The following is a 57,671-nucleotide window of genomic DNA, read 5'->3' as shown; positions in this document are numbered from 1 at the left end:
TATTATAGAAGTTTCAAAGGAATAATTTGGAGGTAATAAATGATAAACTTAATAAATAATAAAAGGGGAGTAACTCTTATTGAAATACTATTAACTTTAACAATATTAGGTATTATTATAATCCCATTAACTAACTTATTTGTTAATACAGTCAAAAATAACAAACGTTCTGAAGATCTAATGATTGCAACATCAATTTCACAAAAATATATGGAAAGAATTTTATCTCATCAGGTGATAGCTGATGAAGGTGATGAATTTACTGAAGAAGACTACAAATCTTTTAAAGTAATAGTTAAGGAAAAAATTGAAAAATACAGAAATGAAGAAGATAAAGAAATACTATATGAAATAAAGTTAACTGTAAAGAAGAATGATAAGGTAATTTTAGATAATATAACAGGTTATGTTATAGAAGAAATGACAGATTAGGATGTGTTTTTCATGTTTAAAAAACATTTAAATAATAATGGTTCAACAATGTTATTACTAGTTATCATAACGGCTATCTTAACAATTCTTGGAACAACAATTCTAACTCTATCTATAACAAATTATAAAATGAAGGTAATAGACAGTAGAGAAAAGAAGAATTTTTATTTAGCAGACACAGGCTTAGAAATAGTTGAATTTATAGCAAAATATGTTATTAAAGATGCGGTTGAAAGTGGAAATTTGGCTGTTGAAGAATATATGGATAATTTAGATTTAGGGAAAGAGATTGAGGATGAAGAAGCTGGTTTAGATAGTCCATATATTAAGGATGATGGTACTATAGATGTTGACTATATAAAAGCTGAACAAGAATTAATTTTTGAAGATGCATATACAAAATACATTAAAGAAAATTTAGAAAACAGAATTAAAAACCTAAAACCTAAAGAGGATAGTAATTCGTTAGATGATATTAAACCCCATATTGAAGCTAGTTTTAATGATCAAAGCTTTCATTTAACTGTAGATTCTAGTTATGAAAAGGATAATATTACTAAGCAGATATCATGTGAATATGAAATAAAGATACCACAATATGGTATTGAAATTGTACCTGATGATATAGGTGAAATTATTGAAATAAAGAAGAATGTTATATGGGAAAAAGCTATTGCAGCAGATGGAGACTTAAAAATCCATGATGAAGGATTAGAAATAAATGGTGATATTTTTGTAAAAGGAGAAGATGATGGTGGAATTTTATTAACAGAAAACTTTAAAAAAGTAACTATAAATGGACAAGTTATAACTCTGAATGATTTAATAATAGATTCTGATAAACCCCGTAAAAAAAACGTAGAAATTAATGGAGATGTTTATGCAGATAATGTAATAATAACTGAAAATACTCAAAACTCTCAGTTAATTGTATCTAATTCGGTTTTCACTTCCGATGATTTAGAGTTAAATGGTACTAAATCTATAATTAAAATACAAAATGGATATTACGGTATATGTGACGGTTCTAATATTCGTAGTAACAAGCCAGATAATTCTAGTAGTATTATTATAAATTCGCCGGACTTAGCTAATGGTAAAAAAAAATCTAAACTTATAATTAATAATGAAGTTGTAATACTTGGTTCATCTTATATAAATGCCTATAAGGAGGTTAATGGTGAAAAAATACCATATCAAACAGGTGAATCTTTATCTATAATAGGGAATTATAGGGCCTATACAAAGCCTTTAACTGAAGAACCAAATGAACAACAAGATAAAGTTTATTATGAAAAATTAAAAGAAAATAATGTAGAATTTGAATATTATGCCCCTTTAGTTTTAGTAGATAAGTTTAAAAATGGAACCCCTCTTAATGTTATAGATAAAAGCCAATACTTTAGATTATATTTTAAACAATATGGAGATGATGAGATTAAAGACTTAGAAAAAGTAATAGAATTGCCAGATAGCGAGAATATAAGGACAATTGGAGCTGTAATTACGGATAATGATATATTAACAGGTAATTATGATTTAGATTTATTTGGCTATGTAAGTAACAAATTTAATGAAACTTTTAAAGATATGGTTGAATACAACTTAAGTATAAATGATGTAGAGTCAAATTCTGATGTTAACACTCAAATAAACTTAGACTATATCAAAAACGGTATAGATGAAAAAGATGAAGAAAATATTTTTTTAAGTAGAAATAATAACTATACAATTGATAACACAAATAATTATAAGGATATTGTAATAACTGGTGGAGATGTAACTATTAATGATACAGACTTTGAGGGAATAATAATAGCAGATGGGAATGTATATGTAAAGGGTAAAGTTAATGTAAATGGAGCAATTATATCCTCTGGAGATATTCGATTCTTAGAAAAGGGAAATAAAAGCATTTCTTATGATAAGGATGTACTCATTAAATTAATTGGTGAAAACATTGATTTGTTTGAGAAAATCTTTAAAAATAATTCTTCAGATTCAATATATATTTTAGAGCCAAATGACTATCAGAAAACAAATGATGGCAAAATTACTATTTCAGATTTATTAATATTAAAAAACTGGCATATGAAACAATAAAAGTATTATCTAATTAATAGAGGAAGGCTGTTTATAATGAAATCAAACAATTGTAGAGGACTGACATTAATAGAATTAATTATGGTATTAGGTATTATAGCCATAGTATTTTCTCTTTTGTTTACATTATTAATATCCAACATAAAAGTTTTTAATACTTCTAATGAAGACATTGAACTACAATATCAAGCTCAAATTGCTATGGACTCAATTATAGATAAAGCTATTAAATGTACATCAATAATAGAATATAATTCTAAAAGATTAGTTTTTAAAACAATAGATAATAGTTATGAAATATTTGAGATAAAGTCTAACAATAAAATTTTTTATACAAATAGTTCCTATAAAGATGCTTCAGCTACTTTAGAAATTGCAAATTATATTGAGTCATTTGATATAAAAGAAAAGAATAATGGAATAGAACTAACAATAAATCTTCAAAATAATAAATCAATAATTAGTGAATTTTACTTTAGAAATAAAGAATAAGTTTAAAAGCTGGTGATTATATGAAATATATATGAAAATAATAATGGGTTTACTTTAATAGAAATATTAATAGTACTTTCGATTATTGTAATACTTATTACTATTATTTTTCCAAAACTATATTTAGAATCATTTTCTTTAAAAGCCCAAACATATCAATTGTGTTATGATATTAGAAGAATAAGATTATTAAAAATGACAGAAGGTGGACAATATAGAATATTATTGTATAGAGATTATTATAGAGTATTAAATGGACCTATAGAATTAAAAAGGGTAAATATGGAAGATAAAACAGAAATATTTTATGGAGATTATGATGAAATATCCTTTAGTTATTCAGGTGCTCCAATATATGGTGGAACAACTGTAACAATTGGAAATGATAAGATAAAAAGATATTATAAAATAACAATAGTACCATCAAGTGGACGTATATTAGTGATTGATGATAAATAATATTTTATTTTTTTGAGGTGAAATCTATGAAATTTAACAGTCCCTTTAAAAAGAGCATAATGTATTTTTTTTTAGTTTTTACCTTTATATTAACTAGTTTAAATCATATTCATGGAGAAACAATTGATAATGTAAAAGCTCCAATAAATGTAATCAGATTTATAGATAAAAATCAATTTAAAGTTAACGAAGAATTTGATATAAACTACACTATACAACCTAAAGATTTATCGCTTGAAAATGTAGATTATGAAAATTACATAAAAGATAAAGAAATCGTTCTAGTAATTGATACATCAGATAGTATGGATGAAGAAATAAACTTTGATAAAGAGAAAGGTAAAGAAAATAAAGAGAAAAAATGGAGTAAAGGCAACAAAAAGAAAAAAGATAAAGATGATAGAGATGATGAAAATGACGAAAGTGAAAATAATGAGGAGAAAAAAATAGATGTTGTTAAGAAAGTTACAAAAGACTTTCTAGTAAAATTAAAGGATAATGAAAAGGTAAAAGTAACCCTTATTTCATATAGTGACTACGCTCAAGAATATATATATAATGAACAAGATTTTGCAAGATTAGCAGATAAAACAAAATATAAAATAAATAATGAGGAATTTACTCAATATGAAGATTTAATAAATGACATAGAAAATTTAGAGGTTGGAGGCACGACCAATATTGGAGATGGGTTAAGAAAAGCCTACTACAAATTATTAAATTCTAGAAATAAAGATGCAGATAAGTATATTATACTATTGACCGATGGCTATCCAACGTCATATAGTAAAAGAAAGGGAGATTACTATTTAGATTATGGTGATAGTTATAAGAGTCATAAAAATAATAAAAAAGGTTTTGAATATGCCAAAAAAGTTACTGAGGAATTAATTGCTAATGGAGAGTTAAATATAAAATCTTACGTTGTAGGATTTGGAGATGATGTAGGGAAGGAAAAATTAGAGGAGATTGTATCAATTGCTGAAGGCAATTACCTTGAAGCTAAAGATGGGAATGAATTAGAGGAAATATATAAGGAAATTGCAAATTTTATAGATAGTGATTTAGTAATACATAACATATATTTTAAAGAAAGATTTCCTGATGGTATAAAAGTTATTGATACACCAGCCAATCTAGAAACAGATGGACAAACTGTAACAGGGTATATAGGTGATATTACTTATAAATTTGATTATGGAACAAATAAGTTTACAGCAGATCCAATTGAGTTTTGGATTAAGGTTAAATCAATTAATGTTGGAATATATAATTTAGGTATTGATGAAAATGGAAACAGTTCTTCTACTTTAACATATATAGATTTTGACGGGACAGAATCTACATTACAAATCCCAGCATTAAGTTTTACAGTTAAGGTATCTCCTGATGGTAAAATAGAAAATACTATGATTAAGCATGGAATATATATAGAAGGAAAAACGATTGATAATAACTTTCTTGAGAGTGAAGGAGGTGTTGTAGAAGTAGTAAGTGAATTTAATGTTAATTTAGGTATATTAATGGAATTATATAATAAAGATTCTGATATTATTCTACATTTAAACAATGAAGGTAACCCAAAAATAGAAATTATTGATGCCCCAGATATAAAGGTGTATGCAGTAAATGATGAAAGTAAGCGGTTGATTGAAGATATCCAAGTATCAATAATAAAAGATATTGATAATGAGAAAGTGTATAATATTCTTATTTCTAATGAAAGTGAAGAAATGGATGATTATTATATTTTAGTTTATACATTTAAATCATATATTGATGAACAATATAGTAATGATCTTGTAACAATAAAAAATTCTATAACTTTAGATGAATATGTAAGTGATTTAAATGTAAAAATACATCCACTTCCAGCAATACGATAAAAATATATGTTTGGAGGTATATTTATGAAATTACATAATTATATGGAGATTGTAGTGCATAAAAAGGTAGAGGAAATAATTGAAAAACAAGAGGGAATATGTAAATGTGAAAAATGCAAATTAGATGTTACAGCAATTGCTTTAAATAATTTACCACCTAAATATGTAGTAACATATAAAGGAGAGGTATATGCTAAGATAAATGAATTAAAAAACCAGTTTGAAACCGATATAATACGTGAAATAGTTAAAGCAATAAAAATAGTAGCAGATAATCCTAGACATAATGACGAATGATTGGGTTGGTGATATAGTGGTAAAACCGAACATAGTATTGATAGGGTTTATGGGTACAGGAAAAACTTCAGTAGGTAAATATTTGGCTGAAATTACAAATAGGAAGTTTATTGATATCGATATTGAAATCGAAAAGAAAAATAATAAAAAGATAAGTGAAATATTTAAACTTTATGGTGAAAAATTTTTTAGAAATGAGGAAATAAAAATAGTAAAAGAGATATATAATAAAAAAAACTTAATTATATCAACAGGTGGGGGAATTATTCTTAATAATAAAAATATAAAGTATTTAAAGGAGAATGGGCTAATTTTTTTACTAAATGGTAGTATTGAAACTATATTAATGAATTTAGAAAAATCTTCAGTAAATAGACCTTTATTAGGGAATGAGAAATGGGAAAGGAAAGTAAAAAAATTACTAAAAGAAAGAAATGATCTGTATTATAATAGTGCTGATTACGTAATTAATATAGATAATAAGACAATTAATAAAGTAGCTGATGAAGTATTAAAAATATACAATTGTAAAAACTAGTTTTAATAAGTTTATAAATAATTTATTTTACATAAAAATAAAGTTAATTCTATTCAAATAATAGGAATTATGGTAATATATAATAGGAAAGTTAATCAGGAAGGGTTTAGGTATAATGGAAAATATATTAATAATACATGGACCTAATTTAAATATGCTAGGAAAACGTAATAAAAATATCTACGGTTCAAAAGATTTAGAACAAATTAATAATTTAATTATACAAAAAGGAAAAGAATTAAATTTTAATATAGACATTTATCAATCTAATAATGAAGGAGATATTATAACTAAGCTACAGGAAGCCTATGAAAGATATAATGGTGTAGTTATAAATCCTGGTGCTTATACCCATTATAGTATTGCCATAAGGGATGCTATTGAAATTCTTAAAATTCCAGTAATAGAAGTACATTTATCAAATATATATTCGAGGGAACATTTTAGAAACAAGTCAGTTATAGCATCTGTATGTACTGGGCAAATATCTGGTTTTGGATACAATAGTTATATTTTGGCTTTGGAAGCTTTAAGGGATTTATTATTGTGATAGGGGGAATTTGATGAATATTAGAATAAAAAAAATAAGAGATAAATTTGAAGAATTAAATATAGATTCTGTTATAGTATTCAAACCTGAAAATAGGAGGTATTTAAGTGGCTTTACAGGTACAACAGGTTTTGTAATAATAACAGAGAATAAAAACATCTTTGCGACAGACTTTAGATATACTGAGCAAGCCAATAAACAATGTGATGGTTATGAAATTAAGAAAATTAGTAAAGATTATAAATTATACGATATTTTAAGAGAATTAGGTGTAAAAAAATTAGGCGTTGAGGATGATTTTGCCACATATCAATTTATTAATAAACTAAAGGAAGAACTTACTGATATAGAATTAATTCCATTAAAAGGAACTATAACTAAAATTAGAATGATAAAAGACAATGAAGAAATTAAATTAATAGAAAAGGCTGCTGAGTTAACTGATAAAGCATATGAGTACATATTAAAAACTATAAAGACTGGAATGACTGAAAAAGAAGTTGCCCTTGAATTAGAATTTTTTATGAGGAAAAATGGAGCTGAAGGACCTTCCTTCGATTTTATTGTAGCGTCTGGCTATAGGTCTTCAATGCCACATGGTGTTGCAAGTGAAAAAGTTATAGAAGAAGGCGACTTTGTTACTATAGATATGGGGTGTAAATATAAGGGTTATTGTTCTGATATGACTAGAACCTTTGTTATGGGAAAGGCAAGCGAAAAACAAAAAGAAATATATGAAATAGTTTTAAAGGCTCAACAGGAAGCTTTAAAATCTATTAAACCAGGATTAACAGGCTTAGAAATAGATAAAATAGCTAGGGATATAATAACTAATAATGGATATGGTGAGAGATTTGGCCATGGGTTAGGTCATGGTGTAGGTCTTGAAGTTCATGAACTTCCAACCCTTAGCCAACATGAAATGGGTAAGATAAAGTTACAACCTGGTATGATTATAACCGATGAGCCAGGTATATATATACCTAATTTTGGTGGAGTTAGAATTGAAGATTTAGTTTTAGTAACTGAAGATGGATACAAAGTTTTATCTAAATCTACAAAACAATTATTAGAAATAAATAATTAGAGTAGGAGGTAATAATATGATTTCAGCAGGAGATTTTAGAAAAGGTTTAACATTTGAAATGGATGGAGAAATTTATCAAGTAATTGACTTTCAACATGTAAAACCAGGTAAAGGAGCTGCTTTTGTAAGGACAAAAATAAAGAATTTAAAGACAGGAGCTATAAAAGAAGTGGCATTTAATCCTACAGATAGATTCCCAAGGGCTCATATTGAAACTAAGGAAATGCAATATTTATATAATGATGGACAATTGTATTATTTTATGGATACAGAAACATATGAACAGCTACCATTAAATTATGAACAGGTTAAGGATGCTCTACAGTTTATTAGAGAGAATGATACTGCAATTATGAAGTTTTATGAAGGTAAGCCTTTCCAAGTTGATCCACCTAACTTCGTAGAACTTGAAGTTGTTGAAACTGACCCTGGAGTAAAAGGAGATACTGCCACAGGGGGAACTAAACCAGCAAAGGTTGAAACTGGAGCAGTTGTCCAAGTGCCACTTTTTGTTAATATAGGTGATACTATAAAAATTGATACAAGAACAGGTGAGTATTTATCTAGAGTTTAGGAAATAATATTTTTGTGAAAGACTCAGTAGAGGAGGAGAGAAATTGGATTATCTTTATGAACGAATTTCTTATTTAAAAGGTCTTGCAGATGGATTAGAACTAGACCAAAATACTAAAGAGGGCAAATTATTAATACATATTGTTGAAGCCCTTGAGGATTTTGCAGATGCAATATCAGACTTAGAACAGGAACAATTAGAATTAGAAAATTATGTAGACGTAATTGATGAAGATTTAGCAGATGTTGAAGAAGCTATTTTTGAAGATGAATATGATTTTTACGACGATGATGTAGATTATATTGAATTAGAATGTCCTTATTGTAATGAAATATTATATATAGAAGATGATATGATCGATGATGATACTGAATGCCCTAATTGCCACGAAAGAATAGTAACTGAATATAATGATGAAGATGACGAAAATTAGAAAAACTGATGTGTAGGCATCAGTTTTTCTTTTTAAATAAAATCTATAATTAAAAACCACAAAATAAAAATGTAAATAAATTATATACATCCACAATTAGTGGGTGTTTTTTTTATGTATAAAATTGGCATATTATACATCAAAAATAAATACTTATATATATAAGGAGGGACATGTTATGAAGGAACAAATGAATACAAATTTTCTTAAAAAAAGTTATGGGAATAGTAAGTTTCAGAGAAATCCTACTAAATATAAAGAAATACTAGAATTACTAGATAGTGATATAGCAAAAATCATGGATAAAATTCCCAAAAGAGTTAAAGACAAGGTTGAAGAAATCAGATTAAGGATTGGAAGACCTCTAATGATATGTTTGGAAGGGTCAGATTATTTTTTAGATAAAAGAGGTAAGTTAAATGAAAGAGATAGAGATAGTTACATAGTAACAGAAGAAAATATTAAAAAAACTTTTAGACTATTGTGTAATTACTCAGTTTATGCAGTAGAAGATGATATAAAAAGAGGTTTTATAACAATTAAAGGAGGACATCGAATTGGAATTACAGGAAAAACAGTTTATGGAGAAAAAGGGATAGAAATTATAAAAGAAATTGCTTCATTAAATATAAGAATAGCAAGAGAAAAGGTTGGGATATCTAATAAAGTAATTAAATATATCATAAAAAAACCCAATTCAATTTATAATACTTTAATTGTTTCTCCACCTCAATGTGGAAAAACAACATTACTAAGGGATTTAGTCCGGAATATCAGTACAGGTGTACCAAAATTAAATTTTAGAGGATTAAAGGTAGGGGTTGTAGATGAAAGATCTGAAATAGGGGGTGTTTTTAAGGGGGTACCTCAAAATGATTTAGGTCCAAGAACTGATATTTTAGATGGATGTAAAAAACATGATGGAATAATGATTTTAATAAGGGCTATGTCCCCTTATGTTATAGCAACAGATGAAATAGGTGACAAGAAAGATATAAAAGCGATACATGAATCTTTAAAGGCAGGTGTAAAAATTATAGCAACAGTCCACGGTGAAAACATAAATGATATAAAAACCAAACCAAATTTAAGGCAGATTATAAATGAAAAAATTTTTAAGAGAATTATAATATTAGATAATTCTAAAGGAGTGGGAACAATAAAAGATATATTAGATGGGAATAATTTCAAATCTATCTTGGACGGTGATTTTAAATATGCTGTTTATACTAAAAATAATTGGCAGTCTCATGATTGTAATATCATGTAGTTTTTTTGGATTTTACTTAGGCAGTAGGTACTCAAAGAGATTAAATAACCTAATATTTTTGCAAAACTGTATTCAATTGTTAGAGAGCGAGGTCATATATTCTGCTACACCATTACCTGAAGCACTTGATAATGTATATAGAAAAGGAAATAAGAAAGTTTCGTTTATATTCAAAGAAATAAAAGATCACTTAAAATCTAATAAAGTTTACGATATTTATGATAGCTTTGTTTATATAAAAGATATTTTAAAGAATAATCTCCATTTAATTGATGAAGATATTGAAATTATTTTATCGCTGGGAAGGGTTTTAGGAAGCTCAAATAGAGATGATCAACAAAAACATTTTAAACTAGTTTTAAAACAAATACAGACACAACAAAAAGAAGCAGAAGAAAAGAAAAAGAAAAATGAAAAACTATATAAAAACTTAGGTGTCTTAACCGGATTAGCTATTGTAATAATACTTTTATAGAAGGGAGATATAGTTTATGGATGTAAGTTTAATTTTTAAAATAGCAGCCATAGGAATTTTGGTTGCAGTTTTAAATCAAGTCCTAATTAGAGCTGGAAGAGAAGAGCAAGCTATGATGACTTCATTGGTAGGTATAATTGTAGTATTAATGATGGTAATTAATCTAATAAGTCAATTATTTGAAAATGTTAGAACTATATTTAACCTTTATTAGTGGGGAAGATGCTTATGGAAATAATTCAGATTGTAGGTTTAGGAATTATAGCTACAGTAATAGCAGTTATTTTGAGGCAACAAAAGCCAGAAATTGCGTTACAAATAAGTATTGTTACAGGATTAATAATTTTCCTTTTTGTAGTAAGTAAATTAAAGTACGTAATCGGAGTAATGAGTAATCTTGCAAATAGATTAGATATAGAATTTATGTATTTATCAACAATCCTTAAAGTAATAGGGATAGCTTATATAGCAGAATTTGGTGCTCAAGTTTCAAGAGATGCCGGAGAAGAAGCCATAGCTTCAAAAATTGAATTAGCTGGAAAGGTATTAATAATAGTCCTATCTGTACCAATTTTGATGGCATTATTAGAGTTAATATTAAAAATATTACCATAAGGTGAGATGAAGATGTTAAGAAAAACTATTCTTATTTTAACTTTAATTCTTATTTTACCTTCTATTGTTTTTTGTGATGATATAGACAATACTGAAAAAATTATTGATGAACAATTAAAAAACCTAAGATTGGATGAATTACAAAAATTGATTGTAGAAATTAATAATACTAGCAATCAATATCTACCAAAAATACAATTTAAACAATTTATAATTTCATTAATCAAGGGAGAACAAGTTATAAATGTTGAAGAAATTTTGACAGGAATATTAAAGATAATTTTTAATGAAGTTATAGCCAATTCATACTTATTAGGGAAACTATTGATTTTATCAATTATTTTTGCCATATTAACTAACTTGCAAAGTGCATTTGAAAAAAATACTATAAGCAAATTATCATTTTATGTATGTTATCTAGTATTATTATCTATAGCAATAAAAAGTTTTACTATAGGTATGGGTATAGGAAAGCAAGCAATAGAAGATATGGTTGTATTTATTCAAGCTTTACTTCCTGTCTTAATTACTCTGTTGGTAGCTGTTGGGGGAATTGCATCATCTGCACTATTTCAACCAATTATTTTAGGAGCAGTAAGTGTTATTAGTACCCTTATGAAAGATATTATATTACCATTAATATTTTTTTCAGCAATTATAGGTATAGTAAGCAAAATGTCTGAAAGAATACAAATTAGTAGACTGTCTAGTTTAATACGGCAAATATCTATTGCTATTATTGGATTTACTATGACAATATTTATTGGAGTTATGTCTATTCAGGGAGCTACAACTGCTAAAGTTGATGGTCTTACAATTAGAACCGCTAAATTTGCAGTTGACTCCTTCATACCAATTGTTGGTGGGTTTATATCTGATGCTATGGATACAGTAGTTGGATGTTCAATGGTTTTAAAAAATGCAGTAGGAGTTGTAGGATTGATAGCTCTTTTTATAGTGTGTATTATTCCAATAATAAAGTTATTGTCTTTGATATTAATATATAAAGTTGTATGTGTAGTAATTGAACCCATTTCAGATAGTAAAATTGTTGATTGTCTTAATGAGATTAGCAATTCGATTTTCCTAATCTTTGCTACAGTTACTTCAGTAGGTGTAATGTTCTTTATTTCAATATCCATAATTATAGGAGCCGGGAACTTAACCTTATTGATGAGGTAGGTGATATATTGATACATTTTCTAAAAAATTGGGTTATAAATATAGTTACTGTTGTTGTTTTTGTAACTTTTATAGAAATTTTACTGCCTAATAGTTCAATGAAAAGATATATAAATGTGATTATTGGTTTAACTATAATAGTAGTTTTAGTAAATCCATTCATAAAACTGTTAACTGAAGACATAGATATAGAAAAAGAAGTGTTTAAACAGATTAAAAGTAGTTATAGAAGTGGTCAAATAAAAAAGGAAGAATTTCAGAATCTAAGAGAAACTCAAGTTATAGGACTTTATAAAGACAAAGTAAAAAATGATTTAAAAAATTTACTCGATTCCTATACTAAATATACTGTAAAAGATATTTCAGTAGAGATTATAGATGACATGGAAAGTAAAAAATTTGGTAGTTTACAAAAGGTAAAAATTATATTTTTAAATAATGATAAAAAAGAAGATCAAACTAGAGACATTAAAGTAGATCCTATTGAGAATATAAAAGTAAGTCTAAAAACTACTAAAGAAAAACAATCACTAAAAACAATAAATAACTTATATGATATTAAGACAAAAATTTCAGATGCATTTAAAATTCCAAAAGAAAATATATTGCTCTATATGGCCAATTAAAATTAAAGGGGGATGGTTAGATGAACTTTTTTGATAAGTTTAAAAATATTTTTAATAAAGAAGAATCCAACAAGGTTTTTACAACAATAATAACTGTTTTCTCTATAGGTTTAATTATTTTAATTGGTGTAAGTACATTTATTGAACCTGATAATAATGCAGTTATGGAAAATTCCCTTAAAGGATTGGAAAATGAAAATATAAATAAGGATTATAGCCTTATTAATAATTACACATCTACATTAGAATCAAAGCTTGAAACAGTACTAAGTCAAATAAAGGGTGTCGGTCAGGTAGAAGTCATGATAACCCTTTATGATTCTGCTGAGAGAATTCCAGCAGTTAATACAACTAAAACTGAAGAAAAGACGAAAGAAAAGGATTCTCAAGGAGGTGTTAGAGAAGTAATAAAACAAGACTATACAGAACAGGTTGTTGTAAGTAATCAAAATAATGATTCACTTGTTGTAATAAAGGAAGTAAAGCCGAAAGTTAAAGGTGTTATAGTTGTAGCAGAAGGAGCAGAGGATTTAGCAGTAAAAGAAAAACTATATACTGCAGTAAAGACAGTCTTAGGTATATCAGGTAATAGAGTAGAAATATATCCTAAAGATTAAAAGGGGGTATAAGTATGGTAATTAGGAAAAAAACTATTCTTTTAGTTTCATTAATTATTTTACTAATTGTTGTAGGTTATATTAATCATCAGTTGACAAAGCAATCCCTTTTAGAATCATCTGCAGAATATCAACAACATGAACAAACAAAATTAAATGAAGTTCAAAAGTTAGACAATGTTAATTTAGAGGAGACTTCTGGAAAAAATGTAGATATAGAAGATTCAGATATTGAAATAGTTGAAAGTACAGAAAGTCAAGTTTCAGAATTAACAATGGAAACAAATAACCATATTGAAGAAGCAATAAGTAGAGAAGGTAGTAGGAAAAGTAGAAACTATTTTATAGAATATAGGCTTTCAAGGGATAAATTAAGAGCTGGATTAATTGATCGATTAAAGGAAATAATAAATAATGAAAAAACTGAACAAGAAATAAGAAGCCAAGCTCAAAAAGAGATTATAAGAATTGGTAAATTAGCTGAAAAGGAATTGTATATAGAAGGTTTGATTAAAGCAAAGGGCTTTGAAGATGCATTAGTATTTTTAAAAGAAAATAGTGCAAGGATAGTAGTAGATGCTGATGAGTTAAACGAGCAGGAAGTTATGCAAATCCTTGAAATAATAAAAAATGAAGCTAATATTGAGCCTTCAAATATAAAGATTATGAAAAAGTTTAATTAGTTTGTAAAAATATAAGGGATTTGATATAATAACTATGAATAAGTGAAAGCAACCAGGGGGTGTAATATATGTCAGATTTAGATAAAAATACTTCAGAATATGGTCAAATTAAAATAGCAGATGAAGTTGTTGGAATTATTGCAGGTATAGCAGCTACAGAAGTTGATGGTGTAGCTGGAATGAGTGGTGGAATAGCCGGCGGAATTGCAGAAATGTTAGGTAGAAAAAACCTTTCCAAAGGAGTTAAAGTTGAGGTAGGAGAAAGGGAAGCTGCCATTGATTTATACATAGTTGTAGAGTATGGTGCTAAAATTCCAGAGGTAGCTTGGGGAATTCAGGAAAATGTAAAGAATGCTGTTGAGACAATGACAGGTTTAAATGTAGTTGAGGTTAATATACATGTACAGGGAGTAAGCTTTGAAAAGGAAAAGAAAGATAATCCTGAAGAGGAAAATGAACAGCAAAAAGTTAAATAAATTTAGATAAGAACCCTCTGATTTTTCAGAGGGTTAATTAAATATTATATAATAATTAACTGACTTTTTTCTCTTTTTAGAACACTTAGGAAATTATAATCAAAAAATATAGTAAATAAAATATAATTTTAGTTATGTGTTTCAAAAAAATCAACCTTGAGAATTTTCTATTTTTAATAGAAGACTTTTTTACATATTATACAGAGTATAACAAAAACTAAATAAAAATAAGGAGGATACAAATGAGTAGAAAAATAGCAAGAGAAGCTGCAATGAAATTAATATATCAAATGGATTTAAAGGATGAATTTACTCATGAAGCAGTAGAATCCTTTGTTCAGAATAATAAGTTAAAAAAAGATGAGATAAGTTATATAGTAAATACAGCTAATATGATTATAGATAATTTAGAAAAAATAGATGATTATATTGGTAAATATGCTCATAAATGGAAATTAGAAAGATTAGCTAAAGTTGACTTAGCTGTTTTGCGAATTGCTATTTGTGAAATAATGTTTAGAGAAGATATACCTATAGAGGTATCAATAAATGAAGCCGTTGAAATAAGCAAAAAATACAGTACTGAAGAATCAAGTAAGTTTGTAAATGGTATATTAGGTGGTTATGTAAAAGAGATGGAGGATAGAAATGGATAATTATTATATTGGTTTTGATACTAGTGCTTATACTACTTCAATTGCAGTAATAAATGATAAAAGAGAAATTATTGCTGATTTAAGAAAAAATCTAAAGGTTAAAAAGGGGAATAGAGGTTTAAGACAACAAGAAGCTGTTTTTCAGCATACACTGAATATTCCAGAATTAATAGATGAACTTACACGTATAATTGATCTTAATAAAGTAAAAGCTGTAGCTGCTAGTGTTAAACCAAGAAATCTTGAAGGTTCATACATGCCAGTTTTTAGAGTTGGTCAAGGACAAGCTTATATATTATCCAAAGTTTTAAAAGTAGCATATAAAGAATTTAGTCATCAAGAAGGTCATATTGCTTCAGGAATTCTTAAAAGTAAAATTAATAGTATAGATAGATTTTTAGCTTTACATATTTCTGGAGGTACAACTGAATTATTATTAGTAGAGAATGAGGAAAGAAATTTAAAAATAGAGATTATAGGAGGTACTAAGGATATAAGCGCAGGTCAGTTAATTGATAGAATCGGTGTTGATTTAAATTATCCATTTCCTTCTGGAAAGTATTTAGATGAAATATCTAAAAATGGAAAATTGATTGATGCAAAATTACCTATTAGTGTTTATGATACATGGATAAATTTTTCTGGTCCAGAGACCTATTTTAAAAAATTAATAAAAAGTCAAAAATATTCATCAGAAAACTTAGCTAAAAGCTTATTTTATGTTGTTGGATATTCATTAAAAAAAATACTAAAAAATGCCTTAGTAAAGTATGATATAAAGAATGTATTAATTATTGGAGGGGTAGCATCGAACTCTTATATTAGGTATATGCTAAAAAATAAGGTTGAAAAAAATAAAATTGGACATATATATTTTCCTGATAGTAGATATTGTACGGATAATGCTGTTGGGATAGCGTATTTAAGTATGATAAAGTGAAATATAAACGGAGGCATTAAAAATGAATATTAAGCCTTTAAAAGTTAGTGAGATAAATAGATATATTAAGAAACTATTAAATAATGATCCTGTATTATACAATATAAGTGTAGAAGGAGAAATTTCAAACTTTAAGCATCATTATAGTGGACACATGTATTTTTCTTTAAAAGATAAAAATAGTAGAATTAAGTGTGTAATGTTTAGTAATGATTGTAGTGGATTAAAGTTTACTCCCGAAGATGGTATGAGTGTTATTGTAAAAGGGTATATTTCAGTATATGAAAGAAATGGACAGTATCAGTTATACGTTAAGGAAATGGTAACTAAAGGAGTAGGAGAACTCTATATAGAATTTGAACGCTTAAAGGAAAAACTAAAAAAAGAAGGATTATTTGATGAGTCAAGGAAAAAGCCAATACCATATATCCCCAAAAAAATAGGTGTTGTAACTTCATCAAAAGGAGCTGCTATAAAAGATATAATTACAGTTATAAAAAGAAGGCTACCTACAGCCGAAATTGTTGTGTATCCTGCTTTAGTGCAGGGGGAAAGGGCACATATAGAGATTTGTAAGGGATTAAAATATTTTAATTCAAGAAATGATATTGATCTAATAATTACAGGTAGAGGTGGAGGTTCTATTGAAGAATTGTGGGCATTTAATGAGGAGGATGTTGCAAGAACAATTTATGAATTAGAAATTCCAGTTATATCAGCTGTAGGACATGAAACTGACTTTACTATAGCAGATTTTGTAGCTGACTTAAGAGCACCTACTCCATCAGCCGCTGGAGAACTAGCAGTACCTAATGCTAATGACTTAAAAAAGAGACTTGATGAACTTTCCTCTAGGTTGATATTTTGCTATGATAGATATATAAACGAAAAAAGTGCATTAGTAGAGAAATTAAACGAAAATTTAATATATTTTTCTCCAGTTAAATTAGTAAATGAAAATAGGCAAAGACTTGATTATTTAGCTAAAGACTTAATAAATGCCTATAAAAAGTTTAAAGATAACTCTAGAAAAAAGGTAGATAAATTAGGTAGTAATTTAAATGTATTAAGTCCTTTATCTGTTTTATCAAGGGGTTACTCTTTAGCTGTTAAAAATAATGGAAAAATTGTTAAATCTGTAAAAGATTTAAATAATGGAGATAAGTTTGATCTTATTTTATCAGATGGTAGAATAAAAGCTAAAAAGATATGTTTAAAAGCAGATCTAAAGGGAGATGGGATATATGAATGATAAGAAGATAAATAAGACATTTGAAGAGGCTATAGAGGAATTAGAAAAAATTGTTGAAAAGTTAGAAGAAGGGAACTTAAACTTAAATGACTCTTTAACTACCTTTGAAAGGGGTATTAAGTTATACAAATATTGTAATAGTTTATTAAATGATACAGAAGGTAAAGTAAAGCTTATTCTTGAAAAAATGAATGGAGAAATTGATGAAAAAGAATTCGAAGGGGATGAATAGTACACTATGGAATTAAAAAGAGAAATTGAAAAGTATAAAAAAATAATTGAAGATAATATAGATAAAATTTTGCCTAAAAGTAATAATAAATACCAGAGTAAAGTTTTTGATTCTATGAGGTATAGCATTTTTGCTGGGGGAAAGAGATTAAGGCCTATTCTAACGCTTAAGACTTGTGAATTAATAAGTGGAGACTATAAACCAGCCATCCCTTTTGCATTAGCAATAGAAATGATACATACCTATTCTTTAATACATGATGATTTACCAGCAATGGATGATGATAATTATAGAAGAGGTAAATTAACAAACCATAGGGTTTATGGTGAAGCAATGGCAATTTTAGCAGGGGATGGTTTATTAAATTTTGCATATGAAGTAATGAATGAAGCTATATTAGAAAACAACAAAGATAATCATAGATTAATAAAAGCATTTAGTAAAATAGCAACTGCTGCAGGTGTCTATGGGATGATCGGTGGACAAGTCGTAGATATTTTATCTGAAAACACTAAAATAGATGCTGATACATTGGATTTTATTCACAAACATAAGACATCAGCATTAATTGAAGCTTCTATTGTTTCAGGTGCAATCATAGGAGGTGCTAGTGATAATGAAATAAATGCTTTAGAAAAATATGGAAAATCCATCGGTCTAGGATTCCAAATAAGGGACGACATATTAGATACAATAGGTGATATGAAAAAGTTAGGTAAAGATATAGGAAGTGATGAAGAAAAAAATAAATCAACATATATTTCCTTGTATGGATTAGAAAACTCTATAAACAAGACTAAAGAACTATGTGAAGAAGCGATTAATTCATTAAGTATTTTTAATCAAAAAGACATTTCTTTTTTTGTAGAATTGGCTAAATATCTTGTAAATAGAGACTACTAGAGCTTTATAAATATTATTAATTATATTCTCATTATGTTGAAAATAATAGATGTTTGAAATAAGAATATGACTATGTTATAATGAATTTTGCTCGGAATGATACAGTATTCTAGTCAGACCAGCTGATTCTGAAGGCGGGGCTAAAAATCCGCTAAAGGGCACATCGATGAAGCTCCTGGTTACGGCTGCTGACGCCCAGTTGGGGGTCGTTTCTGGGAGAAAGGAGGCTGGGGCGATCCACAAAGGCATGTGGGCGTTGACCCTACCTCCGTGAGACTCATAACACTGCGAAGTGTTATGAGAAAACCTGCACGACAGTTTGATGCTGTATGCAGCGTAGCCTGCCTTGAGTGAAATAGGTGGAAAATAGTTAACTCTAAATCCTATGGGCCCGTAGGATGAGGAGTAATGCTATTGAAACCTATTTTGCAAAAGAGGCTAGGAATCAGCATGGCTGTTAGGGAAAACCTCTAGACTGTTCTAGTGAACGGAGGTATATTAGGGATTACAGTGCGGACTAAGTGGTGATCCAGCTCTATCAATGGTGACATGATAGGAATGGAATTAAAGGGAAACCGCTGTTTTGGCGACAGGCAGTTTCCATTCGGGAAATCCTGCTGGACCTAAGCCGCAAGATTTACCTAATATACTATCATTCCGAGTACGGCTGATAGCCATATGCTATCAGCTTTATTTCTATATAAGAAAATGGAGGTTCTTATTTTGGCTAATAGAAAAAAAAAGAAACCTGAATATAAAAATAAAAAATTAAAAAAATATAATATTAAATGGGTATTACTAATATCAATATGGACTTTTCTATTAGCAATTGCTGTAAGTACATTATCTGAAAATTTAATGAGAAAGTTTGATATAATTACAGCATTTGTAACTTTAATTATTATTATTCATTTAGGAGTAATTTTTGATCTAATTGGAATTGCAGTTGCTGCAGCAAATGAAAAACCCTTTAATTCAATGGCGGCTAATAAAGTTTTAGAAGGTAAATACTCATTAAGACTAGTTAGAAATGCTGGGCCTGTTTCAAACTTCTGTAATGATGTTATTGGGGATATTTGTGGAATAATTAGTGGTGCTGCTGGAACAGTAATTGTGTTTAAATTAATTAATGTATATGGTTTTAAGAATGGAACAATTTTAAGTATTGCGATGAGTGGTTTTATTGCTTCATTAACTGTTGGTGGTAAAGCTTTAGGAAAAGAAATAGCGATTAAAAATGCTAATTTAATAATTTTTTACACCTCAAAAATTTTTATGTTATTAGATACAAAGTTAGGTATTGATATATTACCTAAACTAAAGAAAGATAAGAAAAGAAAGAGAGATGAATAGCATGGAAAAACTATTACCAAGTATAAAAAATGTAAAGGATATAAAAAAATTAAATATTAGGCAGCTTAAGAGTTTGTCAAATGAAATTAGAGACTTTATTTTAGAAACGGTTTCAAAAACTGGTGGACATTTAGCGTCAAACTTAGGAATTGTAGAATTGACTTTAGCACTTCATAAAGTGTTTAATAGTCCAAAGGACAAAATAATTTGGGATGTTGGACATCAGGCTTATGTACATAAAATAGCAACTGGTAGAAAAGATGAATTTCACACCCTTAGACAATTTAAAGGGATAAGTGGCTTTCCAAAGAGAAATGAAAGTGAACATGATATATTTGAAACAGGACATAGTTCAACGTCTATATCAGCAGGATTAGGTTATGCTCTTGCTAGAGACCTTGAAGGTGAAGATTATAAAGTAATATGTGTAATTGGCGATGGAGCAATGACAGGAGGCATGGCATTTGAAGCATTAAACCATGCTGGTGATGTAGGAAGTGATTTAATTATAATACTAAATGACAATGAAATGTCTATATCTGAAAATGTTGGAGGATTATCAAAACATCTAAATAGAATTAGGACAGCACCAACATACTCTAGAATGAAAGAGGATTTTGAAAGTATTATAAGTAGTATTCCCGCAATAGGGAAAAGGGTATATAAGACTGCTGAGCGAGCAAAAGATAGTCTTAAATATTTTCTAGTTCCAGGAATAATTTTTGAAGAATTAGGCTTTAAATACCTTGGTCCTGTAAATGGTCATAATTTATATGAGTTAGTTGATGTATTAAATAGGGCTAAAAAAATAAAAGGACCAGTACTCATACACACAGTTACTAAAAAGGGTAAAGGGTATAAACCTGCAGAAGAAAATCCTGATAAGTATCATAGTGTATCACCTTTTAATATCAAAACTGGAAAACCAAATAAGAACGATAAAAAAATAAAATTTTCTCAAATATTTGGAAATGCATTGAATGAATTAGCAAAAAACAATGAAAAAATTGTAGCTATAACTGCTGCAATGCCAAGTGGTACGGGATTGGATATTTTTAAGGAAAATTATCCAAAAAGATTTTTTGATGTTGGGATTGCTGAACAACATGGTGTTACTTTAGCTGCTGGCCTTGCTTCAAATGGGTATAAACCATTTTTTGCTGTTTACTCTACTTTCCTTCAAAGAGGATATGACCAAGTTTTACACGATGTATGTCTTCAAAACTTACCAGTTGTATTTTCCATAGATAGAGCAGGTTTGGTGGGTAAAGATGGTGAAACACACCATGGTGTATTTGATTTTTCGTATTTATCTCATATTCCTAATCTTACAATAATGGCACCTAAAGACGGGAAAGAACTTGTTGAAATGTTGAAGTTTGCAGTAGACTTTGATAAACCATTAGCAATAAGATATCCAAGGGGTTATGCTTGGGACTTATCAAAAGATTATCCTGATAGTTACAATATAGAATTAGGTAAAGGTGAAATATTAGAAAAAGGAAAAGATATAGCAATAATTGCTATAGGGAAAATGGTTAAAAATGGATATGAAGTTGTAAAGAAATTGAAAAATGAAGGAATTAATATAACTCTTGTTAATGGAAAGTTTGTTAAACCTTTAGATGAAAACATGATAATAGAGATTTCAAACCATCATAAGACAATAATTACTATTGAAGATAATGTGAAAGTTGGAGGCTTTGGTAGTAAAATAAATGACTTACTAATTAAGAATAATTATAAAGGAGAAGTTGTTAACTTAGGACTACCAGATAGATTTATTGAACATGGTAACGTTGATGAATTATATAAACTGTATGAATTAGATGTAGATAGTATAATAACTTTAATAAAAAATAAAATGAAAGGGTAGAAGTTATCATGAAAAAAGAACGAATAGATGTATTATTAGTAAAAAAAGGTTTTGCGGAAAGCAGAGAAAAGGCTAAAAAAATAGTTATGGCTGGCTTAGTTTTTATAGATCAGGATAGAATAGATAAACCTGGAACTAAAGTTACAGTAGAAAGTAATATAACTGTAAAAGGTAATCCAATACCTTATGTAAGTAGAGGAGGATTAAAGTTAGAAAAAGCCCTTAATAGTTTTGAAATATCTGTTAAAGATAAGATAGCTCTAGATATAGGAGCTTCAACTGGTGGCTTTACTGATTGTATGTTAAAAAATGGTGCTAAAAAAGTATATGCAATAGATGTAGGATATGGACAACTTGCATGGAAGTTAAGAGAAGATAATAGAGTAATACCAATGGAAAGAACAAATGTAAGGTATGTTAAAAAAGATGATATTGGTGAATTAGCAGATTTTGCAACAATAGATGTATCTTTTATTTCTTTAAAGTTGGTTTTGCCTGTTGTAAAAGATTTACTTAAAGAAAATGGACAAATAGTTGCTTTAATAAAACCTCAATTTGAAGCAGGTAGGGAAAAGGTAGGTAAAAAAGGCGTAGTTAGAGATAAAAATGTACATAAAGAGGTTATACATGATATATTTGAATTTTGTAAGGCGAATGACCTTATATTTAATAACTTAACCTATTCTCCAATAAAAGGCGCTGAAGGTAATATAGAATATTTAGCTCATATTATTAATGGTAAGTCTTTAAATATTATGGCAGAAAGTTTAATTGATACAGTTGTAGACAGTTCCCATAAAAATCTCTAAGATAAAATGTTAAAAAAAGTTAAATATTTTCATATGAAAAAAGTGAAAAAATACATTTTTTTATATTTATACATTTGATATAATAAATATTGGAAACTAAAGTTGCCTTTAAAGGAGTGAAAATTTTGAGGAAATATGCCAGACAAGCTAAAATTTTAGAATTAATTGAAAATTATGATATCGAGACTCAAGAAGAATTAGCTGAAAAATTAAAGCAAGCTGGAATAGATGTAACTCAAGCGACAATTTCAAGGGATATAAAAGAATTAAGAATTGTAAAGGTTTTAACTAAAAATGGTAAATATAAATATGCCGCAATTGGACAAAATCAAGAGGGAATAAGTGAAAGATTAATTAAAATATTTAAAAATTCTGTTACATCTATTGATGTAGCAGGGAATTTATTAGTAATAAAAACATTACCTGGTGCTGCCCAAATTGTAGGTTCAGCTATAGATACAATGGATCTAAAAGAAATAGTTGGAACTATAGCAGGAGATGATACAATTTTTGTAGCGATTTATAATCAAGAAAAAATTAAAGAAGTTTTAGAAATATTCTATAAATTATTAAATTAAATGGAGGTAATGTTCGTGCTCACTGAGCTTAGTATTAAAAATTTTGCAATTATAGATAATGTCCATATATCTTTTTCGAAAGGATTTAATGTGTTAACTGGCGAAACTGGAGCTGGTAAATCAATTCTAATTAATGCAATAGAAATGGTTCTAGGAGGTAGAGCAGCTAAGGAATACGTTAGGAGGGGCAAGGAAAAGGCTATTATTGAAGCAATTTTCCAAATAGAAAATCCAAATAAAATAAATAAAATTTTAGAAGAATATGGGATTAAAAGTGAGCCAGATAATACACTATTATTAACAAGGGAAATTTTTAGTACTGGAAGAAGTACATCAAGAATAAATGGAAGGACAGTAACCCTAACTATGCTTAATAATCTAACTAAATATCTTGTGGATATACATGGGCAGCATGAACATCAATCTCTATTAACTTGGGAAAACCATATTAACTTTATAGATCTTTTAGGTGGAAATAAAGTTTTTAAACTTAAAAAAAATATAAAATACTATTACAATGAACTTAAAAAATATAGAAATAAATTAAATTCACTTACTGAAAACGAAATGGAACGTGAAAGACAAATTGACTTATTAAAATTTCAGATTGAAGAAATAGATAATGCACAACTTGAGGAAAACGAAGAAGATGAACTGATGAATGAATATAACATTTTATCAAATGCTGAAGAAATAATGAAAACAATAGGTGATATTACAGAAAAATTGAACTCTACTGATTTCTATGAGAAATCACTTATTGATGAATTAAATAATATATTGACTAATCTACAAAAAATATCAGAACATGATTCAAAATTAGAAAATTACAGTAATATAGTAGAGTCCATAATCTTTCAATTACAGGATTTGTCTAGAGAATTACGTTTATATATTGATACAATTGAGTATGATCCTGAAAGACTAGAATTGGTTAATGAGAGAATAGACTTAATAAACAAGTTAAAAAGAAAATATGGAAATTCTATAAAAGATATTTTAAAATATAGGGATAAAATTTATAAAGAGTTGCAGATACTTGAAAATAGTAAAGAGGAAATACAAAAAATTAATAAAGAAATTAAGAAAAATGAGGACAAGCTTTCTAAATTATGTAATGAACTAACAAAAGAAAGAAGAATAATTGGAAACAATATTGAAAAGAATATAACTGAAGAGCTTAAAAAGCTAAACATGAAAGATATAAAGTTTAAAGTAAAATACGATAAATATGATTATTTTACAGAAAATGGCCTTGATAAAATTGAATTTTATATATCTCCCAACCCTGGTGAACCTTTAAAACCTTTATCTAAAATAGCTTCAGGTGGAGAAATGTCAAGAATAATGTTAGCTTTTAAATCAATATTAGCAGAAGTAGATGAAATTCCTTGTTTAATTTTTGATGAAATTGATACTGGTATAAGTGGAAAAACAGCACAAATTGTAGGTAGAAAAATATCAAAACTTTCAAAAACTCGTCAGATAATATGTATTACACATCTTCCACAGATTGCTTCTATATCAGAAAGCCATTTTTATATAGATAAAATTGTTAGCAATGGTAGAACAATGACTAAAATACAAAAGCTAGATTATGATGGAAGAATTAAAGAAATATCTAGATTATTAGGAGGTTACAATTTAACTACTAGTACTAAAAAATATGCTGAGGAAATGATTAAAAACTTAAAAAATATATAGAAATGTGAACGTCCTTTATGGGACGTTTTTTTTATTAATACTATTATTAGGAAAGTTAGATTTTGTTGACATCTTGATAAATATTTATATAGAATAAATCAGTCCAAAATAGGCTAAATTAAATATACAACAAAATTTTATATATTGTTGAGGGATAGTTATAGGGGAAATGGGAGTGTGATTTTTTTGGCCAAATCTTCAAAAGGCAAGAAGCTAACTATTTTATTAGCTATCTTGGCCATTTCTTTAGCCCTAGGAATCCAAACTTATACATTAATCCATTTTCCCTCTCAAATAGATATTTTTAAAGGTGAAACAAGAAAAATTAATGTTATTTTCCCATTTAGTATTGATGTTTTACAAAATAAAAATAATATATTAGTAGTGGATAGCCATGAGTTAGGATTAAATGTTAATAATTACTATGAATTTAAAACATTAAGTAAAGGAACAGCGACACTTGAGTTAAAATTATTAAATTTTATACCAATAAGGGATATAAAAGTAAATGTAATTGATAAAAGATATTTAGTTCCAGGAGGCCATTCGATAGGTGTTAAATTAAATACAAAAGGCGTATTAGTTGTTGCTCTTTCAGATATAACAGGATTAGATGGTCAAAAATATAATCCTGCTAAAAATGCTGGAATTAGAGTTGGAGATATAATATTAGAAATAAATGGTATTAAAGTAAGAAGTGCAGATCATGTTATTGAATTATTAAATAAATTTAAAGGTAAAAAACTTAAACTAAAAATTGAAAGAAATAAAAAAGAGTTTATATTAGAAACTAGGCCTGTTAAAAGTAAAAAAGACAATCTATATAAGCTAGGAGTTTGGGTAAGAGATAGGACAGCAGGAATTGGTACTTTGACTTTTTACGATAAAAAAACTAATAAATTTGGAGCATTAGGACATGGAATAACTGATATGGACACTGGATATCTTATGCCCACTAAAAATGGCGAAATCTTAAAGGCTACAGTTTCTTCGATACAACAGGGACAAAAAGGAAATCCTGGTGAGCTTAGAGGTATTTTTTTTGAATCCAAAAATAAGTTAGGAAAAATCGAAAAAAATACTAGATATGGCATATATGGCATATGTTATAAAGATATTAAAAATAAAAGAATAGGTAAACCTATACCTGTTGGTTTAAGAAGTGAAGTTCATCAAGGAAAGGCTTATATTCTTACTACTATTGATAAAAATACAATTGAAAAATTTCAAGTGGAAATTGTAAAAGTGCAACCTCAACTTGTACAACAACAAAAAAGTATGGTGATTAAGGTTGTCGATAAAAAACTATTAGAAAAAACTGGTGGAATTGTTCAGGGAATGAGTGGAAGTCCTATTATTCAAAACGGCAAGTTAATAGGAGCTGTAACACATGTTTTTGTGAATGATCCCACGAAAGGATATGGCCTATATATAGAGTGGATGTTAAAAGAAGCAGGAATTAATTTAAAAAGTAAAGATGAATTTGCTAAAGCAAATTAAAAAAATTTATCTTTTATGAAAGGACTTTGGTCCTTTCTTTTATTTTGAATAGAAATTTTAATAAAAAATACTTAATTTAGAAAAATAAGAAGGAATTAAAATTTCTTTGTCGAATAGTTTATTTGAATTATATATTTTAATATTGTAAATAGAATTAGTTTAGGGGGGTAATTTAGTGGGTAATCAAAAAATCAGAGTAGTTATAGCTGACGATAATAAAGATTTTTGTGAAATTTTAAAAGAATATTTATTAAGTCAAGAAGATGTTGAGGTTGTTGGAATTGCAAAAGATGGTATTGAGGCTTTAGATTTAATTACAGAAAAAAAGCCAGATGTATTAGTACTTGACATTATAATGCCACATTTAGATGGTTTAGGAGTATTAGAGAAATTAAATACTCTTAATATTGATAAAATACCTAAAACTATTGTTTTATCAGCTGTAGGTCAAGATAAGATAACTCAAAGGGCTATATCTTTAGGAGCAGATTACTACGTAGTTAAGCCATTTAACTTTGAAGTTTTTATGAAAAGAATAAGACAGTTAATGGGTACAGTACCTGCAATAACTAAATCTAAAAAGAGAATTGAGACAAGTAACCATATTATAAACTCTTTAAACTCTGCTAAAACTTTAGAAGCAAAAATTACTAACATAATACATGAAATAGGTGTACCTGCACATATAAAAGGGTATTTATATTTAAAAGAAGCAATAGCCATGGTTGTAGATGATGTTGGACTATTAAGTGCAGTAACAAAAGAATTACATCCTAACATAGCTAAAAAATTTAATACAACTCCAAGTAGAGTAGAAAGGGCTATAAGACACGCAATTGAAGTTGCTTGGAGTAGAGGAAAAATAGAAACAATAAATAATTTATTTGGTTATACTGTACATACAGACAAAGGTAAACCTACTAATAGCGAATTTATAGCTATGGTTGCAGATAAATTAAGATTAGAGCAACAGGTTGGTTAAAGAATTTTTATTACACCTCATATCAATTTAAGATATTGAGGTGTTTTATTTTTTTATAATATATCATAATAGATGTTATCATAATTGATAGATAATAAAACAAATATTTTTTCTTAATAATAGAAATAATAAAACTAGAAAAAAGTTGGAGGTTTTTTTATGGAAATAGTAGGGGTTGCCAAAAAAGATAAAAAAACAAAAAATTTAGTAAATAGATTGAATCCTAAAGATATTGCCATTATAAAACATAAGGATATAGATGAAATAGCTGCACACTCTTTAATTGAATCAAAAGTACAATGTGTCATTAATACTGAAAAGAGCATAAGTGGTAAATACCCTAATCGTGGCCCCTCATTATTGCTAAAATCTGGTATACCCCTTCTTGAAGCCCCAAAAGACTTTTTTGAAAAAGTAAAAGAAAATAAACCTATTACAATTAAACATAATAAAATTTATCAAGAAAGATTATTTTTAGGAAAATGTGAAATAATTAATGATAAAAAAGTAAAAGAATTATTGGAACTTGGGAATAAAAATTTAGAAAATGAACTTGATAAATTTATTGAAAATACTTTGGAATATGCAAAAAAAGAAAAAGGGTTAGTTTTAGGAAAAGTGAAGATTCCTAGAATTAAAACAAAACTAGCAAAAAAACATGTTCTAATTGTTGTTAGAGGGAAAGATTATAAAAGAGACCTAGAAGCTATTAAATCATATATTGATGAAGTAAATCCAGTTTTAATAGGTGTAGATGGTGGAGGGGATGCTCTCTTAGAACAGGGATACATTCCTGATATAGTGGTTGGTGATTTAGACAGTGTTAGTGATAAATGTTTACTATTAACAAAAGAAATTATTGTTCATGCTTATCCTGATGGGAGAGCCCCTGGTTTAAATAGAATAAAAAAGTTAGGTTTAAATGCAGTGACTTTTCCAGCACCTGGAACAAGTGAAGATATTTCATTATTATTGGCCTATAATTATGATGCTAGCTTAATAGTAGCAGTAGGAACGCATAGCAATATGATTGATTTTTTAGAAAAGGGAAGAAAAGGGATGGCTAGTACCTTTTTAGTAAGATTAAAGGTTGGTTCTAAATTAGTTGATGCAAAAGGAGTAAATCAATTATATAAAAGCAAATTAAAATTAAAGTATATTTTTGGTTTAGGTTTAGCCGCATTAATTCCAATCATTATTATTAGTTTAATGGCACCTCCAATGAGAGAACTAATTCAACTTTTCCAAATCAAGTTGAAACTCTTAATTGGTATGTAAGGGAGTGGTAAATTGTTTATTAATACTAAGTTTTATGTTATAACGGTAGCATCAATTTTTATAGCTTTAGGTATAGGGATTTATGTTGGATTTATGCTTGATGCACAAGAAATTCTTATACATCAAAAACAGGATATTGTAGCTAGCTTAGAAGAAAGATTCGATTATATTAGAGCTGAAAATCAAAAAATGAAATTAAAGATAGATAAATTAGAAAAACAAATAAGTAATTATGAAGAGTTTAGCAATACTGTTTTACCTGCAATAATAAGAAATAAGTTAAATGGTATTAAGGTAACAATAATTGAAACTAGTGATGATTATATTTATTCGGGATTAGTTCAAACTTTAGAAAAATCTGGAGCTAAAGTTGTATCTACTATTACGTTTAAAGATTCTTTTATAAATAAGTTAGAGAATTATACAAATAACACAGATAATAACCTATTAAATAATTTTAAAACAAAGTCTGAAAAGAAAGATGTTAAGAAGATAATAATAGAAGAATTAATGAAAGAATTAACAGAAGATCAAAGTAAACAATTAATAAATTCACTAGTAGAAAATGACTTTATAGATATTTTTGGCAACTACAAAACTGGTGCAGATTACGTAATAATTACAGGAGGCTATATTGAAGCAGATAATTATATAAATTTAAAAAATTATATTAAAGAAATAATTAATTATTGTAAGAAAAATGACATTCCTGTAATAGGAGTAGAAAAAGAGAATGTCAAAAGGTCATATATATCTGTTTATAAAGAAGAAAGAATACCCTCAATTGATAATGTAGATTCAGTAATTGGAAAGGCATCCCTTATTTTAACAATGACTGGTAAACCAGGAAATTATGGTATTAAAAATACAGCTGATACATTGATGCCAAGTTATATATACTAAAGGGAGAGAAAGATGTATAAGGATAAAAGAATTGCGGCTATTATTCCTGTTTTTAACGAGGAAAAGAAAATATTAAACACTATTAATGGTCTACAAAAATTAGATTTTATTGATTCAATACTTGTTGTGGATGATGGTTCTACTGATAATTCTGCTGATATAGCGCAAAAATGCGATGTAAAAGTAATTAAACTGGGAAGAAATTATGGTAAAGGTTTTGCTATAAAAGCTGGAATTAGCAATGTAGAAGCAGATTATATTGTTTTATTAGATGCTGACTTAGGAAAAACTAGTTATGAAATAAGTAAGTTAATTTATTCGATTTTTATTAATGAATCGGATTTTGTTATTGCTAAATTCCCTAATCCTAAAATTAAAGGTGGCTTTGGATTTGTAAAAAAACTTGCTAAATTAGGAGTTTATTTATATACAAGAGAAAAAATTGAATCTGTTCTATCTGGTCAAAGAATTTATAAAAAGGAAGTAATTAATGATATAACATATATTCCAAATGATTATGGAATTGAAATAGCAATGACTATTGAAGCGTTAAAAAAAGGTTACAAAGTGACTGAAGTTGATGTTGACATGCATCATAATGAAACAGGAAGGAATCTAAAAGGTTTTTTACATAGAGGAAAGCAGTTTTTTCATATATTAAGGACTTTATTAGTATTAAGTTTTAAAATAAGGTGAGAATTTAATGAGTGAAAATATTTTATGTTTAATGATAGGAATGGTTTTTACATATATAACTATTAAAAAATTCTATATTATGTTAAAAGATAATAATTGCGTTGCTAAAAACTTTGAAAACAAGAAAATTCCTATAGGAATGGGTTTAGTTTTTGTTTTTAATCAAACTATAATAACAATATTATTATCTATCATCCTCAAAAAAAATTTAATTATAACATTTTTGTATGTAATAACTATATTATTTATGGGGTTAATTGGGTTTATAGATGATATAATTGGAGAAAAATATATTAAAGGTTTTAAAGGACATATAACATATCTTTTAAAAGGAAAATTAACTACAGGCGGATTAAAAGCAATTACTGGTTTTATATGTGCTACTTTTGTTTCTATATTAATATCAAAATCCTTTTTTGATATAGGAATAAATATTTTAATTATTGGATTATTTACTAATATAATCAATTTATTTGACCTTAGACCAGGAAGAGCTTCTAAAGCGTATATTTTAATTATGTTAAGTTTATTAATTTTATCTAAATACCATTTCTGGGATTATATTTTATATATTACATTAGGAATTATTCTTGTTTATTTACCGTTAGATATAAAAGGAAAGACAATGATGGGAGATATAGGCTCAAACACTTTGGGAATAGGATTGGGAGTCTTTTCGGTTTTATCCCTCTCTTTTAAAACAAAAATTTTCTATTTAATTCTTTTGTTAACTTTACATATTATATCCGAAGTATATTCTTTCACTAATATAATAAAAAAGAATAAGCTTTTAAATTATTTAGATAATCTAGGGAGGTAATAAATCTGTTAAGTTTAAAAATAGGTATTGTTGATGAAATATATAAGCAATGGGAAGATATAACATGGATAAAAGTAAAAATAGGAAATAAGGAAGAACAAGCTGTAAATTATAACAAATTAACTGGTGGGATAAAAAAAGGAGACAAGGTAGTTATTAATACTACAGCAGTTGATCTATCCTTAGGTACAGGTGGAACACACTTTGTTATATATAATTTAAGTGTAAAAGATAAAAAGTTAAAAGGTGAAGGACATATAATAAAGTTAAGATATACTCCAATGCAATTTAAATGCTTTGCAGCTGAAGAGCAGGAAAGTCCTTACCATAATATAATTAAGAAATTTAAAAGTTTAAATGGTTTAATTGTAGCAGTAGGAACTTTACATAGTATGTTAGGACCTGTTGCGGCAATGATTAAATGGTTAAAACCAAATGTAAAAATCACTTATATTATGACCGATGGTGGTGCTCTTCCACTTCCTTTTAGTTTAACAGTTAAAGAACTAAAGGAAAAAGGAATTATTGATAAAACTATTACAATAGGCCATTCTTTTGGAGGAGACTATGAATGTATTAATATATATACAGGATTAATAGTAGCAAAAGAAGTAATAAAAAGTGATGTTGTTATTATTACTATGGGCCCGGGAATTGTTGGTACTGGAACTAAGTATGGATTTAGTGGCATAGAACAAGGATATATTTTAGATGCAGTAAATACGTTACAAGGTAAAAGTTTTGCTATTCCTAGGATTAGCTTTAAAGATAAAAGATTAAGACATAGTGGATTAAGCCATCATACTATTACAAACCTTAATGAAATTACATATTCTAGAGTTAATCTTATTTTACCTATATTAGATAATGAAAAAAACAAAATAATATTAAATCAAATAGAAAGTAGTAAAATACCCAAAAAGCATAATATTATGTTTGTTGATGGTAGTCAAATAGAAAAAGCCTTAAGGTATTTTAGATTAAATATTACAACTATGGGTAGAAAATATTTTGATGACAAAGAATATTTTTATGCACTAGGGGCTACAGGGAAAGCTATTGCCCATCAACTTCAACAGAATCGATGACTTCTTTTATTGTTGAGTATTTATTAGTCATTTCATTTAAATGGGCAAGTATTTCATCTATTTTCCCAAATAAATATAGTCTTTTTTTATATATTACTTTAAGCATTATATCCCTCCCAATAACTTTACAAAAGTATAAAAATTTTTAATAATATAATAAGAGCTATTTTTATAGTATGAATATTTAATTAAATTTATTCCCCTTAAAGAGAAAGGAGATATTTTTATGTCTTTTGAGGAAAAGACTATGAAAACTGAAAAGATTTATGATGGTAAGATATTAAAGCTTAGAATAGATACTGTAGAGCTTCCAGACAAAAAGTACTCAAAAAGAGAAATTGTTGAACATCCAGGTGCAGTAGGAATTGTACCTATTACTGAAAACAATGAAGTAGTTTTAGTAAAACAATATAGAAAGGCGGTTGAAAAAGTACTTTATGAAATACCTGCAGGAAAATTAGAAATTGGTGAGGAACCTTTAAATTGTGCAGTAAGAGAATTAAAAGAAGAAACAGGCATTATAGCAGATAAAATGGAGTTTATAAGTGAATTTTATACAACCCCAGGTTTTTGTGATGAGAAGATTTATCTTTTTATTGCACAGGGTTTAGAGGAAGGAAAGGCAAATCCTGATAATGATGAATATATAGATGTTGTTAAACTAAAAATAAATGAAGTTTTATCTATGATTAACGATGGAGTTATATTAGATAGTAAGACAATAATAGGTATTTTAATGGCTAAGAGAGTTTTAGAGGGTGAAAAATAATAATGGAGAAATTTTTTGGAGATCTACATATACATATTGGGTATAATGAAGAAAATCAACCAGTAAAAATCACAGCATCTAAAGATCTAAAATTTAAAAATATATTACATGAAAGTTTAATTAGAAAAGGATTAGGTATTGTAGGAATTGTTGATTGTGCTAGCCCTAGAGTTTTAACTGATATTAAAAAAGAGATTAAAACTGGTGAATTAAAAGAATCACCTAAGGGGGGGGTTGATTTACAAAGATAATCTTTTAGTTATATTAGGAAGTGAGTTAGAAGTAAATTGTAATAAAGGTAGTTATCACATTGTCGCTTATTTTCCTTCTGTTGATAATATTGAGAGGTTTTCAAATTATGTTTCTAAGTATATTAAAAATATTAATTTAAGCTCACAAAAAGTAAATGTCGACATTCTAAAAATACTTCAGATAGTTTCAAAATTAAATGGTATTTTAATACCAGCCCATATCTTTACTCCCTTTAAAGGAATTTACGGTAGATGTACAAAAAGTATTAAATCTTTAGTAGGAGAATATATATTTAAAGAAATACCAGCAGTTGAACTTGGGTTAAGCGGTGATACTTTTCTTGCTTCTTTAATTAAAGAACTTGACGAAAAAACTCTATTAAGCAATTCTGATGCTCACTCTTTGCCTAAAATAGGAAGAGAATATAATGTTTTTAAACTAGAAAACCTCAGTTATGAGAGTTTTGTTAACAGTTTATTTAAAAAAGGGAATAATAGAGTTTTAGCAAATTATGGTCTTAATCCTAAATTAGGAAAATACCATAGATCCTATTGCTTAGATTGTAAAAAAGCTTCAAAGAAGAACCTCCTGTTAAAAAATGTAATATTTCAGATACACATAATGTAATTATTGGAGTTTTAGATAGAATATATGAAATAAAAGATAGAAATAATTATTACACTAATAAACACCCAATATATTATCATCAAATTCCGTTAGAGTTTATACCGGGGGTTGGGCCAAAGACCTTAGAAAAACTTTTAAGGGAATTTAACACAGAAATGAATATCATTCATAATGTAAAATATGAAGATTTAAGAGCTATAGTAAATGATAATATAGCTAAGACAATAATAAAAAGCAGAGAAGGTAATATAGAAGTTAAGTCAGGTGGAGGAGGTAAGTATGGGAAAGTAAAGGACTAATTATTTGGTAATAATCCCCTTCTTTAATGCATACAATTTGATAAAGGGCTTGTATGAGAGGGGGATTTTTTTGATATATAGGCTTAAACAGCTATTATATAACCATTTTAAAAATAGAATTTTGCTTTACTTTATTGTTTTAATTTGCCTTATGGTCGGTATATCAGCTGGAGCAATTACTATAAAAGTTTTAGATGCCAATCAAAAAAAGGAGCTCATAAGTTTTTTAGATTCTTTTTTTAAAATACTAAATGAAGACAATAAAATAAATAGTTATTTACTACTTAAGCATTCACTAACTAATAATTTACAGACAATTTTATCTATATGGTTGTTGGGAATAACTATTATTGGTTTACCAGTACTATTTGCAATAGTTATACTTAGAGGTTTTATAATAGGCTTTACAGTAGGATTTCTAACCAGTGAAATAGGAATAAAAGGAATTTTGTTTGTAATCTGTGCTATTTTACCACAAAACATATTTATTATACCAGGTTTAGTGATTATTTCTGTTATTTCTGTAAATTTTTCAAAATTAGTTATATCAAAAAAAATAAAGAAGGCTAGAAGATATAATCTTGGAAAAGAGTTAATATATCATACATTAGCAATTATAGCATTTTCATTATTAATTATAATTGGCAGTTTAGTTGAGGCATATATAACCCCTGTTTTTATGAAGCTTATATTAGGTTATGTAATTTAATGAGGTGTTTTCGATTTGGTAAAATTTTTAGATTTTTGTCTTCGGGCGTCCAAATATTATTTGTTATATTGATTTTTTCAATATTTTTTATTAATATTATAGATATGTTATTTTATATATTTTATTTAAATAACATTACAGATATTCCAAAAGGTAATTCAACATTTGTTATATCATATAGTTTATTTAATAAGAGCTTAAGTTATGTAGTAAAAAAGATTTTTTTTCTTTTTTTGAGACAAATACAAAAAAATTGAAGGATTTTTAAATTATATGTTGAATTGTATAACCACAAAGGAAAATTAGAAGGGGAAATAAAATGGAAAGTATTGTACTAAAATTTATTGAATATCTTAAAAATGAAAAAGAACTATCAAAAAATACGATAGAATCCTATAATAGAGATTTAAGACAATTTAAAGAATACATATCAGATAATAAAATTAATGATATAACAGGAGTTAATAAAACTGCAATAATAAAATATTTAATGCATCTTCAAAAAATAGGGAAGTCAACCTCAACAGTTTCAAGAAATTTAGCTTCATTAAGGTCTTTTTATCAATACCTCTTAAATAAAGGTATTATTAATCAAGATCCAACTTTAAATCTACAATCACCTAAACCAGAAAAGAAGCTTCCAGATATATTAACACCAAAAGAGGTTGATATACTATTAAGGCAACCAGATATAACTACTTCAAAGGGAATAAGAGATAAAGCAATGTTAGAGCTTCTATATGCTTCTGGAATAAGAGTTTCTGAATTAATTGATCTTAATTTAGAAGATATTAATTTAGATTTAGGTTATTTAGTATGTTCTAAAAATAACTCAAATGAGAGAATAATCCCTATAGGTAAAATTGCTCTTAATATATTAAAGACATATATTAAGGATTACAGAAAAAAATTTATAAAAGATAAAAATGTAAAATCTTTATTTGTTAATTATCATGGTAATAAAATGACAAGACAAGGTTTTTGGAAAATAGTTAAATCATATGCTAAGAAGGCAAATATAAATAAAAAAATAACTCCTCATACATTAAGACATTCATTTGCAACTCATCTTTTACAGAATGGTGCAGATTTAAAGTCCGTGCAAGAAATGCTAGGACATTCTGATATATCAACAACACAAGTATATGCACAAATTACTAAAAATAATATTAAAGAAGTTTATAAGAAGGCTCATCCTAGGGCATAAACCCACCATTCTCTGGTGGGTTTTGATAGTTTTTTTTACTGTTAATAATTATTAAAGTTTATATTTAAAATAGTAATTTGTTTAAATTTATTGTTTTATATTGTGGGAATAATATATATAGAGATCCCATTATGAATTATAGAAAGGAGATAAAAATGATAAATAGAGTTATTTTAATTGTGTTAGATAGTGTTGGGGTAGGAGAACTTCCTGACGCCAAAAAGTATGGAGATGAAGGTAGTGACACATTAGATAATATTTCTAAATATGTAGGTGGACTGAGATTACCAAATTTAGAAAGAATGGGTTTAGGATTAATAGAAGGTGTTACTGAAATTAATAAAACTGAAAATCCAATTGGTAGCTATGGAAGAAGCAATGAAAAATCAGCAGGTAAGGATACTACAACAGGTCATTGGGAAATTAGTGGTCTAATATTAGATAAACCATTTCCAACATATCCCAATGGTTTTCCAGATGAGATTATTTTAAAGTTCGAAGAAGCCATTGGTACAAAGATACTTGGCAACAAACCTGCTTCAGGTACAAAAATTATTGAAGAATTGGGAGAAGAACATATTAAAACGGGTTATCCTATTGTTTACACTTCAGCTGATAGTGTATTTCAAATTGCAGCTCATGAAGATGTAATTCCTGTAAAAGAATTGTATAAAATGTGTAAAATAGCTAGAGGAATCTTGACAGGCAATCATAATGTTGGTAGAGTAATTGCTAGACCCTTTATAGGAGAACCAGGGAATTTTACAAGAACTGCCAGAAGAAAGGATTTTGCATTAAAACCTCCGGGAAAAACAATATTAGATATAATTAAAGATATTAGTTTAGATGTTCTTGCTGTTGGAAAAATAGAAGATATTTTTGCAGGGAAAGGTATTACAGAAAGTATACATACTAAAGATAACATGGATGGGGTAGATAGAACAATCCAATTTATGAAAGAGAAAAATAAAGGGTTGATTTTTACTAATTTAGTGGACTTTGATATGAAATATGGCCATAGAAATGATCCAGTTGCTTATGGAAATGCATTAAAAGAATTTGATGATAGATTACCAGAAATTTTGGAAAGTATGAATAAAGACGATGTTTTAATTATAACTGCCGATCATGGTTGTGACCCTACAACAGAAAGCACTGATCATTCAAGAGAGTATATTCCTATATTAGTTTATGGAGAAATGATTAAAAAAGGAGTAAATATTGGCACAAGAAAAACCTATGCAGATATAGGTGCTACAATATTAGATATGTTAAATATAGGCGATATTAATACAGGAACTAGTTTTGCAGATTTAATTTTAAAATAGTAAGGAGGGAAAATAATGAACTTGATATACAAGATTAATGAAACAGCTAATTTTATTGAAAATAAGTTGGAAAGCAAGCCAAAAATTGGTTTAATCTTAGGGTCAGGTTTAGGGATTTTAGCTGATGAAATTCAAAATTCAATTAGCTTAGCTTATAAAGATATACCGCATTTTCCTGTGTCTACTGTAAAAGGTCATCAAGGGAAATTGGTAATTGGTAAATTAGATAACAAAGATGTAATTGCAATGCAAGGGCGTTTTCACTACTATGAAGGTTATTCAATGGAAGAAGTTACTTTCCCAGTAAGAGTTATGAAAAAATTAGGTGTAGAAAAAATTATAATTACAAATGCTGCCGGGGGAGTAAACACAGAATTTGAGCCAGGAGATTTAATGATTATAAAAGATCACATTAATTTTGCATTTGACAATCCTCTAATAGGAAAAAATCATGAAGAACTAGGGCCAAGATTTCCCGATATGTCAAATGCATATAGTAAGAAATTAATTAAGTTAGCAAAGGAAAGTGGAAATAAATTAGACATTAATTTAAAAGAAGGTACATATATGTTCTTAACAGGTCCAACCTATGAAACACCAGCTGAAATTAAGATGGTCTCTTACTTAGGAGCAGATGCAGTAGGTATGTCAACTGTGCCTGAAGTAATTGTTGCAGTTCACAGTAATATAGAAGTATTAGGAATTTCTTGTATAACAAACATGGCTGCTGGTATTTTAGATCAACCATTAGACCATAGTGAAGTTATAGAAACTACTCAAAAGGTTAGAAATAAATTTATCAAGCTAGTTAAAGAAATTTTAAAAAATATGTAGACTTTAGGAGGGATACAATGATTAATTTATTAGATAAAATAAAAGAAACTAGTAAATTTCTTAAAAGTAAATTAGATATTAAACCAGAAGTAGGGTTAATATTAGGGTCCGGGTTAGGTACATTAGCAGATGAAATTGAAGAGGCTACAATCTTTAATTATGAGGATATTCCTAATTTTCCAGTCTCCACAGTAGAAGGACATGAAGGTAAGCTAGTAGTTGGTATTTTAAAAGGAAAAAAAGTTGTAGCTATGAAGGGAAGATTTCATTATTATGAAGGTTACAGCATGAAAGATATAACATTTCCAGTAAGAGTAATGAAAGAGCTTGGCGTGAAAATGCTTTTAGTAACTAATGCATGTGGAGGTTTAAATGAAAAATTATATCCTGGAGCATTAATGATTATCAATGATCATATTAATTTAACAGGTGATAATCCACTAATTGGACCTAATGATGAAGAATTAGGGCCAAGATTTCCTGATATGTCAAATGCATATGATAAAGAACTAATAAAATTGGCAGTAAAAGTAGCTGAAAAACAGAATATTGAAATTGAAAAAGGAGTATATACAGCTATAAGTGGCCCAAATTATTTATCTAAAGCAGAATTAAGAATGTTAATGAAAATAGGTTCTGATGCATTAGGGATGTCTACAGTACCTGAAGTAATTGTTGCTAGACATTCTGGATTAAGAGTTTTAGGAATTGCATGTGTAACAGATATGGCAATACCAGATACTCTTGAATCTATAAGTCATGAAGAAGTTATAGAAGTTGCTAATAAAACAAGACCTAAATTCATCAAATTGGTTAAAGAGATAATCAATGAGGTGGATTTATAATGAGAATGTATGACATTATAAAGAAAAAAAGGGATGGTGGAGAACTTACTAAAGAAGAAATTAATTTTTTTATAGAAGGTTATACAAAAGGAAAAATTCCTGATTATCAAGCATCAGCTTTGCTAATGGCTATTTATTTTAATAAAATGACAAAAGAAGAAACGATTAATTTAACTGAAGCAATGATTAAATCAGGTGATACAATAGACTTATCTTTGATTAATGGTGTTAAAGTTGATAAACACAGTACAGGTGGTGTAGGAGACAAAACTTCTTTAGTATTAGGACCAATGGTTGCCGCATGTGGATTACCTGTAGCTAAAATGTCTGGTAGGGGACTAGGACATACAGGTGGGACTTTAGATAAATTAGAGTCAATAAAGGGTTTTAATGTTAATCTTGATATAAATGAATTTACTCAAATAGTAAATAAAAATAAATTAGCTATTTGTGGGCAAACGGCTGATGTTGCACCAGCGGATAAGAAATTATATGCATTAAGGGATGTGACAGCGACTGTCGATAATATATCTTTAATAGCAAGTAGTATAATGAGTAAAAAATTAGCTATGGATTCAGATGCTATTGTATTAGATGTAAAAGTAGGAAAAGGAGCTTTTATGAAAGAAATAGAAGATGCTTTTCTATTAAGTAAAGAAATGGTTGATATAGGCACGAATATGGGAAGAGATGTTGTAGCCCTATTAACTGATATGAATGAACCATTAGGGTATGCAGTTGGAAATGCTCTAGAAGTAAAGGAAGCTATTGAAACCCTAAAAAATGAGGGACCTAAGGATTTAGTGGAACTATGTTTAAACTTAGGCTCTTGGCTGTTGTTTTTAGGTAAGAAAGTTAAAAGTATTGAAGAAGGTAAAGATAAGTTACTGAAAGTACTAGAGACTGGTAAAGCATATGATAAGTTTATAGAATTTATAGAAGCTCAAAATGGGGATTCTGAATATGTGAAGGATAAAACCAAATTACCTCAAGCAAAACATATTCTTGAATTAAGAAGTGAAAAATCCGGCTACATAAATTCAATAGATGCTGAAGAGATTGGAAAATGTGCTTTAATTTTAGGAGCAGGCCGTGAAACTAAAGAGAGTTCAATAGATTTATCTGCTGGTATTGTATTAAATAAGAAAGTTAATGATAAAGTTGAAAATGGCGATACCATTGCTTATATTCATACTAATGATTTAAATAAAGGAAAAGAAGTAGTCAATAAACTAAAAAATATTATAAAAATAAATAATAATAGAAGAGAGAAAAAATTAATATATGGTATAGTTGATAAAAATGGAATAAAAAAATATTAATTATGTTTTAGAGGCTATGTTTTAGCCTCTTTTTTATTTTTTGAGTTAACCTTTTGTATAACTTAAATAAGTAGTGGTTAACCTAATTGTAAGAATTGAATAAAGGAGGTACTTAAGATAAATATGAAAAGGAAATTAGTTAGTGTCTGTATCTCTTTGTTACTTTTATTAAATAGTATGGGATTTATTTATGCAGAAACTAGTTTTGATGTAAAAGCTAAGTCAGCAATTTTAATTGACGCATCAACTGGCAAAGTTATTTATGAAAAAAATCCTCATAAAAAGCTAGCACCTGCCAGTATTACTAAAATAATGGTACTATTATTAGCAATGGAAGCATTAGAAAATAATAAAATTAGCCTTGAAGATGAAGTGGTTGTAAGCAGAAATGCTTCAGGAATGGGTGGAAGTCAGATATATTTAGAGGAAGGTGAAGTACAAAAGGTTGAACATTTAATTAGGGCTATAGCTTTAAGATCGGCTAACGACGCTGCTGTAGCTTTGGGTGAACACATAGCAGGTAGTGAAGAGTTATTTGTGAAAATGATGAACGAAAAAGCAAAAGAACTTGGAATGTTAAATACCCATTTTATGAATCCAACTGGTCTCGATGACGAAAGTCATTACACATCGGCTTACGATGTAAGTCTAATGTCTAGAGAATTACTTAAATATCCTAAAATTCATAATTGGTTAACCTTATGGATGAGTAAAGTTAAAGTTGGGAAAGAAAAAGATATAGAACAAGTATTAGTAAATACTAATAGATTGATTCATGACTATAAGGGAGCCAATGGAATTAAAACCGGAAGTACTAGTAAAGCTGGCTTTTGTCTATCAGCATCAGCTACTAGGGGAAATCTTACATTAATAAGTGTTGTTATGGGATGTGATAGTTCTAGTATTAGATTTATGGAGTCTAAAAAATTATTAGACTACGGATTTGCTAATTACACATCAATTCCTATACTTAAAAAAGGACAATTAGTTAAAAGATTGCCAGTTAACAAAGGGAAAGCTAATAACGTTAATATTATTTCAAAGGAAGATTTCAGTTTATTAGTTAAAAAGGGTAAAGGAAAAAAAGTTGAGAAGAAAATAGTCCTTCCAGAATATATAAATGCTCCTATTAATAAAGGTCAAAAAGTTGGAGAAATGATTTTAATGTTAGATGGTAAAGAAGTGAATAGAGTAGACCTAATATCTAAAGAAAAAGTAGAAAAAGCTTCACTTGTAGATATGTTACTTAAGATTGTTAATAAAATATTAGGAGATTAAAATATTTATAACATAATTAATGCTAGGTATATTTGTAATTTCTTTTATAAAATTATAAAATATATCTAGCATTAATTTTATGAAACTTTTGTAAAATTAAGGAGAAATATCTTATGATTTCAAATAAAAAAATTTACAAACATAATTTTATGTTACCTAATAAACTAAAATCAATTTTAAGTGATATTAATGAAGTTATAAAACATAAAAATATAATAGTTTATTTAGTAGGTGGATGTGTGAGGGATTTACTATTAGGGCTTGAAAATTTAGACTTAGATTTTGTAACCTTAGATGATGGTTTGAATTTCGCTAAAATGGTACATAAAAGAATGGGGGGCAAATTAACTGTTCATAATAATTTCCGAACTGGATCTATTAATTTAGGAAATAGGATTAATATAGATATTGTTACTGCTAGAAAAGAATATTATGAAGAACCAGGAAAGCTACCTAAAGTGGAGTTTGGATCATTATTAGATGATTTAATAAGAAGAGATTTTACGATGAACACTTTGCTTTTAGATTTTAAAAATTTGGACAACCCTATTATTTACGATTATTTTGATGGAGTTTCAGATTTATATAATAAAAAAATTAGAGTGCTACATGATAATAGTTTTATTGACGACCCTACAAGGATATATAGAGCTGTCAGATTCACATGTAGATATAATTTTGAAATTGAAGACAACACATTAAAATTAATTAACAAAGCACTAAAAAACAATGTATTAACTTCAGTTAGTGAAGATAGATTATTTACTGAAATAATTAAAGGAATAAAAGAGAGAAATAGTTATAAGGTTTTAAAAAAATATGATGAATTTAACTTATTTTCATTTATCAGTAATACTATGTTTATAAATAATGTAATAATTGATAAGTTTAATAATTTAGAACAAATTAATAAAATAAAGAAAGGCTATAAATTTCCTCAAATATCAGATACTGAAGTTAAAATAATGATACTTTTTCATAACTTAAAGGAAAAAGAACTTCAAAATTTGTTGGAGAAATTAAGCCTTAAAAAAGATACTAAGAAGAAACTATTAGAATTAAAGGAAAATTATGGTAAAACACTAAATATACTGAGTAAACCAAATTTATCTTCTTATGAGTTATATAAAACACTTAATAAAAAGACATATGAAGAAATACTCTATTATCTTATTATGAACTATAATGATAATATTATAAGAAGCAGAATATATCAATATACGACTAACTTTAAAAATAAAAAACTTTTAATTGATGGTAAAGATATTAAAGACTTAGGTGTGAAAGAAGGTCCTATTTATAAAAAAATACTAGATATAATGTTAAAAGAAACATTAAATAATAATTTAAATACAAAAGAAAAACAGTTAAAAGTTTTAAAAGAGGTTATAAAAAATAATGAAAGAAGTGATTATAATGATTAGTACTCTATTAAGTACCTTTATTAACAAATTAATTATTTTACCTGGACTTTTAATTGCTATAACTTTACATGAACTTGCCCATGGATTTACTGCATATTTAATGGGAGATGCTACTGCTAAAAATAACGGAAGACTATCATTAAATCCTATAGTTCATATTGACCCAATAGGTTTTCTATTATTGTTTGTGGCTGGCTTTGGATGGGCTAAACCAGTTCCTGTTAATCCCATGTATTTTAATAACAGAAAAATGGGAACTATTTTGGTATCATTAGCAGGACCATTAGCTAATTTTATATTATCTATTATTTCTGCAATTATTTTAGTTACTGGTATAATTACAAATTCATTAATAATAAAAATTTTCGAATTAACTCTTCTTTATAATATTGTCTTGGGAGTATTTAATTTATTACCTTTTCCACCTTTAGATGGATCTAAAATTTTAGCAAGTATCTTACCAACTAAGTATGAAATGTTATTTTATAGATATGAGAAATACACGTATTTACTATTAATCTTTTTAATAATGACAAATGTTATTGATAGACTATTAAACCCTCTAATCATTTTATGGTATAATTTATTAGTCAATATTACAAATATTCTTTTATAACACATAGGAAATTATAAACAAACAAAAACTATGGATAAAATATAATTTACGTCATGTTTTTAAAAAAGTCAACCTTGAGAATCTTTTTTATTTAAATAGAAGACTTTTTTATAAAAGTAATTATAATTAATGGTTTTAATATTTAAAACTAACAAGTAGGGGTTATGATTATGAAATATAATGTTATTTTAGAAACTTTTGAAGGTCCATTTGATTTGTTATATCATCTTATAGAAAAGGAAGAGGTAGATATATACGATATACCAATTGCTAAAATTGCTGACCAGTATATTGAATATATTGAACAAATGAAGGATTTAGATTTAGACATAACTAGTGAGTTTCTAGTTATGGCTTCACATTTACTAGAAATTAAGTCAAAAATGCTCTTACCAAAAAAAGAACCTGAGGGAGAGCAGCTTGAATTAGAAGAAGTAGACCCAAGACAGGACTTAATTAACAAGCTTATAGAATATAAAAAATATAAAGAAGCAGCTTCAAAATTAAAAAGTAAAGAAAAAGTTCATAGTAAAGTGTTTTTTAAGCCACAAGAAGAATTAGATAACTTTTTAGAAAAAGATGAGCCAGTGCTAGAAGGTGTAAAGTTATGGGACCTAATTGATGCATTTAACAAGGTAATATCTAAGAATAAAAAAAATGGCAAAAAAGTTAATATTAAGGAAATTAAGCGAGATGAAATTACTATAGAAGAAAGTATAGAAAATTTAAAAAGTATAATGAAAAGAAAAAGAAAGGTAAAATTTAGTGAGCTATTTAATAATAATATGAGTATATCAACTATTGTAGTTACCTTTTTGTCTATCTTAGAGCTTATAAAAAATAAATTTATTATTGTTATACAAAAGAAAAACTTTGATGAAATAATTATTAAAATAAATAAAACTTAAGATAAAATAGGAGGTCTTGTATGGATAAAAGAGAAATAAAATCAATTATAGAGGCACTTCTATTTACTTGGGGAGATCCTTTATCATTAGAAGATATTGCTTCAATAATTGAAATAGATAAAAATAAAGTAAAGGAAATCATAGATAGTATGATTGATGAATTTAATTATCAAAGAAGAGGAATACAAATAATTCAGATGAATAATAAATATCAATTGAGTACAAGGCCTGAGCACTATGACTGGATAAAAAAGTTGTGTTCTCCTAAAAAAAATAAAAGTTTATCCAATGCAGCTTTAGAAACTTTATCAATAATAGCTTATAAACAACCTATCACAAAAGCTGAAATTGAATCCATTAGAGGTGTTAAGTGTGACAAAGCTTTAAGTACTATAATTGAAAAAAATTTAGTAAAGGAAGTTGGTAGGTTAGAAAAGACAGGTAGACCTATATTATATGGTACCACTGATGAATTTTTAAAATATTTTGGGTTGAAATCATTAAACGATTTACCACAAATAGATAAATTATCAGATCATGAAAATAACACAGCTTAAGCTGTGTTATTTTTTGTTTTATTGGGAAAAATAGTTAATAAAGTTATAGCCTATTGAGGTGAAATAATTTGACTTTATTAATTTTAGTTCTTTTACTTAGTATATTTTCTTTTTTTATACCACTTAATATTAATGTAAAATTTACTAAAAAAAATAATAACGAAAATTTAGAGATAAAATTTATTACTCTAAGAGGTTTAATAAAAATAGGAATAGAGATACCTTTTGCTAAAACATTAAAAAAACATAATGATTATTTCTTTCATATAGAGCCTAAACTTGAAGGTGGAAAAAATGAAAAAAATATATTATCTTTAAATCAAATGGTGACTTTAAAGAAAATATATTTAAAAACAATTAAGAATAGGGAGATTTTTCTAGAAGTAAAAAATTATTTATTAAAAAAAATCAGTATAAAAAAATTATATTGGAACAGCAAAATAGGCTTAGAGGATGCAGCGATAACTGGTATAGCTATTGGATTATTATGGAATTTTAAGAATATCCTTATTATTTTTATAAATAATAATATTCAATCTGAAAATATAAGTTATAATATTATTCCAGAATTTAATAAAAAAGTATTTGAAACTAAATTTGACTGTATAATTAGAGTTAAATTGGTTTATATTATTATTGCAGGTTTTATAGGACTAAAAAGTAAAGTAAAGAGGGTGGTGAAATAATTGGCTGAGCATCCTATTGAAGGCTTAATGAAAACTACTATGGAAAGTTTAAAAGAAATGGTAGATGTAAATACAATTGTAGGGGAAGCTGTAGAATCACCGGATGGATCAGTAATAATACCTATATCTAGAATATCACTTGGTTTTGCAGCAGGAGGTGGAGAATATAATAGTACAAGTAAAAATAAACAGGACAAACCTGAAGAGCAAAGCAACAAGCTTCCCTTTGGTGGAGGCTCAGGTGCTGGAGTTTCAGTGCAACCAGTTGCCTTTATAGTTGTAGGCAATGGTAATGTAAAATTACTTCCGGTTGATCATGGAACAAACATATTAAATAGTTTATCTGATATTTTGCCTAAATTAAGTAAAAATTTTCAGGATTACACTAGAAAGAAAAGAGAAAGAAATAGAGATAAAGAAGATAAAGAAAAAAAAGAAGAGTAGAGCAAATCTACTCTTTTTTACTTTTTATAGCAAAATTTAGAAACTATTCAATTGAATTAAATATACACGTCTAGAAATAATAATACTATAACTTAATGGATAATGGAGTGAGAGTAATGAAAAAGCAGAAAAAGTATTTATTAATTTTGGTTACTTTTTTAATACTATTTTCTTATAATACAACATATGCTGATAATTTAATGATAAATGGGAAAAGTGGTATATTAATTGAAAGAAATTCTGGAAGAATACTTTATTCTTATAATCCACATTTAAAACTTCCAATGGCTAGTACTACTAAAATAATGACGGCATTATTAGCTTTAGATTATGGCAATTTAGATGATATTGTAAAGGTGAAAAGAAGTGCAGTTGGTATTGAAGGATCAAGTATATATTTAAAGACAGGAGAAGAAATTACATTAAGGGACCTAGTTTATGGATTGATGTTAAGGTCAGGTAATGACGCAGCAGTTGCTATAGCAGAACATATTAGTGGATCAGTTAATAAATTTGCCCAACTTATGAATAAAAGAGCAAAAGAAATTGGAGCTAAAAATACGAACTTCACCAATCCCCATGGACTTCATAACGATAATCATTATACTACAGCTTATGACTTAGCAATTATTACAAGGGAAGCATTAAAAAACGAAGAATTTAGAAAAATAGTAAAAACAAATTTATGGGTAGCAAATCGACCTATAAATAAATACTTTTATAATAAAAACAAAACAATAAGACAATATGAAGGCGGGGATGGAGTTAAAATCGGATATACAACTCGTGCTGGCAGGTGTTTAGTGGCTAGTGCAACAAGAAATAATATGCAATTAATTGCAGTTGTATTAGACGATTATTCTTGGTTTAATGATTGTTATAAGTTATTTGATTATGGATTTAGTAATTACAAGCCTATGGTTATTTATGAAAAAAACCAATTTATCAAAAACATAAAGGTATTAAATGGTAAAAGCAATAATTTACAAGTTGTAGCCGATAAAACAGTATTATTACCCTTAAAAGAAGAGGAAAAGAAAGATATTAAAACAATAATAAAACTACCAAAGGAAATTAAAGCACCTATCAAAAAAGGTCAAGTTATAGGCAAAATAAAAGTTTTCTTAGAGGGAAAATTAATTTCTTCAAACAATTTAATAGCTTTTAATAGCATAAAGGAAAAAGGTATTTTAGATAAAATTACAGATTTTATTGGTGCAATAGTAGATTAGACTTCTGATTAAGTCAGAAGTCTTTTTTTGTAACAAAATAAATTGATAAAAAATAACTTAATAGTATAACCAAGATTAATTTGGGAGGGAGGGGGTACATTGGGTGATTTAAAACTTAAATGTGTTGATGCTGGGAGTGAGTTTTGTCCTTGCTATCTAGCTGAAACCAATGATTGTATAACTTGTTCACATCTACAAGGTAAAGATTTTTGTGACTGTAATTGGACAGGGGTATGTATATATCAAGAATATGTCTGGAACGGATATAAAAGTAAAAACAGTAGAGAAATTATAGGTAGTAAAATAATAAATAAAAAAAATATTAATAAAAAGTGTGTACTTTTAAAACTTAAGGTAACAAAAACACTAGCAAGGCAATTAAGGGAGCCTGGTTCTTATGTTTTTTTGAGAAATCCAAATGTTTCTGAATATTTTGATGTACCAATGTCAGTAATGGATGCTGATGAATTAAATGGCTATATTTATATAGCATATAAAATTCATGGAACAAAAACTAAAAAATTAGATGAATCAAATAAAAATGTACTTTTAAGGGGTCCATATTGGAATGGTGTTTTAGGATTTAAAAATTTAAAAACTACTAGTAATAGTAATTGTTTAGTAATAGCAAGGGGAATAGCTCAAGCACCTACTGTTCTAGTAGTTAAAAAATTAATAAGAAATAACAATAACGTAACTGTAATCCTCGATAAAGGAAATATTAATGAAATATTTATTGAAGAGTTCATTAAAGGTTTAAATGTAAATATTATTCAGGAAAATTTAAAAAGTAGTAAAGGAAAATTTTTAGTTGAAAAAGCTTTAAAAGAAGAAAAAGTACAATTAGTATTTATTGGAGGTTCAAGTTCATTTCAATATGAATTGATGAAAAAAATTGATGGTCTTAATTTAAATCCTAAAATCGTTATTACTAATAATAAAGAAATGTGCTGTGGTGAAGGTATATGCGGTAGTTGTAGTATACAATTAGAAGATGGAAGTATTATTAAGCTTTGTAAAACTCAAATCGATGTTGAAAAATTATTGAAAGGAGGGTTAAGATGACAAGAGTAATTGTAATTGGAGGTGGATGGTCTGGTTGCGCTGCTGCTATAGCTGCAACAAAAGCTGGTGCAGAAGTTATTCTATTAGAAAAAACAGATATGTTATTGGGGCTAGGCAATGTTGGCGGAATAATGAGAAATAATGGAAGATATACTGCTGCAGAAGAGAATATTTATTTAGGTGGAGGGGAATTATTTCAAATTACTGACGCTGTAAGCAGACATACAAATGTAAATTTTCCAGGACATAAACATGCATCTTTATATGATGTTACTAAAGTGGAACCAAGAGTTAGACGATTATTAAATGAATTAGAAATTGATGTAAGGTTAATGGTAAGAGCAGTTGATGTGGAAAAAGAAGAAAATAGTATAAAAGGGATAATATTATCGGATAATAAGAAGATTGAAGGAGATGTTTTTATAGAAACTACTGGTTCAACTGGTCCAATGGGGAATTGCTTAAAGTATGGAAATGGTTGCTCAATGTGTATTTTAAGGTGTCCATCTTTTGGGCCTAGAATTAGTATTAGCAAAAGAGCTGGAATTGAAGATATTTTAGGACAAAGAGGTGATGAGTCTTACGGTGCTTTCAGTGGATCTTGCAAATTAAATAAAGATTCTTTAAGTAAAGAAATTCAAAATAAATTAAATGAAAAGGGAGTTGTAGTATTACCAGTTCCAAAAGAAGATGTAAAATTAGATAAATTAGATTTGAAAGTTTGTCAGCAATATGCACTGAAAGAATTTGCAGAAAATGTTGTTATTTTAGATACAGGCCATGCTAAACTTATGACTCCTTTTTACCCATTAGAAAAATTAAGAAAAATTAAAGGATTAGAAAATGCAAGATACGAAGATCCCTATTCAGGAGGAAAGGGAAATTCAGTAAGATATTTATCAATTGCTCCTAGGAATAACAATATGAAAGTTTTAGGAATAGATAATTTATTATGTGCAGGGGAAAAATCTGGACTTTTTGTTGGTCATACAGAGGCAATAGTAACCGGTACATTAGCTGGCCATAATAGTGTTAGATTAAGTTTAGGAATGCCTCTTTTAGAACTTCCTAGAAATATTGCTATTGGTGATTTGATTGCATATGCCAATGAGCGTATTAAAACTAAGGAAGGTCTTAAAAAACGATATACATTTGCTGGATCTGAATATTTCGAAAGAATGAAAAAGCAAGGTCTATATACAATAGATAAAGAAAAGATACAAAAAAGAATAGATAGGATGAACTTGCTTAATATATATAATGAAAAGTTATTATAGTTTTATTCTATTGATAAAAGCATAAGATAATGATAAGCTTAAATTATAGAATAATTTGGAAAACAAAAGAAAAAGGACGGGGATTAAATGAGACTTCAAAAATTTATGGCAAAATGTGGTGTAGCTTCAAGACGTAAATCAGAAAAAATAATTTTAGATGGAAGAGTTAAGGTAAATGGTAAAGTAATAACTGAATTAGGTTATAAGGTTAATCCTGATAAAGATATTGTGAAGGTTGATAATAGATTAATAAAACTAGAAGACGAGAAAGTTTATATAGCTCTCAATAAACCAGTGGGATATGTGACAACAGTTTCAGATCAATTCAATAGGCCTACAGTTATTGACTTAATAAAAGGGGTAAAACAAAGAATATATCCTATTGGAAGGTTAGATTACGATACTTCAGGATTGTTGATACTTACAAATGATGGTGACTTGACTTATAAATTAACACATCCAAAGCACGAAGTAGTTAAAACATACATTGCACAAATTAAAGGTATCCCTAATGAAGTAGAACTAAAAAAATTTAGAGAAGGAATTGAAATTGATGGAAGAATTACTGCAAAGGCAAAGATAAAAGTCTTAAAAAAGTATAATAGTACATCCATAGTAGAAATACAAATACATGAAGGTAGAAATAGACAAATTAGAAAAATGTGTGAAAAAATTAATCATCCTGTTGTAAAATTAAAGAGGATTAAAATAGGAAATTTAATATTAGGAAATCTTAAAGAAGGGAATTGGCGTTATTTAAATAAGAGTGAAATCAAATATTTGAAAAATTTATAAACATTATATAATTAATAATTATTATTCTATAATGTGACTTATGAAAAACAAATGGAGGAATAATATGATTACAATTAGAAGATTAAATTCATCAACAGATAGAAAAAAGTTAAAAAAAATATTATCAAAAAACAATTTTGATGATAAAAAAGAAGAAAATGAGGTAATTTATTTAATAGAGGAGAATAATGAAGTTTTAGGAGTTAGCAAATTAACTATATGGGATAATATAGGAATATTAAAATATTTAATTATAGATAAAAATATACGGGGTAATAATTTAGGAGATGGTTTATTAAGAGCAACTTTAAATTACTGTTACTTAAATGGAATTAACAAGGTATACTATCTAGAAAGTGATAATTATTTGTTAAAAAAAGGATTTGAAAAAATAGATATTATTGATGCTGAAGATAATATAAAAAGACTAATAAATAAAAAAACTGCTTTAGTATGTGATGTGCCAGTTTTTTTCGAAAATACATGTAATAATGGAAGGGGTTAATTATGCAGTGTAAGTACTTTACAAAAGCTACTGATTTGGCTAAATGGATTATTGAAAAAAAAATAAAAGTAGGAAGTGTAGTAGTGGATGCAACAGTAGGAAATGGACATGATACATTTTATTTAGCAGAAAAAGTTGGAAAAGAAGGTAAAGTATATGGATTTGACATACAAGATTCAGCATTATTAAATACAAAAAAAAGATTAGTAAATAATAATGTATTTGACAGAGTTGAACTAATAAAGGATAGCCATGAAAAACTAGATGCTTATGTAAAAGAAAAAGTTGATTTAGTTATTTTTAACTTAGGATATTTACCAGGTGGAGACCATAGCATAGTTACTAAACCTGAATCTACAATAAAGGCAATTGAAAAAAGTTTATTAGCATTAAAAAAATATGGAATTTTATTAGTGGTAGCTTATTATGGACATAAAGGTGGTAAAGAAGAAAAGGAAAAAGTAGAAAATTATCTCAGAAATTTAGACCAGAAACAATTTAATGTTTTAAAATTTGATTTTATAAACCAAATTAATAATCCACCTATACTTTTTGGAGTTGAGAAAAAAGGTTGAGAAAAAAGTGAGTAAATAGGAGGGGCATATATGCCAAAGATAAAGATAACAGAAACAATTTTTAGGGATGCTCATCAATCTTTGATTGCAACTAGGATGAAAACTGAAGAAATGCTACCGATTGCTGAAAAATTAGATAAAGTTGGTTTTCATTCCTTAGAAGTATGGGGAGGAGCAACATTTGATGCTTGTTTAAGATTTTTAAATGAAGATCCTTGGGAAAGATTAAGGAAATTAAGAAAAGTAATAAGAAAAACCAAACTTCAAATGTTATTAAGGGGACAAAATTTGTTAGGTTATAAAAACTATTCAGATGATGTGGTAAGAGAATTTATTAAAAAGGCTATCGAAAATGGTATAGATATAATAAGAATATTTGATGCATTAAACGATGTGAGAAATCTTAAAGCTGCTGTAGAAGAAACTAAAAAGGCTGGTGGACACGCACAAACAGCTATATCATACACAGTAAGTCCTGTTCATAGTATTGATTATTATATTAGATTAGCAAAGCAGATGCAAGAAATAGGGGCAGATTCAATTTGTATTAAGGATATGTCAGGCATATTATTACCTTACGAAGCTTATGAATTGGTAAAAAGAATGAAACAACGCGTCAATGTACCGATACAACTACACTCACATTTCACCAGTGGAATAGCTAATCAAACTTATATGAAAGCCATAGAAGCAGGGGTTGATGTAGTAGATACAGCTTTATCACCTTTTGGCATGGGTACAAGTCAACCTGCTACAGAGTCTTTTGTTGCATCATTAATGAAATCACCCTATGAAACTGGTTTAGATTTAAATTTATTAAATGAGATTGCAGAATATTTAAGACCTGTTAGGGACAAATATATAGAAAAAGGAATTTTAAAACCTAAAGTTTTAGGGGTTAATGCTAAAACTTTAATATATCAAGTTCCAGGTGGAATGCTTTCTAATTTGGTTTCTCAACTTGAACAACAAAATGCATTACATAGGTTTGATGAGGTATTAGAGGAAGTTCCCAAAGTAAGGAAGGATTTAGGTTATCCTCCACTTGTAACTCCACTTAGTCAAATGGTTGGAACTCAAGCAGTATTAAATGTAATTTTGGGAGAAAGATATAAAGTTGTTCCTAAAGAAATAAAAAATTATGTTAAAGGTTTGTATGGCAAACCAACAATTCCTATTTCTGGAGAAATAAAGAAAAAAATAATAGGTGAAGAAAATATTTATACAGGTAGACCAGCAGACCTTTTAAAACCACAACTAGATAAATTAAAAGAACAGATAAAAGAATATATTGAACAGGATGAAGATATTTTAACATATGCTTTATTCCCACAAGTTGCATTAAATTACTTTAGAATAAGGCAAGTGGAAAAATACAAAATTGATGACACGTTATTAGATATTGAGGAAAAAACTTATCCAGTATAATTTAGCAAATAGAATGTAAATATATTGTATTTGGTCTATTACTTGTGTATTTAATTTTTTTAACCCATGAATTATTTTCTATTGGTCTACCACATTTTAAGCAAATATAATTTGATTTTTTGATATAATCTATGGAAACCTCCTTTGGGAGGTTTCCATATTTATCCCAGCTTTTCCAACCTGTTTTACATAGCTTGCTTCTATTTTCATAGTCCGCATATACCCACTTTAATATTCTGTGAAAATGAAAAGGATATTTAGTGTATCGTATAAAAGGAGATGGAATACCTAGGGATATTCCATATTCTTCAAAGGTTTTCTCTATTTTAGTTTGTAATGGTTCACCAATTTTAACACTTTTGTAATTAAAATTTTCTTGTTCGAACCATTTTCTTAATTTATCGAACATATAACCTCTACATACTTCAATTTGTTCATTTTTTTTTACATTTAATTTTGAAAATAGTCTTTTTATAATAACTACTACATAATCTAAATATAACTTTTTTTTAAAATTTTCTTTTGAATAAAATTTTATTGGTATAAATTCATAATAGTACTCATTAGTTTCTACTCTAATAGCTCCAATGCAAGTTCCACCTATTAAACTTCCGCTACCAGCATCATCAATTTGAATCAAAGCTACCACTCCTATATTTAGATGTAATATTATTATTAACTATACAAAAAAATTTATTTAAAGGAGAGATAAATAATGCAAATATTGGTTACTAACGATGACGGTATTAATGCTATAGGAATTAGAAAATTAGCTGAAAGCTTAAAAAAAATAGGTAAAGTAACTGTTGTTGCTCCAGATAGGCAGAGAAGCGCTATAGGGCATGCTATTACATTACATAAACCTTTAAGAGTTGATAGATTTGAATTTAATGATATAGAAATAGATGCATGGTCAATTAACGGAACTCCTAGTGATTGTGTAAAGATTGCTGTGGAATCAATATTAGAAAAAAAACCAGATGTTGTTGTTTCAGGTATAAACGATGGACCTAATTTAGGAACAGACGTTTTATATTCTGGTACTGTATCAGCTGCTATTGAAGGTGCAATACATAATATACCATCTATTGCTATATCAGCAGTTGGTTCTAAAGAAAAAATTAATTATGAAGGAGCAAAGATATATTCTTGCAAATTAGTAAAGTCAATTATAGAAAAAGATATACCAAACAATATAATTTTTAATATAAACATTCCAGCTTTATATATAGAAAAAATAAAAGGTATAAAAGTGACAGAGTTAGGGATTAGGAAATATAAAAATAATTATATTAAAAGGAAAGATCCAATGGGAAAAAGTTATTATTGGTTAGCAGGCAAACTAATAGAAATAGAAAACAACAAAGAAAGCGATGTTATGGCAACTGAAAGTGGCTATATTTCAATTACACCATTACATTTTAATTTAACTAATTATGATTTTCTCGATGAAATGAAAAATTGGGAATTATAAAGAAAAATGCATAAATTGAAATAAAACTTGCAAATTTTAATTAAATTATTAAAATTATGAAATTTTGCTTGCAATACAAAAAACATTCTGTTATTCTAGTGGTAGAAAATGTTTTATCGAATAAAGGGGGATTAATTTAATGGCCACGTCATTAAAAATTAAAAATGAGAAAAAGCTCATAGTAAAATCTGAATGGTGTAAAGGATGTGGCATATGTGCTGCTTTCTGCCCAAAAAACGTTTTATCAATTGAAAATGAAATAGTTAAAATAGTCGATATTGATGCTTGTATAAAATGTGGTCAATGTGAAATGCGTTGCCCTGATTATGCAATTTACTTAGGGGGTAAGGATGATGAGTAACCATATAAAACTTATGCAAGGAAATGAGGCTTGTGTTGAAGGAGCAATAGCAGCAGGAATGCGTTTTTTTGCAGGCTATCCTATTACACCATCTACAGAAATTGCAGAAATATCTGCGCAAAGATTACCAAGAGTAGGCGGTAAATTTATACAAATGGAAGACGAAATTGGTAGTATGGCTGCAGTGATTGGTGCATCATTAACTGGTTTAAAAGCAATGACAGCAACTAGTGGACCAGGATTTTCTTTAAAGCAAGAAAATATTGGATATGCTGCTATTGCTGAAGTACCTTGTGTTATTATTAATGTTCAAAGGGGAGGACCTAGTACAGGTTTACCTACTTCGCCAGCACAAGGAGATATTATGCAAGCAAAATGGGGAACACATGGAGACCATCCAGTTATAGCATTATCACCTTCATCTGTTAGGGAAACGTTTGACTTAACTATTAAGGCATTCAATTATGCAGAAAAATATAGGGTACCTGTGATAATGTTAATGGATGAAGTAATAGGTCACATGAGAGAAAAAGTAGAAATACCTAACAGAGAAGACTTAGAAGTAATAGATAGAAAGAAACCAACAAGTGGACTTGTTGATTATAAACCATATAGAATTGAAGATGGAGAGTTAGTACCACCTATGGCTGAATATGGTGGAGAATATAGATTTCATGTTACAGGATTAGTACATGATGAAACAGGATTTCCTAGTAATACACCAAAGGTAGCAGAAAGTTTAATAAAACGATTAATAAAGAAAATTGATGACAATAAAAAGGATATTTTCCTTTATGAAGAATATAAACTGGAAGATGCTGAAATAGCTCTAATATCATTTGGAAGTACTGCTAGGTCAGCCAAAAGTGCAGTAGATATGGCTAGAGCCGAAGGAATAAAAGTGGGACTTTTTAGACCTATAACAATTTGGCCATTTTTAGATACTGAAATAGAACAATTAGCTAAAAAAGTAAATAAGATTATTACTGTTGAAATGAATTTGGGGCAATACGCTATAGAAGTTGAAAGAAAAGCTTGCAAATATGCACATGTTGATAAATATGGTAAATTGAATGGAGAACTAATTACTCCTGATGAAATTCTTAAGAAAATTAAGGAGGTCTAAAATTGTCTAGTAGATTAATAAATGAGTATTTAAGGGAAGATAAATTACCACATATATGGTGTCCAGGGTGTAGTCATGGTATAACAATGAGAGCGATTGTTAAGGCCATAGATAATTTAAATATTGAAAAAAATAATATTTGTATTGTATCGGGAATTGGTTGTTCTTCAAGAGCTCCTGGGTATATGGACTTCAATACTTTACATACAACTCATGGAAGGGCTTTAGCTTTCGCTACTGGAATAAAAATGGCAAATCCAAAGCTTAAGGTTATTGTTATAACAGGTGATGGCGACTGTGCAGCTATTGGAGGTAATCACTTAATTCATGCTGCCCGTAGAAATATAGATATAACTACTATAGTTTTTAATAATAATATATATGGTATGACAGGAGGACAATATTCACCTACAACTCCTCAAGGAGAAAGAGGAACAACAGCACCTTTCGGTAATATAGATAAAAATTTTAATTTATGCAATTTAGTTAAGGCAGCAGGTGCAACTTACACAGGCAGGTCAACTGCATACCATGTAAATATGATTACCAAACTTGTTGAAGAAGGGATTAAAAATAAAGGTTTTTCTTTTATAGAAACCTTAAGTATTTGTCCAACTTATTATGGTAGAAAAAATAAAAAGGGTAATGTTGTAGATATGATGAATTATCTTAAGAATAATTCAATAAATGTAAAAGCAGCAGAAAAACTTTCAGACGAACAATTAAAAGATAAAATTATAGTAGGAGAGCTTTATAAGACTCAAGAGCCAGAATATACAGAAGAGTATAAAAAAATTATTGAAAGTTTTCAAAAGGAGAGATAGTATGTCTAATCAATATGAAATTAGACTAAGTGGAGCCGGGGGGCAAGGATTAATTTTAGCCGGTATAATATTAGCTGAAGCAGCTATTAAAGATGGGAAAAACGCTGTCCAAACTCAATCATATGGTCCTGAAGCTAGGGGTGGAGCAAGTAAATCTGAAGTAATTATAAGTAATAAAGAAATAAACTATCCAAAAGTTAGAAAATGTGACCTATTATTAGCTCTTACCCAAAAAGCATGTGATGAATACATAGATTCATTAAAAAAAGATGGTATACTAATAGTAGATAATAGTGTGGAAGTAAAAAGGAAAGATATTAAAAAATTTAAACTTCCTGTTATTGAAACTGCTAATGAAAAATTAAAAGTACCAATGGTTGCAAATATTGTTGCATTAGGTGCTATTTGTAAGGCTTCAAGTATTGTTACTAAAGATTCCTTAGAAAATGCTATATTAAATAGAGTACCAAGGGGGACAGAAGATATAAACAAAACAGCTTTCGAGAAGGGGTTAAATCTAATAAACAACTAAGGTAAGG

General features: G+C 27.8%; 69 protein-coding genes and 1 pseudogene (1 of these 70 running past the window's edge). 68 read left to right on the top strand and 2 right to left on the bottom strand.

Annotated features, from left to right (window positions below; genetic code table 11):
• The 39 genes and pseudogenes from BET03_RS01825 to BET03_RS01640 all read left to right on the top strand — a co-directional run.
• On the top strand, positions 1-25 hold the end of the coding sequence (locus BET03_RS01825; protein ID WP_120166640.1) for a hypothetical protein. Its footprint begins 1,169 nt before the window's first position; only the last 25 of its 1,194 coding nucleotides appear in the window; its start codon lies beyond the left edge, outside the window; the stop codon is at positions 23-25.
• Positions 26-39: 14 nt separating this feature from the next.
• Complete coding sequence (locus BET03_RS01820; RefSeq protein WP_120166638.1) at positions 40-432, top strand: prepilin-type N-terminal cleavage/methylation domain-containing protein; 393 nt, start codon at positions 40-42, stop codon at positions 430-432.
• 12 nt (positions 433-444) lie between these two features.
• Positions 445-2,535 carry a DUF2572 family protein gene (locus tag BET03_RS01815; RefSeq protein ID WP_120166636.1) on the top strand — a complete coding sequence of 697 codons (2,091 nt, stop codon included), beginning with the start codon at positions 445-447 and terminating at the stop codon, positions 2,533-2,535.
• A 36-nt stretch (positions 2,536-2,571) separates the two neighbouring features.
• Positions 2,572-3,027, top strand: coding sequence for a type II secretion system protein (locus BET03_RS01810; RefSeq protein ID WP_120166634.1), 456 nt, complete (start codon positions 2,572-2,574; stop codon positions 3,025-3,027).
• Between the two features lie 27 nt (positions 3,028-3,054).
• Positions 3,055-3,129, top strand: a pseudogene (locus tag BET03_RS14030) (prepilin-type N-terminal cleavage/methylation domain-containing protein); the annotation flags it as partial.
• A gap of 93 nt (positions 3,130-3,222) precedes the next feature.
• The gene (locus BET03_RS13760; RefSeq protein ID WP_243096832.1) at positions 3,223-3,486 is read left to right on the top strand and encodes a hypothetical protein; all 264 of its coding nucleotides are present in this window, start codon (positions 3,223-3,225) and stop codon (positions 3,484-3,486) included.
• Between the two features lie 26 nt (positions 3,487-3,512).
• Positions 3,513-5,372, top strand: coding sequence for a vWA domain-containing protein (locus BET03_RS01800; RefSeq protein ID WP_120166632.1), 1,860 nt, complete (start codon positions 3,513-3,515; stop codon positions 5,370-5,372).
• Between the two features lie 24 nt (positions 5,373-5,396).
• Positions 5,397-5,669: a late competence development ComFB family protein gene (locus BET03_RS01795; RefSeq protein ID WP_120166630.1), complete on the top strand. Its 273-nt coding sequence runs from the start codon at positions 5,397-5,399 to the stop codon at positions 5,667-5,669.
• Complete coding sequence (locus BET03_RS01790; RefSeq protein ID WP_120166628.1) at positions 5,659-6,207, top strand: shikimate kinase; 549 nt, start codon at positions 5,659-5,661, stop codon at positions 6,205-6,207. The genes BET03_RS01795 and BET03_RS01790 overlap by 11 nt, the downstream gene beginning before the upstream one ends.
• Before the next feature lie 115 nt (positions 6,208-6,322).
• A complete protein-coding gene (gene aroQ, locus BET03_RS01785) occupies positions 6,323-6,757 on the top strand; it encodes a type II 3-dehydroquinate dehydratase (RefSeq protein ID WP_120166626.1) in 435 nt (144 codons plus the stop codon).
• A gap of 13 nt (positions 6,758-6,770) precedes the next feature.
• On the top strand, positions 6,771-7,844 hold the full coding sequence (locus BET03_RS01780) for a M24 family metallopeptidase (RefSeq protein WP_120166624.1): 1,074 nt from the start codon (positions 6,771-6,773) through the stop codon (positions 7,842-7,844).
• Positions 7,845-7,860: 16 nt separating this feature from the next.
• Positions 7,861-8,418, top strand: a complete 558-nt coding sequence (efp, locus tag BET03_RS01775; protein ID WP_120166622.1) for an elongation factor P — start codon at positions 7,861-7,863, stop codon at positions 8,416-8,418.
• A 43-nt stretch (positions 8,419-8,461) separates the two neighbouring features.
• Positions 8,462-8,851, top strand: a complete 390-nt coding sequence (locus tag BET03_RS01770) for a CD1247 N-terminal domain-containing protein (RefSeq protein WP_120166620.1) — start codon at positions 8,462-8,464, stop codon at positions 8,849-8,851.
• 178 nt (positions 8,852-9,029) lie between these two features.
• The gene (spoIIIAA, locus tag BET03_RS01765) at positions 9,030-10,121 is read left to right on the top strand and encodes a stage III sporulation protein AA (RefSeq protein WP_243096831.1); all 1,092 of its coding nucleotides are present in this window, start codon (positions 9,030-9,032) and stop codon (positions 10,119-10,121) included.
• On the top strand, positions 10,027-10,596 hold the full coding sequence (gene spoIIIAB, locus BET03_RS01760; protein WP_341466496.1) for a stage III sporulation protein SpoIIIAB: 570 nt from the start codon (positions 10,027-10,029) through the stop codon (positions 10,594-10,596). The genes spoIIIAA and spoIIIAB overlap by 95 nt, the downstream gene beginning before the upstream one ends.
• A gap of 16 nt (positions 10,597-10,612) precedes the next feature.
• Entirely contained in the window at positions 10,613-10,810 is a 198-nt protein-coding gene (spoIIIAC, locus tag BET03_RS01755; RefSeq protein WP_120166616.1) for a stage III sporulation protein AC, read from the top strand.
• A gap of 14 nt (positions 10,811-10,824) precedes the next feature.
• Positions 10,825-11,211, top strand: a complete 387-nt coding sequence (gene spoIIIAD, locus BET03_RS01750; protein ID WP_120166614.1) for a stage III sporulation protein AD — start codon at positions 10,825-10,827, stop codon at positions 11,209-11,211.
• A gap of 12 nt (positions 11,212-11,223) precedes the next feature.
• Positions 11,224-12,393 (top strand): stage III sporulation protein AE, encoded by a 1,170-nt coding sequence (gene spoIIIAE / locus BET03_RS01745; RefSeq protein ID WP_120166612.1) that lies wholly within the window; start codon positions 11,224-11,226, stop codon positions 12,391-12,393.
• Positions 12,394-12,401: 8 nt separating this feature from the next.
• Positions 12,402-13,019 (top strand): stage III sporulation protein AF, encoded by a 618-nt coding sequence (spoIIIAF, locus tag BET03_RS01740; protein ID WP_183108673.1) that lies wholly within the window; start codon positions 12,402-12,404, stop codon positions 13,017-13,019.
• A gap of 20 nt (positions 13,020-13,039) precedes the next feature.
• Positions 13,040-13,636 carry a sporulation stage III protein AG gene (locus BET03_RS01735; protein ID WP_120166608.1) on the top strand — a complete coding sequence of 199 codons (597 nt, stop codon included), beginning with the start codon at positions 13,040-13,042 and terminating at the stop codon, positions 13,634-13,636.
• A 14-nt stretch (positions 13,637-13,650) separates the two neighbouring features.
• Positions 13,651-14,319 (top strand): SpoIIIAH-like family protein, encoded by a 669-nt coding sequence (locus BET03_RS01730; protein ID WP_120166606.1) that lies wholly within the window; start codon positions 13,651-13,653, stop codon positions 14,317-14,319.
• Positions 14,320-14,387: 68 nt separating this feature from the next.
• Positions 14,388-14,795, top strand: a complete 408-nt coding sequence (locus BET03_RS01725; protein ID WP_120166604.1) for an Asp23/Gls24 family envelope stress response protein — start codon at positions 14,388-14,390, stop codon at positions 14,793-14,795.
• A gap of 242 nt (positions 14,796-15,037) precedes the next feature.
• Complete coding sequence (nusB, locus tag BET03_RS01720; RefSeq protein ID WP_120166602.1) at positions 15,038-15,451, top strand: transcription antitermination factor NusB; 414 nt, start codon at positions 15,038-15,040, stop codon at positions 15,449-15,451.
• Positions 15,444-16,391 carry a tRNA (adenosine(37)-N6)-threonylcarbamoyltransferase complex transferase subunit TsaD gene (locus BET03_RS01715; RefSeq protein WP_120166600.1) on the top strand — a complete coding sequence of 316 codons (948 nt, stop codon included), beginning with the start codon at positions 15,444-15,446 and terminating at the stop codon, positions 16,389-16,391. The genes nusB and BET03_RS01715 overlap by 8 nt, the downstream gene beginning before the upstream one ends.
• Before the next feature lie 22 nt (positions 16,392-16,413).
• On the top strand, positions 16,414-17,643 hold the full coding sequence (xseA, locus tag BET03_RS01710; protein ID WP_120166598.1) for an exodeoxyribonuclease VII large subunit: 1,230 nt from the start codon (positions 16,414-16,416) through the stop codon (positions 17,641-17,643).
• A complete protein-coding gene (xseB, locus tag BET03_RS01705) occupies positions 17,636-17,875 on the top strand; it encodes an exodeoxyribonuclease VII small subunit (protein ID WP_120166596.1) in 240 nt (79 codons plus the stop codon). The genes xseA and xseB overlap by 8 nt, the downstream gene beginning before the upstream one ends.
• A 6-nt stretch (positions 17,876-17,881) precedes the next feature.
• The gene (locus BET03_RS01700; RefSeq protein WP_120166594.1) at positions 17,882-18,778 is read left to right on the top strand and encodes a polyprenyl synthetase family protein; all 897 of its coding nucleotides are present in this window, start codon (positions 17,882-17,884) and stop codon (positions 18,776-18,778) included.
• Between the two features lie 723 nt (positions 18,779-19,501).
• Positions 19,502-20,131 carry a hypothetical protein gene (locus BET03_RS01695; RefSeq protein WP_243096830.1) on the top strand — a complete coding sequence of 210 codons (630 nt, stop codon included), beginning with the start codon at positions 19,502-19,504 and terminating at the stop codon, positions 20,129-20,131.
• Between the two features lies 1 nt (position 20,132).
• Entirely contained in the window at positions 20,133-22,007 is a 1,875-nt protein-coding gene (dxs, locus tag BET03_RS01690; protein ID WP_120166592.1) for a 1-deoxy-D-xylulose-5-phosphate synthase, read from the top strand.
• Between the two features lie 8 nt (positions 22,008-22,015).
• Entirely contained in the window at positions 22,016-22,816 is an 801-nt protein-coding gene (locus tag BET03_RS01685; protein WP_120166590.1) for a TlyA family RNA methyltransferase, read from the top strand.
• A 116-nt stretch (positions 22,817-22,932) separates the two neighbouring features.
• The gene (locus tag BET03_RS01680; protein WP_279230307.1) at positions 22,933-23,394 is read left to right on the top strand and encodes an arginine repressor; all 462 of its coding nucleotides are present in this window, start codon (positions 22,933-22,935) and stop codon (positions 23,392-23,394) included.
• A gap of 9 nt (positions 23,395-23,403) precedes the next feature.
• Positions 23,404-25,098, top strand: coding sequence for a DNA repair protein RecN (gene recN / locus BET03_RS01675; protein WP_279230306.1), 1,695 nt, complete (start codon positions 23,404-23,406; stop codon positions 25,096-25,098).
• 186 nt (positions 25,099-25,284) lie between these two features.
• A complete protein-coding gene (spoIVB, locus tag BET03_RS01670; protein ID WP_243096829.1) occupies positions 25,285-26,598 on the top strand; it encodes a SpoIVB peptidase in 1,314 nt (437 codons plus the stop codon).
• A 175-nt stretch (positions 26,599-26,773) separates the two neighbouring features.
• On the top strand, positions 26,774-27,580 hold the full coding sequence (gene spo0A, locus BET03_RS01665) for a sporulation transcription factor Spo0A (protein WP_120166584.1): 807 nt from the start codon (positions 26,774-26,776) through the stop codon (positions 27,578-27,580).
• Positions 27,581-27,739: 159 nt separating this feature from the next.
• A complete protein-coding gene (steA, locus tag BET03_RS01660; RefSeq protein WP_120166582.1) occupies positions 27,740-28,858 on the top strand; it encodes a putative cytokinetic ring protein SteA in 1,119 nt (372 codons plus the stop codon).
• Positions 28,859-28,870: 12 nt separating this feature from the next.
• Positions 28,871-29,761, top strand: a complete 891-nt coding sequence (locus BET03_RS01655) for a copper transporter (RefSeq protein WP_120166580.1) — start codon at positions 28,871-28,873, stop codon at positions 29,759-29,761.
• Positions 29,762-29,773: 12 nt separating this feature from the next.
• Positions 29,774-30,457: a glycosyltransferase family 2 protein gene (locus BET03_RS01650; protein ID WP_120166578.1), complete on the top strand. Its 684-nt coding sequence runs from the start codon at positions 29,774-29,776 to the stop codon at positions 30,455-30,457.
• A gap of 7 nt (positions 30,458-30,464) precedes the next feature.
• Positions 30,465-31,277 carry a glycosyltransferase gene (locus BET03_RS01645; protein ID WP_207666022.1) on the top strand — a complete coding sequence of 271 codons (813 nt, stop codon included), beginning with the start codon at positions 30,465-30,467 and terminating at the stop codon, positions 31,275-31,277.
• Positions 31,277-32,365 (top strand): DUF3866 family protein, encoded by a 1,089-nt coding sequence (locus BET03_RS01640; protein WP_341466499.1) that lies wholly within the window; start codon positions 31,277-31,279, stop codon positions 32,363-32,365. Before BET03_RS01645 ends, BET03_RS01640 begins: the two co-directional genes overlap by 1 nt.
• Here the strand turns inward: BET03_RS01640 and BET03_RS13550 are convergent.
• Positions 32,334-32,471, bottom strand: a complete 138-nt coding sequence (locus BET03_RS13550) for a hypothetical protein (protein WP_183108672.1) — start codon at positions 32,469-32,471, stop codon at positions 32,334-32,336. The two genes, BET03_RS01640 and BET03_RS13550, sit on opposite strands and share 32 nt — an antisense overlap.
• 120 nt (positions 32,472-32,591) lie before the next feature.
• Here BET03_RS13550 and BET03_RS01635 point away from each other — a divergent pair, with 120 nt between their 5' ends.
• The 24 genes from BET03_RS01635 (at position 32,592) to BET03_RS01525 (ending at position 53,347) form a co-directional block, all read left to right on the top strand.
• Entirely contained in the window at positions 32,592-33,134 is a 543-nt protein-coding gene (locus tag BET03_RS01635) for an NUDIX hydrolase (RefSeq protein WP_120166574.1), read from the top strand.
• A gap of 2 nt (positions 33,135-33,136) precedes the next feature.
• Positions 33,137-33,385, top strand: coding sequence for a hypothetical protein (locus tag BET03_RS01630; protein WP_120166572.1), 249 nt, complete (start codon positions 33,137-33,139; stop codon positions 33,383-33,385).
• Positions 33,369-34,013, top strand: coding sequence for a PHP-associated domain-containing protein (locus BET03_RS01625; RefSeq protein WP_120166569.1), 645 nt, complete (start codon positions 33,369-33,371; stop codon positions 34,011-34,013). Before BET03_RS01630 ends, BET03_RS01625 begins: the two co-directional genes overlap by 17 nt.
• Before the next feature lie 155 nt (positions 34,014-34,168).
• Complete coding sequence (locus tag BET03_RS13545) at positions 34,169-34,312, top strand: hypothetical protein (RefSeq protein WP_183108671.1); 144 nt, start codon at positions 34,169-34,171, stop codon at positions 34,310-34,312.
• A gap of 70 nt (positions 34,313-34,382) precedes the next feature.
• Positions 34,383-35,021, top strand: coding sequence for a stage II sporulation protein M (gene spoIIM, locus BET03_RS01620; RefSeq protein ID WP_183108670.1), 639 nt, complete (start codon positions 34,383-34,385; stop codon positions 35,019-35,021).
• Positions 35,022-35,340: 319 nt separating this feature from the next.
• Entirely contained in the window at positions 35,341-36,228 is an 888-nt protein-coding gene (xerD, locus tag BET03_RS01615) for a site-specific tyrosine recombinase XerD (RefSeq protein WP_120166565.1), read from the top strand.
• A 131-nt stretch (positions 36,229-36,359) separates the two neighbouring features.
• Positions 36,360-37,556: a phosphopentomutase gene (locus BET03_RS01610; protein WP_279230305.1), complete on the top strand. Its 1,197-nt coding sequence runs from the start codon at positions 36,360-36,362 to the stop codon at positions 37,554-37,556.
• Positions 37,557-37,571: 15 nt separating this feature from the next.
• A complete protein-coding gene (locus tag BET03_RS01605) occupies positions 37,572-38,390 on the top strand; it encodes a purine-nucleoside phosphorylase (protein WP_120166561.1) in 819 nt (272 codons plus the stop codon).
• 17 nt (positions 38,391-38,407) lie between these two features.
• The gene (locus BET03_RS01600) at positions 38,408-39,235 is read left to right on the top strand and encodes a purine-nucleoside phosphorylase (protein WP_120166559.1); all 828 of its coding nucleotides are present in this window, start codon (positions 38,408-38,410) and stop codon (positions 39,233-39,235) included.
• Positions 39,235-40,557 carry a pyrimidine-nucleoside phosphorylase gene (locus tag BET03_RS01595; RefSeq protein ID WP_120166557.1) on the top strand — a complete coding sequence of 441 codons (1,323 nt, stop codon included), beginning with the start codon at positions 39,235-39,237 and terminating at the stop codon, positions 40,555-40,557. The genes BET03_RS01600 and BET03_RS01595 overlap by 1 nt, the downstream gene beginning before the upstream one ends.
• A 123-nt stretch (positions 40,558-40,680) precedes the next feature.
• Positions 40,681-41,835 (top strand): D-alanyl-D-alanine carboxypeptidase family protein, encoded by a 1,155-nt coding sequence (locus BET03_RS01590; RefSeq protein ID WP_120166555.1) that lies wholly within the window; start codon positions 40,681-40,683, stop codon positions 41,833-41,835.
• Between the two features lie 113 nt (positions 41,836-41,948).
• Positions 41,949-43,259: a tRNA nucleotidyltransferase/poly(A) polymerase-related protein gene (locus BET03_RS01585; protein ID WP_120166553.1), complete on the top strand. Its 1,311-nt coding sequence runs from the start codon at positions 41,949-41,951 to the stop codon at positions 43,257-43,259.
• On the top strand, positions 43,234-43,875 hold the full coding sequence (locus BET03_RS01580; RefSeq protein ID WP_243096828.1) for a site-2 protease family protein: 642 nt from the start codon (positions 43,234-43,236) through the stop codon (positions 43,873-43,875). The genes BET03_RS01585 and BET03_RS01580 overlap by 26 nt, the downstream gene beginning before the upstream one ends.
• Before the next feature lie 170 nt (positions 43,876-44,045).
• On the top strand, positions 44,046-44,783 hold the full coding sequence (locus tag BET03_RS01575) for a segregation and condensation protein A (protein WP_120166551.1): 738 nt from the start codon (positions 44,046-44,048) through the stop codon (positions 44,781-44,783).
• 20 nt (positions 44,784-44,803) lie between these two features.
• Positions 44,804-45,340: an SMC-Scp complex subunit ScpB gene (gene scpB, locus BET03_RS01570; protein ID WP_120166549.1), complete on the top strand. Its 537-nt coding sequence runs from the start codon at positions 44,804-44,806 to the stop codon at positions 45,338-45,340.
• 68 nt (positions 45,341-45,408) lie between these two features.
• Positions 45,409-46,026 carry a DUF2953 domain-containing protein gene (locus tag BET03_RS01565; protein WP_120166547.1) on the top strand — a complete coding sequence of 206 codons (618 nt, stop codon included), beginning with the start codon at positions 45,409-45,411 and terminating at the stop codon, positions 46,024-46,026.
• Positions 46,027-46,470 carry a GerW family sporulation protein gene (gene ytfJ, locus BET03_RS01560; protein WP_120166545.1) on the top strand — a complete coding sequence of 148 codons (444 nt, stop codon included), beginning with the start codon at positions 46,027-46,029 and terminating at the stop codon, positions 46,468-46,470.
• Between the two features lie 116 nt (positions 46,471-46,586).
• Complete coding sequence (locus tag BET03_RS01555; RefSeq protein ID WP_120166543.1) at positions 46,587-47,702, top strand: D-alanyl-D-alanine carboxypeptidase family protein; 1,116 nt, start codon at positions 46,587-46,589, stop codon at positions 47,700-47,702.
• A gap of 99 nt (positions 47,703-47,801) precedes the next feature.
• On the top strand, positions 47,802-48,767 hold the full coding sequence (locus BET03_RS01550) for a sulfide/dihydroorotate dehydrogenase-like FAD/NAD-binding protein (RefSeq protein WP_120166541.1): 966 nt from the start codon (positions 47,802-47,804) through the stop codon (positions 48,765-48,767).
• Positions 48,764-50,044 carry an FAD-dependent oxidoreductase gene (locus BET03_RS01545; RefSeq protein WP_120166539.1) on the top strand — a complete coding sequence of 427 codons (1,281 nt, stop codon included), beginning with the start codon at positions 48,764-48,766 and terminating at the stop codon, positions 50,042-50,044. The genes BET03_RS01550 and BET03_RS01545 overlap by 4 nt, the downstream gene beginning before the upstream one ends.
• Positions 50,045-50,131: 87 nt before the next feature.
• A complete protein-coding gene (locus tag BET03_RS01540; RefSeq protein ID WP_120166537.1) occupies positions 50,132-50,839 on the top strand; it encodes a pseudouridine synthase in 708 nt (235 codons plus the stop codon).
• A 64-nt stretch (positions 50,840-50,903) separates the two neighbouring features.
• Positions 50,904-51,344: a GNAT family N-acetyltransferase gene (locus tag BET03_RS01535; protein ID WP_183108669.1), complete on the top strand. Its 441-nt coding sequence runs from the start codon at positions 50,904-50,906 to the stop codon at positions 51,342-51,344.
• 2 nt (positions 51,345-51,346) lie between these two features.
• Positions 51,347-51,919 (top strand): tRNA 5-(aminomethyl)-2-thiouridylate-methyltransferase MnmM, encoded by a 573-nt coding sequence (mnmM, locus tag BET03_RS01530; protein ID WP_120166533.1) that lies wholly within the window; start codon positions 51,347-51,349, stop codon positions 51,917-51,919.
• 30 nt (positions 51,920-51,949) lie between these two features.
• Positions 51,950-53,347 (top strand): oxaloacetate decarboxylase subunit alpha, encoded by a 1,398-nt coding sequence (locus tag BET03_RS01525; RefSeq protein WP_120166531.1) that lies wholly within the window; start codon positions 51,950-51,952, stop codon positions 53,345-53,347.
• Position 53,348: 1 nt separating this feature from the next.
• Here BET03_RS01525 and BET03_RS01520 read toward each other — a convergent pair whose 3' ends face one another.
• Entirely contained in the window at positions 53,349-53,987 is a 639-nt protein-coding gene (locus BET03_RS01520; RefSeq protein WP_120166529.1) for a hypothetical protein, read from the bottom strand.
• Positions 53,988-54,062: 75 nt separating this feature from the next.
• On the opposite strand from BET03_RS01520, the gene surE reads away from it, so the two are divergent.
• The 5 genes from surE (at position 54,063) to BET03_RS01495 (ending at position 57,664) form a co-directional block, all read left to right on the top strand.
• Positions 54,063-54,821 carry a 5'/3'-nucleotidase SurE gene (surE, locus tag BET03_RS01515; RefSeq protein ID WP_120166527.1) on the top strand — a complete coding sequence of 253 codons (759 nt, stop codon included), beginning with the start codon at positions 54,063-54,065 and terminating at the stop codon, positions 54,819-54,821.
• Between the two features lie 139 nt (positions 54,822-54,960).
• Positions 54,961-55,182 carry a 4Fe-4S binding protein gene (locus tag BET03_RS01510; RefSeq protein ID WP_120166525.1) on the top strand — a complete coding sequence of 74 codons (222 nt, stop codon included), beginning with the start codon at positions 54,961-54,963 and terminating at the stop codon, positions 55,180-55,182.
• A complete protein-coding gene (locus tag BET03_RS01505) occupies positions 55,175-56,308 on the top strand; it encodes a 2-oxoacid:acceptor oxidoreductase subunit alpha (RefSeq protein WP_207666021.1) in 1,134 nt (377 codons plus the stop codon). Before BET03_RS01510 ends, BET03_RS01505 begins: the two co-directional genes overlap by 8 nt.
• A gap of 2 nt (positions 56,309-56,310) precedes the next feature.
• Positions 56,311-57,132 carry a 2-oxoacid:ferredoxin oxidoreductase subunit beta gene (locus BET03_RS01500; RefSeq protein WP_183108668.1) on the top strand — a complete coding sequence of 274 codons (822 nt, stop codon included), beginning with the start codon at positions 56,311-56,313 and terminating at the stop codon, positions 57,130-57,132.
• A gap of 1 nt (position 57,133) precedes the next feature.
• Positions 57,134-57,664 carry a 2-oxoacid:acceptor oxidoreductase family protein gene (locus tag BET03_RS01495; protein ID WP_120166521.1) on the top strand — a complete coding sequence of 177 codons (531 nt, stop codon included), beginning with the start codon at positions 57,134-57,136 and terminating at the stop codon, positions 57,662-57,664.
• Positions 57,665-57,671 lie beyond the last annotated feature (7 nt).

It is taken from the genome of Thermohalobacter berrensis, from assembly GCF_003609645.1.
GTDB classification, from domain to species: Bacteria; Bacillota; Clostridia; order Tissierellales; family Thermohalobacteraceae; genus Thermohalobacter; species Thermohalobacter berrensis.
The sequence above is the reverse complement of the archived record's forward strand: the minus strand, read 5'-3'. Positions and strand labels throughout refer to the sequence as shown.

What these genes read in the sequence shown, in the direction of transcription:
- BET03_RS01820 (WP_120166638.1), top strand. Translation starts at nt 40, where the DNA reads ATGATAAACTTAATAAATAATAAAAGGGGAGTAACTCTTATTGAAATA.
- BET03_RS01815 (WP_120166636.1), top strand. Translation starts at nt 445, where the DNA reads ATGTTTAAAAAACATTTAAATAATAATGGTTCAACAATGTTATTACTA.
- BET03_RS01810 (WP_120166634.1), top strand. Translation starts at nt 2,572, where the DNA reads ATGAAATCAAACAATTGTAGAGGACTGACATTAATAGAATTAATTATG.
- BET03_RS13760 (WP_243096832.1), top strand. Translation starts at nt 3,223, where the DNA reads ATGACAGAAGGTGGACAATATAGAATATTATTGTATAGAGATTATTAT.
- BET03_RS01800 (WP_120166632.1), top strand. Translation starts at nt 3,513, where the DNA reads ATGAAATTTAACAGTCCCTTTAAAAAGAGCATAATGTATTTTTTTTTA.
- BET03_RS01795 (WP_120166630.1), top strand. Translation starts at nt 5,397, where the DNA reads ATGAAATTACATAATTATATGGAGATTGTAGTGCATAAAAAGGTAGAG.
- BET03_RS01790 (WP_120166628.1), top strand. Translation starts at nt 5,659, where the DNA reads ATGACGAATGATTGGGTTGGTGATATAGTGGTAAAACCGAACATAGTA.
- aroQ (WP_120166626.1), top strand. Translation starts at nt 6,323, where the DNA reads ATGGAAAATATATTAATAATACATGGACCTAATTTAAATATGCTAGGA.
- BET03_RS01780 (WP_120166624.1), top strand. Translation starts at nt 6,771, where the DNA reads ATGAATATTAGAATAAAAAAAATAAGAGATAAATTTGAAGAATTAAAT.
- efp (WP_120166622.1), top strand. Translation starts at nt 7,861, where the DNA reads ATGATTTCAGCAGGAGATTTTAGAAAAGGTTTAACATTTGAAATGGAT.
- spoIIIAA (WP_243096831.1), top strand. Translation starts at nt 9,030, where the DNA reads ATGAAGGAACAAATGAATACAAATTTTCTTAAAAAAAGTTATGGGAAT.
- spoIIIAB (WP_341466496.1), top strand. Translation starts at nt 10,027, where the DNA reads ATGGGAATAATTTCAAATCTATCTTGGACGGTGATTTTAAATATGCTG.
- spoIIIAC (WP_120166616.1), top strand. Translation starts at nt 10,613, where the DNA reads ATGGATGTAAGTTTAATTTTTAAAATAGCAGCCATAGGAATTTTGGTT.
- spoIIIAD (WP_120166614.1), top strand. Translation starts at nt 10,825, where the DNA reads ATGGAAATAATTCAGATTGTAGGTTTAGGAATTATAGCTACAGTAATA.
- spoIIIAE (WP_120166612.1), top strand. Translation starts at nt 11,224, where the DNA reads ATGTTAAGAAAAACTATTCTTATTTTAACTTTAATTCTTATTTTACCT.
- BET03_RS01735 (WP_120166608.1), top strand. Translation starts at nt 13,040, where the DNA reads ATGAACTTTTTTGATAAGTTTAAAAATATTTTTAATAAAGAAGAATCC.
- BET03_RS01730 (WP_120166606.1), top strand. Translation starts at nt 13,651, where the DNA reads ATGGTAATTAGGAAAAAAACTATTCTTTTAGTTTCATTAATTATTTTA.
- BET03_RS01725 (WP_120166604.1), top strand. Translation starts at nt 14,388, where the DNA reads ATGTCAGATTTAGATAAAAATACTTCAGAATATGGTCAAATTAAAATA.
- nusB (WP_120166602.1), top strand. Translation starts at nt 15,038, where the DNA reads ATGAGTAGAAAAATAGCAAGAGAAGCTGCAATGAAATTAATATATCAA.
- BET03_RS01715 (WP_120166600.1), top strand. Translation starts at nt 15,444, where the DNA reads ATGGATAATTATTATATTGGTTTTGATACTAGTGCTTATACTACTTCA.
- xseA (WP_120166598.1), top strand. Translation starts at nt 16,414, where the DNA reads ATGAATATTAAGCCTTTAAAAGTTAGTGAGATAAATAGATATATTAAG.
- xseB (WP_120166596.1), top strand. Translation starts at nt 17,636, where the DNA reads ATGAATGATAAGAAGATAAATAAGACATTTGAAGAGGCTATAGAGGAA.
- BET03_RS01700 (WP_120166594.1), top strand. Translation starts at nt 17,882, where the DNA reads ATGGAATTAAAAAGAGAAATTGAAAAGTATAAAAAAATAATTGAAGAT.
- dxs (WP_120166592.1), top strand. Translation starts at nt 20,133, where the DNA reads ATGGAAAAACTATTACCAAGTATAAAAAATGTAAAGGATATAAAAAAA.
- BET03_RS01685 (WP_120166590.1), top strand. Translation starts at nt 22,016, where the DNA reads ATGAAAAAAGAACGAATAGATGTATTATTAGTAAAAAAAGGTTTTGCG.
- recN (WP_279230306.1), top strand. Translation starts at nt 23,404, where the DNA reads ATGTTCGTGCTCACTGAGCTTAGTATTAAAAATTTTGCAATTATAGAT.
- steA (WP_120166582.1), top strand. Translation starts at nt 27,740, where the DNA reads ATGGAAATAGTAGGGGTTGCCAAAAAAGATAAAAAAACAAAAAATTTA.
- BET03_RS01650 (WP_120166578.1), top strand. Translation starts at nt 29,774, where the DNA reads ATGTATAAGGATAAAAGAATTGCGGCTATTATTCCTGTTTTTAACGAG.
- BET03_RS01645 (WP_207666022.1), top strand. Translation starts at nt 30,465, where the DNA reads ATGAGTGAAAATATTTTATGTTTAATGATAGGAATGGTTTTTACATAT.
- BET03_RS13550 (WP_183108672.1), bottom strand. Translation starts at nt 32,471, where the DNA reads ATGCTTAAAGTAATATATAAAAAAAGACTATATTTATTTGGGAAAATA.
- BET03_RS01635 (WP_120166574.1), top strand. Translation starts at nt 32,592, where the DNA reads ATGTCTTTTGAGGAAAAGACTATGAAAACTGAAAAGATTTATGATGGT.
- BET03_RS01630 (WP_120166572.1), top strand. Translation starts at nt 33,137, where the DNA reads ATGGAGAAATTTTTTGGAGATCTACATATACATATTGGGTATAATGAA.
- BET03_RS13545 (WP_183108671.1), top strand. Translation starts at nt 34,169, where the DNA reads ATGAATATCATTCATAATGTAAAATATGAAGATTTAAGAGCTATAGTA.
- xerD (WP_120166565.1), top strand. Translation starts at nt 35,341, where the DNA reads ATGGAAAGTATTGTACTAAAATTTATTGAATATCTTAAAAATGAAAAA.
- BET03_RS01610 (WP_279230305.1), top strand. Translation starts at nt 36,360, where the DNA reads ATGAATTATAGAAAGGAGATAAAAATGATAAATAGAGTTATTTTAATT.
- BET03_RS01605 (WP_120166561.1), top strand. Translation starts at nt 37,572, where the DNA reads ATGAACTTGATATACAAGATTAATGAAACAGCTAATTTTATTGAAAAT.
- BET03_RS01600 (WP_120166559.1), top strand. Translation starts at nt 38,408, where the DNA reads ATGATTAATTTATTAGATAAAATAAAAGAAACTAGTAAATTTCTTAAA.
- BET03_RS01595 (WP_120166557.1), top strand. Translation starts at nt 39,235, where the DNA reads ATGAGAATGTATGACATTATAAAGAAAAAAAGGGATGGTGGAGAACTT.
- BET03_RS01590 (WP_120166555.1), top strand. Translation starts at nt 40,681, where the DNA reads ATGAAAAGGAAATTAGTTAGTGTCTGTATCTCTTTGTTACTTTTATTA.
- BET03_RS01585 (WP_120166553.1), top strand. Translation starts at nt 41,949, where the DNA reads ATGATTTCAAATAAAAAAATTTACAAACATAATTTTATGTTACCTAAT.
- BET03_RS01580 (WP_243096828.1), top strand. Translation starts at nt 43,234, where the DNA reads ATGAAAGAAGTGATTATAATGATTAGTACTCTATTAAGTACCTTTATT.
- BET03_RS01575 (WP_120166551.1), top strand. Translation starts at nt 44,046, where the DNA reads ATGAAATATAATGTTATTTTAGAAACTTTTGAAGGTCCATTTGATTTG.
- scpB (WP_120166549.1), top strand. Translation starts at nt 44,804, where the DNA reads ATGGATAAAAGAGAAATAAAATCAATTATAGAGGCACTTCTATTTACT.
- BET03_RS01555 (WP_120166543.1), top strand. Translation starts at nt 46,587, where the DNA reads ATGAAAAAGCAGAAAAAGTATTTATTAATTTTGGTTACTTTTTTAATA.
- BET03_RS01545 (WP_120166539.1), top strand. Translation starts at nt 48,764, where the DNA reads ATGACAAGAGTAATTGTAATTGGAGGTGGATGGTCTGGTTGCGCTGCT.
- BET03_RS01540 (WP_120166537.1), top strand. Translation starts at nt 50,132, where the DNA reads ATGAGACTTCAAAAATTTATGGCAAAATGTGGTGTAGCTTCAAGACGT.
- BET03_RS01535 (WP_183108669.1), top strand. Translation starts at nt 50,904, where the DNA reads ATGATTACAATTAGAAGATTAAATTCATCAACAGATAGAAAAAAGTTA.
- mnmM (WP_120166533.1), top strand. Translation starts at nt 51,347, where the DNA reads ATGCAGTGTAAGTACTTTACAAAAGCTACTGATTTGGCTAAATGGATT.
- BET03_RS01525 (WP_120166531.1), top strand. Translation starts at nt 51,950, where the DNA reads ATGCCAAAGATAAAGATAACAGAAACAATTTTTAGGGATGCTCATCAA.
- surE (WP_120166527.1), top strand. Translation starts at nt 54,063, where the DNA reads ATGCAAATATTGGTTACTAACGATGACGGTATTAATGCTATAGGAATT.
- BET03_RS01510 (WP_120166525.1), top strand. Translation starts at nt 54,961, where the DNA reads ATGGCCACGTCATTAAAAATTAAAAATGAGAAAAAGCTCATAGTAAAA.
- BET03_RS01505 (WP_207666021.1), top strand. Translation starts at nt 55,175, where the DNA reads ATGAGTAACCATATAAAACTTATGCAAGGAAATGAGGCTTGTGTTGAA.
- BET03_RS01495 (WP_120166521.1), top strand. Translation starts at nt 57,134, where the DNA reads ATGTCTAATCAATATGAAATTAGACTAAGTGGAGCCGGGGGGCAAGGA.